This is a genomic window from Aquidulcibacter sp. (assembly GCF_044346625.1).
GTDB lineage: Bacteria > Pseudomonadota > Alphaproteobacteria > Caulobacterales > Aquidulcibacteraceae > Aquidulcibacter.
This window is the reverse complement of sequence record NZ_JBIIYV010000007.1, coordinates 1-57,671: the sequence shown is the minus strand read 5'-3', so window position 1 is coordinate 57,671 and position 57,671 is coordinate 1. Positions and strand designations below refer to the sequence as shown.

Sequence of the window (57,671 nt, the reverse complement as noted above, 5' to 3'; positions counted from 1 at the left end):
GCGCGTGCATAAGTTGGTTAATTGCCCACTGTCAGATCGACAAAGCATAGGTTCTCTCTCAAGCTTCAAGCATAAATTCTGTGCCAATTTGCTCCATTCAGTGGCTCAGTCTTGAATAGCGTCGTTAGTGCCCAAGCAAGCGATGCAATCATAAGTTATTGATTTATAACATTAAATATACTAATCTTGCGCCGCCTATCTCAGGCTGCAGACCAATATTCTGATTGGCACGATCTATGCTTGGGATCACTTACTGCGGTGAGTCCGCCTTAAGCGGTCCTGCCGCGTCATCCTTGCGACGCTCACTTTGTGTGCGCGTCGGTATTAGGGGACAGGGGTATGGGAATTCGCACGCGGATTGCATGTCTTGGGGTTGGGGCCGTGATTGGCCTGTCAGCCGGGACCCAGTTTGTTGCCGCGCATTACGATTATCACCGCGCTCTTGGCTGGGGCCTAGAGATTGGTGGTGGTGTCAAATTGTATCCATTCTGGGACATCTTGCTCTGGTCGAAACAATGGTCCGCCAGCCCAAGCCATGGCCCAGTCATGCGGGCAGGGGCAGCACTCATACTGTTGGGTGTAGCGCTTGGTGCTATGCTGGTACGTTTGTTTGACCAGGGCAACGGTGCGCTCGGGCAAACCAACGATGCCAGCGGCGTGAAGGTCAATTACGGCCATCGCGCACGCGGATGGGGCGATCCAAAAGCGCTAGTCAAGGCAGGGCTAACGGGCTTGGAAGGCGTCGTCCTCGGCCGCATCAATCGACCGGGCCTACGCGATTTCTTTCTTGCCCCCAAACTTCTAACCAGCCCTGATATGCGCCCTGCTTTGGTGACGGGAGGCACACGCTCGGGCAAAGGGCGCGGGATCGTCGTGCCAACACTTTTAACCTGGAATTGGTCGACCATAGTGTTTGACCCCAAGGGGGAGCTTTGGGCAACAACGGCGGGCTTTCGCAGCCGATTGGGACCAGCGCTCTTTTTCAATCCGCTGCATCCGGCCACCGCGAGGTTCAACCCGTTGGCCGAAATTGGTACTGGCGATCGTGCCATTTCAGACGTGCAAAAGCTCGTGGCGATTCTGGCTGAACCTGGTGGTACGTCTGGCCATCAGGATTTCTGGGACAAACAAGGTTCAGAGATGCTGTGCGCCCTGATCCTGCACGCGCTCTATACCGAAGCCCCAGAGAACAAGTCGCTGGTCGGCGTCAAACGCTTGAGCGCGGACCTTGATGCAACCGCCAAAGCTATGGCGACGACGCTGCACCGGTGCGACCAAACAGGCACTGCAATCACGGACCCCTATATTGCCGATGTGGCGAGCGCCTATCTTTCAGCCCATGAGCGTGGCCGCAAAAGCGTCCAAATGACCGTGAGGTCCTATTTGTCGTGGATTGCGGGCACAGAGGTCGAGCGGGCTTTATCAGCCAGCGACTTCCGCCTTAGTGATCTGATGTGTGCGCGGGCCCCCGTGAGCCTTTATGTGCAGATCGCGCCATCGGATTTGAAAGCGCTCCAGCCACTCGTGCGGATGTTCTTCCATCTCGCGTCGAGTGCGTTCACCACGCATCTAGAGACCGACAGCGACGGGCGGCCCAAGGAAAACGCGCTGCTTCTCGCGCTTGATGAATTTCCGCTTCTGGGCAAGGTCAGCTTCTTTGAAGATGTGGTGCGCCTGTCGGCGGGCTATGGCATCAAATGTCTGTTTGTGGCCCAGAGCCTGAATGATATAGCCCGGATATACGGGCAGCTGAACGGCTTTCTCGATAACACCCACATCTATGTGGCCTTTGCTGCACTTGACCCGTTGACGCGCGAGAAAGTCTCCAAGCTGACCGGGCTTGTGACCGACACGCGTGTGAGCGCAAGCTTGCCCCATCACTTCGCCGACAAAGGTGGCAGCCGCACGATTGCTGAAGTCGAGCGTTCCCTGATGGACCCATCGGAAGTGGGCGCACTACCCGACAACGAACAACTGGTCTTCATCGCAGGCCATCGGCCCTACCGCCTGAACAAGCTTCAATATGACAAGGTCGAGTGGATGGCAGAGCGTGCGGCCATTAAACCGCACAATCAGGCCCAACAGCTTCAAACCCCCGAACGGCCAGTTCATCCTTGGATGGACATAAAGCCTGCTGGCTTTGGCGATCCGCAAGTGGCGATGACTTTTGAAGAGCGCGCCGAAGCTCGACGTGTTGAAGTTCAGGGCGAGCATGAAGCCGCCATGAAGCGCGCCAAGGCCGAAAAATCCCGGCCACGCCAACCTGAACTCAATCTAGAAGCGAGGTTGGATGAAGGCTCAGTTTCGACACCCCACCGGGAACCGGCACCTACTGTGATCGTCCAATTACCTGTGGCTCAGGCAGAACCAAAGCCCGAGGCTGAAGCCGCCAATGCTGACCCGGTAGTGCCTGAAGAGAGCGCTGCCAACACCAATGCCCGCAACATCTTGAAACTCTTGCACGAGGGGGATTTCTGACATGGGAGCAAAACCAAGACCAATTGCCAAACCTAAGCCCGGCCCGACACGCATCCAAATTTATCTGGCGCGTGAAGAGGTCGGTGCAGCACTCGAACGCGAAGCCAAAGCGCGAAACATGAGCTTGAGCCAGGCGGCGTCAGCCATCCTTGAACGGGGACTTCGGGGCAAGGTTGAGGCCGATGCCGACAACCGCTTGCTGGCATTGGAGCGGCGGGTGGCAGAGCAGGGGCGCACAACTGGGCGCGACTTGATCATCATTGAAGAAATGCTGTTCATCGCACTGCGTACCTTGTTCTCTCGAATCCCTGAAAGCCCTGAAGAGCGTGATCCAGCCTATCGGGGATCAGTTGATGTATTGATGAGCCACGCCATCAATGAAGTTGCCGAACGCTTGCGCCTGACGCGGCTGGGTAGGGAAATCACCAATACCGGCGAACCTGCCAGTATCAGGGCAGCGGCAGACGCCAAGGAATTGGAAAGCGCCAAAGCTCAACCTGCCAATGATCTGACAGGCGAGCTTGTCGTCCCAAACTCCGATAGTGAAGGGGTCTAAATCATGGCTAAGCTCGGTGATCATCCTATCATCGCCGAGCGTCGCCTTGAAGCTCTGCGCCATGCACTGGGTCACACCGCTTTGGCGGCCTTGGTCGATCCTGATGTGGTGGAAATCCTCGCCAATCCTGATGGGCAATTGATCCTCGATACAATTGGCGGTGGACGCCAGCTAACCGGTGAGACCCTGAGCCCCGAAGCCCGCGACCGCGTCATTCGCTTGATCGCCGATTATGTCGGTGAGCCGGTGCTACCCGAAGACCCAAGGCTCTCTGGTGTTTTGCCGCAAACCGGCGAGCGTTTCCAAGGTGTGCTGCCGCCTGTCAGTCGTGCCCCAGCGTTCTCAATACGCAAGCGCCCCGCTCGCATCTTCACCTTGGACGATTATCAAGCCCAAGGCATTCTTAGCCAAGAGCAGAAGCAACTGATCGAAACTGCTGCAACAGAGCGCAAGAACATCCTGATTTCGGGTGGTACTTCGTCTGGCAAAACGACATTAGCCAATGCTATTCTAGCGTTGTCTGCGTTTACCGATACCCGCACGATCTTGATCGAAGATACGCCCGAGCTGCAATGCTCGGCCTGGGATCAAGTCGCACTTTTGACCCGCCGTACGCCCAAACTGATCGGCGTGGTCGATCTGGTGCGCGACTCTTTGCGCCTCCGCCCGGACCGGATCGTTGTCGGTGAAATGCGCGATGGGGCCGCAGCACTTGAAACACTCAAGGCCTGGAACACCGGCCATCCAGGTGGCCTTTCCACCATCCATGCCAATAGCGCACATGATGCGCTATTGCGCCTTGAAGACCTGACCTCTGAGGTTGCGACCACTATTCCTCGGCGCGCCATTGGTCAGGCGATTGATCTTGTCATCCACATTGCCCGGACCCGTGATGGTCGGCGTGTGGAGGACCTCATGCATGTTACGGGAGATAAGGATGGTGGCTATCTGACACGCGCTTATGGGTAAATCCGCCCATATCATGCGCACTTGAAACCGCACTGGCGCCATAACGCGCCCGCCCAACCGGACCCTGATTTCAGAGGCCCGGCGAGGCCATGTGGGCCAAACCAATTAACCATCTAAGTCACTAATATAATATATTTTTCTTCCTTAAGTTGGCACACCATCTGCATACTTATCCACAGGGGCACTTAGAGTCCCAGAATGGAGCAAACCAATGCAGAAAGGCACTTTTTCCCGTCAGACTATCCTGACCTCACTCGCAACTGGCGCTGCTTTAGCGCTGGCATCTACCCCGGCCTTTGCTGGCGGGTCTGGCATGCCGTGGGAGGGACCACTCCAACAAATCGTCGACAGTTTCACTGGCCCTGTGGCCCAAGCAGGCGGGGTGATCGCGGTAACCATCTTTGGTCTGGGCGTCGCTTTCTCTGAAAGTGGTTCTGGCTTGCGACGCGGCGTCTCGATCCTGTTCGGGGTGGCGATCGCCTTTGCAGCCGCGAGCTTCTTCATGGGCTTCTTTGGTTTTGGCGGTGGTGCAATCATCGGCTGAGATCATGATTTGAGACAAAAGGGGGCAGCACCATGAGTGCTTTTCATCCTGATCGGCCCGAAGGCTTTGAACTGCCCTTGGCCGGATCACTCACCCAACCCATCCTTATGGCAGGCTTACCGCGTGAATATGCGATCCTGATGGGCACACTCGCTCTGGTCCTGGGTCTCGCACTCAAGCTCTGGTGGCTCGGCCTCATCTGGTGGGGTGTGGCGCACGCGCTTGGTCTTTGGTTTGCCAAAGCCGACGCCCGGTTTTTGGATGTCCTCAGGCGTCATCTGAGCTTGCCCGGACATCTTGGGGCCTGAGCCCTCATCTATCCAACTCATTTGCAAATCCAACAGCCACGGGGGCCGTGCCCCCGAGAGTGAGATCCCATGCGCTTTCTCGATGAATTCCGCACCAAACCCATTACTTTGGCCGATCATCTGCCCTGGGCGGCCCTCGTCGCGCCCGGCGTGATCCTGAACAAAGATGGCAGCTTTAGTGCGTGCGTGAAATTTCGTGGGCCGGATCTGGAAAGCTCGACGCCTGACGAGCTGATGGCTGTGCGCGCTAGACTCAACAATATGTTGAAGCGCTTGGGAACCGGCTGGTGCCTGCATATGGAAGCCCGCCGCAGAATGGCTGATGCCTATCCAGATCAACAGCCTGAGAACGCTGTCGGCTGGCTTGTGGATCAGGAACGCAAGGCGCTGTTCGAACAGGCCGGTGCGGCCTTCGAGACTGATCATGTCGCGACGTTGACCTGGCTGCCACCAGCCGATGATATCCGTAAGGCCGAGACTTTCCTGTTTGAGAACCGCGTCGCCAATAATCGCGACTGGCGCGAGACTTTGGCTTTATTCCAGCGCGAGATCGGCATTTTGGTCGATCTGATGGCGGATGCTTTGCCTGAAGCGCGCTTGATGTCGGATCAAGACACGCTGACCTATCTGCATCAATGCATCAGCACCAAGCATCATCAGGTCGAGGTCCCAGAAACGCCGGTGTTTCTCGATGCTCAATTGGCCGACTGCCCGCTTGAAGGTGGGATCGCACCCAAGCTTGGCGATCAATATCTCCGCGTCGTCGGTATTAGGTCCTTCCCAGCCAAGACCTTGCCGGGGCTTCTCGATGCGCTGGGCCAGTTGCCCTTCACCTATCGCTGGGTTGGTCGCTGGATTGCGCTCGATATGGCGGGCGCTGAGAGCGAGCTCCTGCGCTTGCGCAAGCGCTGGTTTGCCAAGCGCAAAGGCATTGGTACGCTCATGCGCGAAGCTATCACCAAGGAAGATGTGCCGCTCGTTGATACGGATGCAGCCGCCAAGACCGATGAATGCGACGGCGCACTAGAAGCCCTTGGCGCTGAAGTCTGCGCTTTTGGCTGGCTGACGCTCACCGTCACGGTGATGGATGCCGATGAAAGCCGGGCAGTCGAGAAAGCCCGTGCGGTGGAAGCCGCGCTTAATGCGCAAGGGTTCGTCGCGCGCACCGAGGATCTGAATGCCGTCGAAGCCTGGCTCGGATCGATCCCCGGCGAACCCTATGCCGATGTGCGCCGCCCCATGCTCTCAACACTAAACTTGTGCGATCTTCTGCCCATCTCGGCTGTCTGGGCAGGCCCCACGCGCGACACACATCTGGATGGTCCGCCATTGCTGATCGCAGAGACATCCGGTGCGACGCCGTTTCGCTTGAACATACATGTCGGCGCCGTCGGCCACACGATGATTGTAGGGCCAACCGGGGCAGGCAAGTCGGCACTTCTGGCTTTCATGGCGCTGCAATGGCTGCGCTACCCGAATGCCCGGATCATCTTTTTCGACAAGGGCCGCTCTGCGCGTGCCGTGACCCATTGCGCCGGTGGGCGCTGGCATGCGCTCGGACCTGACGGGGCTTTTGCGCTTCAACCGCTGGCCCGGATCGACGAGACTGCCGAACGGGCGTGGGCTGCTGAATGGATCGCTGAAACCGTCGCGGCTGCTGGCGTCCAAATCACACCCAAGCACCGCGAAGAAATCTGGGCAGCCCTTGGCTCACTGGGAGAAGCCCCCAGAAGCCAGCGCACGCTCTCGATCTTCTCAGCCCTCTGCCAAGCCCGCGATATCACAGCTGCGCTTGAGCCCTTCACGCTCAAAGGCCCACACGGCTGCTTGCTCGATGCTGATCAGGCTCCATCGGCCATGAGTTTCTTCGAGACCTTCGAGACAGAAGAGCTGATGGCAACACCCAGTGCCATTGGGCCGGTTCTGACCGCACTTTTCCATGAGATTGAGCGTGGCTTTGATGGATCGCCTACCATGCTGGTGCTGGATGAGGCTTGGCTATTTCTAGGTGAGACCGGTTTTGCAACAAAAATCCGCGAATGGCTCAAGACCCTGCGCAAGAAGAATGTGGCTGTGGTGTTTGCCACGCAAAGCCTGGATGATGTGGTGCGCTCACCCATTGCCGCGACACTGATTGAAAGCTGCCCGACACAGATCTTCCTGCCCAATCCGCGCGCGCTCGAACCAGCTTCGGCTGATCTCTATCGCCTGTTCGGCCTCAACAAGCGCCAGCTCGAACTTCTGGCGTTCGCAGCTCCCAAGAGGTCCTACTATATTCGCCAGCCACGTGGCCGTCGGATGTTCGATCTAAAGCTGGTCGGCGCGGCTTTGGCGGTTTGTGGCGCGTCAAGCCCGGAAGACCAAAAGCGGATCGAACATGTGCTCTCAGGGCTTCCCCCTCATCACGATCCTGACGCGTTCGCCCGTGCATTCCTTGAAGCCAAGGGCCTCGCGGGCGTGGGTGATCTCTTCGATGCGCTGTCTGACGTCGCGCGCGCGGCCAATGACCAGAGCGCTCCCCCGTCCAATGATCTCACTTCACCCTTGCTGGAAGGACGGTTTCATGTCGGCCAATAATCTAAAATCCCGCCTTGTTGGTCCTGCCTCGGCGTTGGTCTTGTTGACGATTGGCACAGCACTTGTAGTGCCAAAAGACGCTACGGCCATCGTGGTCTATGACCCCACCAACCACATTCAAAATGTGCTGACGGCTGCTCGCGCGCTGGAGCAAATCCGCGTCCAGACCGAGCAATTGACCGCACAAATCCGGTCACTCGCGCAAAGCCCCTATGATCATGCCGCTCAGATTGGCGAAGCCATGCGGGCACTCAATGAACTCAATGCCCAAGCGCGCGGGTTAGCATCCACGGTTCGGGGTTTGGACCGCCAGTTTGAGGATTTGTATCCAGGAAATCTGAATGCCCGCACGGCGATGCAACGGCTTGAAGCGGCTTCCCGTCGGATCGAGTTGTCGCGGCAGACAGCGCAGGATTTGGCACGCACGGCGGCTTCGGTTGAATCGGCAAGAAACGGGCGAACCGCTCGGATGGCTGGAGCCATTGCGGCATCGCGTGCCGCTGAAGGCGAGACTGGCGCTATTCAGTCATCGGTACAAGCCTTGGGTGTCTTATCTGAACAGCTCGAAAGTCTTCAGACCCTGATGGCCGCGCAATCCCGATTGGCCGCCCAAGAAGCTGCCCAGCGTGCTCAAGACCGCGAAGAGGCGATCGCCGCGCGTCGCCGAAACTGGGGCCGGGCCGCAGCTCCGCCGCCACCCCCTCGCTTCAACCCCTTACCCAACGCGCGCAATTAGCCGCGCGCTTAAAGGAGCCTTGCCATGGCTGTCTCATCGGAAACTGCCAATGATCTGATGTCGGTGTTTTCCAACACTGTTACGGCAGGCTTTGCGAGCCTAGTCGGTCCCGTCAACGGCATCTTCGGCCTGATGATTGCGCTTGTAGTCGCGCTGACAGGCATTCAATGGGCGGTCTCGTCCAACCGCGATGCACTTGCAGGGGCCTTTTCGAAGATCCTGCTGATTGGGGCTTTTGCCTATATCATCAATGATTGGCAGGGCCTGAGCGAGACGATCTTTGCAGGCTTCATGGCGATAGGCTTGCAAGCCGGTGGTGGGGCTATCGGTGCCGCTGACTTCCTCAATCCCGGTGCGGTGATTGAGACCGGCTGGGGCATTGTCAAAGCCATTGGCGATGCGCCCACCGTCACCGAAAACCCGATGGATGTGATCGGCAATCTAGTCGATGCGATCATCATCGGCATCTCTATGCTCGGCATCATGATCGCGTTTACGATCCTCGCCCTGCAGATCATCGTGACCTTGCTTGAGTTTAAGATCGTCACACTTGGCGGCTTCATCCTTCTGCCATTCGGCATTTTCTCCAAAACCAGCTTCATGGCCGAGCGCCCACTAGGTTATGTGGTCGCGGCAGGCTTGAAGGTTCTGGCCCTCGCAATTGTGGTGTCTGGCGCTCAAACGGTGTTCGCTCAGCTGATCCCAAGCCCAGAGCCTGACATCTATGAAGCGCTGACCATCCTAACCGCTTCGATCATTCTGGCGATGCTGGCGATCTTTGCCCCAAATCTGGCTGCGGCCCTCGTCTCGGGCGGTCCCGCTCTGGGCGCAGGTGCCCTCAGTGTCGGTGGCCTCGCGGTTGGTGCAGCGGGTGGTGCGGCCATTGCTGGCACGATGGCAGCAGGCGGCACCGCCGCTGGTGCCGCCTCAAAGATTGCATCATCCTCCAGAGTGGCTGCGGGCGCAGGTGCTGGGAGGCAGCCAAGCGGGCCTGGACCTTCTGGGTCTGGACCTTCTGGCTCTGCGGCTGCGGCGGGGGGCGGACCGCGCGGTCCTTCGAGTGGTGGCGGTTCGTCCAATCAAAGCTCCTCTTCACAGAACAACGCATCATCAAATTTTGCGGCTCAAACAGCGAATAAAAGCGGGACTAAGGCTTCCAATTCACACTCCGGCTCAACTTCCAGCCAAATGACGACCAATGAAGGATTGGGGTCGCAAAAGTCAGCGGGACAAACTGAACTATCCGGAAACACCGGACAGTTGGGAACAGGCGGGAATTCGTCGCCAAGCCAATCGTCTGCTCAAAGCTCAACAAGCGCTTCCAAAGCCGCCATGCCGAATGAGACTGGCTCTCTAAGTGGCGGAACCTCTGGAGGAAGCGAAGGGGCAGCCCCTGCGGCTGGCGCGTCACAATCAAACGGATCGGGAACCACCACTCCAAGCACCGCCTTGGGCGACGCCCCGCGTTACCACCGTTTCCCAGCCTACAACCCGCAACAAAAGGCAGCCAAAGCCCGCGCCTTCAACGCGTATTTCGCGGCCAATACCGCCCGCCAACTCATGCCGGCCAATGAAAACACCGGCACGCTCAACCCATCCATTCGTGAGGAGGACTGATATTCATGCATCCATTCTTCAAACCTAAGCCTGCTGGCAAACAGGCGCTTTCGGCCACACCGATTGCCACGACTTATCAACGGGCAGGCCAAGTCTGGGATGACCGTATGGGCCTGACCCTGTCTCATGCCCGCAACTGGCGAAACATGGCTTTTGGGACGCTTCTCTTTGCGGGCTTCCTTGGAGCAGGCTGGTGGGCACAAGCCCAGCGCTCGGTGGTCAAGCCCTTCATCGTCGAGGTTTCGACATGGGGTCAGACCCAGAAGATTACAGCACTTGATCAGAGATACCGCCCGAATGAGGCCCAAGTTTCTTTCGCCTTGTCACGTTGGATAGCAGACGTGCGCGGCAAAAGCATTGATCCGGTTCTGATCCGTCAGAATTTCATGCGAGCCTATGACTTTACAACGCCGAAAAGTGCTGCCTACCTCAATAGCTGGGCGCAGGAAAATGATCCCTTCGCTAATGCAGGCCGCGAGGCTGTTGCTGTCTCGGTGCTCAATGTTGTGCCACGCTCGGAGAAGACCTTCGACATCCAGTGGCGCGAAGAGAAATTCACCAATGGCATGAGTTCAGGTGCGCAGCGTTGGCGCGCACTTGTCACTGTCCGGTTTGAGCCACCGCGCTCTGAAGCCGACCTGATGAAAAACCCACTTGGCATCAAAATCGAGGATTTATCATGGACACTCGACGCACAATGATCGCGCCCAAGGCTGCTTGCATGGCAGGCAGTCTGGCGCTTCTCCTAACCACGGCCATTCCAGCTATGGTCTTCCCAAATGCCGCTGACGCACAGGTGCGCCAATCTCAAGCACGCCAGACCCAAGTGTCAACTTCGGCCCGCACATCTTCAGCGCGCCGGACAAATTCGCCAACACGGCGCGCGGCAAGCCAAACTAGACGGGCGGCCACACCGGCTCGCGCGGTCTCACCACCCGCAAATGATGGGGCGACCAGTCCGGCAAGCGGTCCAGCCGCTATTCGTGCGGCTAATGCCGAGGCACTGGCCCCTTCACGGGCGGACGGTTTCGTCAATGCAGCCCAAGTGTTCAGCTTCGAGCAAGGCCGGGTTTATGAAGTTTGGACGGCACCCATGCGGATCACTGCGCTCACCCTTGAACCCGGCGAACGCATTATCAACAAGGCTGCTGGAGATACCGAACGCTGGATGATTGGCGATACGACATCTGGTGAAGGCAATGCCCAACAAAGCCAGATCCTGATTAAGCCATTTCGGGTCGGTATCGCCACCAATATGGTGATTGCGACCAACCGGCGGATGTATCTTTTGTCGCTGCGGGCTGGCGAGAGCACTGACGCGTTCAATGCGGTCGTAACCTGGACCTACGCCAATACATTGCCCAATGGATCAACGCAGGCCGGGACGACTGACGGCAATATAAATCTGCCAGTACTGCCCGCCGCACAAACAGTCGATATCGCCAACCTGAACCAGAATTACCGTATTCGGGCGGGATGGAGCAGGCCTGATTGGACACCGATTTCGGTAAGCGATGATGGTCGCCAGACCTTCATTACCTTCCCCAATAGCCTTACCTCCACCGAAGCCCCGCCCTTGTTTGTAATGGGTGAGAATGGCGAGGCGCAACTCACTAATTGGCGCAAGCAAGGGTCGGTCTATGTCGTTGATCGTCTGTTTGATCGCGCTGAATTGCGCCTAGGTGGCGATAATCCACGCGTCGTCCGCATTGAACGCAAAGGGGATCGCTCATGAAGAAGGCTGATACCCCAGAAGTGAGCCCTGATGCACTGCCGCCGCCGCTCACTGGCGGCCATGCACTCAATGCGCGCACGGCACCCAAGCCTGCCCAGCAGATCAATAAGAAATCGGTCCGCACGGTCTTTATGGTTAGTGCAGGTGTGCTATCGCTGGCCTTTGTTTATGCTTTCGTAGTCTCGCCAGCGGTGCGTGCAGAAGCCCGCGCCAAACAGGCTGAACAGAACCAACGCACACCGCCAGGGTCTGTTCGACCCGCTGATGTGCTTTCCGACGGGCCAGCCAGTTACGCTGATCTTACCAAGGCACCCGAAGAGCTGCCGGAAGAGGCGTTACCTAAAGACACGCCTCCACCAGAACGCATTGCCTCAGGGCCTGCGCATGCACCACGTGTAATGGTGCAAAGCGCGCCGCGCGAACCAATGCGATCGAGTCCACATGCGCCATGGGCGGTTCAAGGGGTTCCAACAAACCCACGCGAACCGCGAGGCCCATCGGAACTGGAAAAAGCACAACGCTCTGGCCTGTTCTTTGATGTTGGCGCATCAACACAAACAGCGGCGCTTGCAACACCATCAGCTGCTTCGACTGGCCCGTCGCGCATTCAACGACGCGAGGATTATGAGGCAGTCTATGCTGATCGCGCCGTCCTAGCCCCGCTGTCGCCCTATGAACTAAAGGCGGGCACAGTCATTCCAGCGGCTTTGCTGACAGCGGTTGATACTGAACGCGAAGGCCGGGTCTTGGCCAGTGTCACCGAGAATGTCTTTGATACGGTCACAGGCCGATATCTCTTGATCCCCCAAGGTGCCCGCTTGATCGGACGTTTTGATGGTGAGCAGACCTATGGCGAAAGGCGCGCTTTCCTGACGTGGGAGCGTCTGCTTTTCCCTGATGGTCGGTCGATCACCTTGAACCGTGAGCCCGGTATCGACAGCCAAGGCGCAGGCGGCGTTCAAGGCCGTGTCGACCGACGTATTCCACAATTGCTGACCGCAACGCTATTTGCCGGGGCCATCACCACTTTGGGCGAAGTTGCCCGCCGTGATGGAGAAGACAGAAACAACAGCATAGTCGGCGATATCGGCGACGCTGCTGCCGCTGAGGCTGCCCGTGTCGGTGGCCGCATGATTGACCGCGAACTCGACGTCAAACCAACCATCCGGGTCCGCCAAGGCACGCGCGTGCAAGTCTTGTTGACCCGTGATCTCGTTTTGGAGCCAGCCCAATGAATACCAGCGCCCTTGTTTCCATCGTGGTCGCCAATGCGCTTTTGGCGTCGGCACCAGCCTTACCAGAATTGGTGGCCAACCCGCCTGCCATCATCAATGAGACGATCTCGATGCAGAAAGGGCTTTATGTCCGTACTGGCGGGGTCGGTGAGCTTAAGCACGGCTACATTATCGCGATGCCGATGAACCAGAATGCGAAAGATTATCTGGTTGGGCGGCTCGGCTATCCAGCAGACACCATGCTCATAAAGCGTGTGGTCGCACTGCCCGGAGAAACCGTCTGCCGCCAAGCAGGCACGGTCACCGTGCGCGGTCGCGCGGTCCATGCCGACCGACGCGACAGCCAGGGCACCTTGCTGCCGTTCTGGGTCGGCTGCCACACCCTTTTGCCCACCGAAGTTTTTCTTCTAGGCGATCACCCATCTAGCTTTGACAGCCGCTATTTCGGCCCTGTGCTGAAACGCGACCTGTCTGGAACCTATCAGGAGGTTATTTCATGGTAAGTCGAAAAGTCCTTCTCGCGATCAGTCTACTCGCCACTCCCGCACTAGCAACGCAAGCTAGCGCCGATCCGCCTGACTGGACCCAAGCAGGTGGGGGTCTGTTTATTGAACCCGGCATGGCTGTTGATCGAGCGCCCATGGTTCAACGGGCCATCCTACCGCCTCAGACTCTCCCGCGCGTATTGCAGCAAGCCGCGCCTGCCAGTCCGCGCCAGAGGCCTAGTCCTGTTTCTGAAACTGAATCTGATCCATTCGTGATTGACCCTGTTCCCGATTATGGCGAAGTCCGTCTCTTGCCTGCCGATCAGCCACTTGACGAGCTGATCACTCAGATCGCCGCTGAAACGGGCCTTGATCCGAAACTTCTCCACGCGTTGGTGATCGTCGAAAGTGCCTATGATCCCGCTGCAGTCAGTCCTGTTGGTGCGCGTGGCCTGACACAATTGATGCCAGGCACAGCCCGTGAACTGGGTGTCACCAATGCCTTCGACATTGAGCAAAACCTGCGAGGGGGTGCGCGTTATCTGGCCATCCAAATCGGTCGGTTCGGCGATCTGCGGCTGGCACTTGCCGCCTACAACAGCGGCCCCGGTCGTGTCGCGCGCCTTGGTCGCGTCCCCGACATTACCGAAACCCAAGGCTATGTTCGCGATGCCGTGGATTGCTATCTCGCGCTTTCTGCGGGTCGAGGCATTCGGCATCGCCGCCAATGCCGCACGTCAGGGGGGAGATAGAGTCATGGCTAAACGCAAACCCGAACCAGCCCACTCCGCCCAATTGGATATGTTTGGCGGATGGGCGCAGCCAGCCAACGAGCAAACTTCCCCGTCGCTGCCAGCGGTTGCTGATCCACTGACAATCGAAGCCGCTAATGATCAAATTGAATCGATCAGCCTCGACGGACCTGTAAGCGAACTTCGCGAACCCGATGTTGCCGAATTCGCGGCTCCAGAGGCAGTAGTTTCACGGCTGCAAGTACCAGTCGCCCCAGTTAAACCGCCCCAAAACTGGGAAAACGACGAATGGTGGACCACCGCTATGGTCTGCGCCTACTTGAAACTCGGACGTAAGGCCATATGGGAGCGAACCCGAAACCCAAAGATTGGCTTCCCAAAGCCAACGCATTTTGGAAGTTGTCGCCATCGCTGGCGGGCAGGGGAGGTGAGGGCTTGGGCTGAGATGCGTTAAGTTGTGAGTTGGGACCTGGCGATAATCGGTTTAAGTGGGTCGTTCTGTCTGCAAGTTCGGCAATCTGATTGATTTGACGTCCGGTAGTGACGTATGGACCGTTTACCATTCCTGTGAATTTGCCCATTGAAAGGGCACCAAAAAGCAATCATTAACCAAAACACATCCAGTGGGTTAGTTAGCTAGCTTGGGATATTGCTTGAGGCATTTGGGATAGAAACGTGTCAGCATCAGAAAGCGCCATAGAAAAAGAGCTCATTTCCACTCTGGAGGGGCTCAAATACGTCTATCGAAAGGATATTTGCGACCGCGCCACGCTTGAGAAAAATTTTCGCGAAAAATTTGAAGCGCTCAACAGCGTTCACCTCACGGATGGTGAGTTTCCCCGACTGATCGAGGAAATCGTTACGCCTGACGTTTTCACCGCTGCACGTGCTTTGCGCGAGCGTAACAGCTTCACTCGCGATGATGGTACGCCGTTAAACTTCACGCTCGTCAACATCAAAGATTGGTGCAAGAACAGCTTTGAGATTATCAATCAGCTACGCATCAACACCGACAATAGTCATCATCGCTATGATGTGATCTTGTTGATCAACGGCGTGCCCTGCGTCCAGATCGAGTTAAAAACACTCGGCATTAGCCCACGACGGGCTATGGAACAGATTGTTGAGTATAAAAACGACCCAGGCAACGGCTACACCAAGACATTGCTATGCTTCCTTCAGCTCTTCATCGTTTCCAACCGTGATCGAACGTTCTATTTCGCCAACAACAATGCGCGGCATTTCGCCTTTAATGCTGAAGAACGTTTCTTGCCTGTCTATGAATTCGCCGACGTCAATAACAGTAAGGTCACGCGTCTTGATAGCTTCGCGCAGACCTTCCTTGTAAAATGTACTCTTGGCCAGACAATTAGCCGCTACATGGTTCTGATTGCCAGCGAGCAAAAGCTGATGGTGATGCGGCCCTATCAAATCTATGCGGTAAAGGCGATCGTCGATTGTATCAGTCAGAATTGCGGCAACGGCTACATCTGGCATACCACGGGCAGTGGCAAGACGTTGACTTCTTTTAAGGCCTCAACCTTGCTCAAGGATAATCCTGATATCGAAAAGTGCCTCTTTGTGGTCGACCGCAAGGACCTCGACCGGCAAACCCGTGAGGAGTTCAATCGGTTTCAAGAAGGCTGCGTAGAAGAGAACACAAACACCAATACCTTGGTGCGCCGACTATTGTCTGACGATTATGCTGACAAAGTTATCGTCACCACCATTCAGAAGCTGGGACTTGCGCTGGATGAAAACAGCAAGCGCAACAAACAGCAAAAGAAGGATGGTCGAAAGACCTACAAGGAGCAGCTTGAGCCGCTGAGCGACAAGCGCGTGGTGTTCATCTTTGATGAGTGTCATCGCTCCCAATTTGGTGAAAACCATAAAGCGATCAAAGAATTTTTTCCTAAAGCTCAACTTTTTGGCTTCACAGGCACCCCGATCTTTGAGGCAAACTCCAGCCGCGTGTTGATTGAGGACGACCAAGCCTCAAACCACACAACTGACGAGTTGTTTCAAAAGCAGCTGCACGCCTACACGATCACGAACGCGATTGAAGATGCTAATGTCCTGCGGTTTCACATCGATTACTATAAGCCGGAAAGCAAAACGGCGCTTAAGCCCGGCGAGCCGCTAGCAAAACGCGCCGTCGTAGAAGCTATCTTGGCAAAGCATGATGCCGCTACAAGTGGGCGGCGTTTCAATGCATTGTTGGCCACCGCGTCTATCAGTGACGCGATAGAATATTATGAGTTGTTTGCAAAAATGCAGGCAGAGAAGCTGTCAGGCGATGCCGAGTTTCAGGCTCTCAACATTGCTTGCGTTTTCTCGCCACCTGCTGAGGGTAATCCAGATGTGAAGCAAATTCAGGCTGATCTTGCTCAAGAATCGTCTGAATACACTATTCAAGCAGGTGAAGACGCCGAAAAGAAAAAGAAAGAAATAGAACGTAAGAAAGAAGCGCTCAAATCCATCCTTGCTGACTACAATGCCCGCTATGGCTCCAACCATCGGATTGGGGAGTTCGACCTTTACTATCAAGATGTGCAAAAGCGCATCAAAGACCAGCAGTGGCCCAATTCAGACTTCCCACATGCTCAGAAGATCGACATTACAATCGTGGTCGACATGCTGTTGACCGGTTTTGATTCCAAATATCTGAATACGCTCTATGTCGACAAAAACCTGAAATATCATGGCCTGATCCAAGCTTTCTCTCGAACCAATCGCGTTCTGAATGCCACAAAGCCGTATGGAAACATTTTGGATTTCCGCCAGCAGCAAGACGCGGTGGATAAAGCCATCACCATGTTTTCAGGCCAAAGTGCAGGCGAGAAGGCCCGCGAAATCTGGCTGGTTGATAAGGCCCCGGTGGTCATCGAAAAACTGGAAGCTGCCGTCAAAAAGTTGGACGACTTCATGAAGTCACAAGGCTTGGAGACCTCCCCAGCTGAGATTGCCAACCTGAAGGGCGATGTGGCGCGCGCTGCCTTTGTTGAGCGCTTCAAGGAAGTGCAGCGCCTCAAAACTCAGCTCGATCAATATACTGATCTGACAGAGGATAACGCCGCCGCTATCGAGCAAATTCTTCCAAAGGAAGAGCTTTTGGGCTTCCGTGGCGCATATCTGGAAACGGCCCAGCGCCTGAAGGCGCAGCAAGCCAAAGGGGGAGAAGCCGCACCCGACGTCGTGAACCAGCTGGACTTTGAGTTTGTGCTATTTGCCTCTGCCGTGATTGACTATGACTATATCATGGGTTTGATCGCGCGCTTTTCAGAAGCCGCACCAGGCAAGGCAACCATGAGCCGTGAAGAGCTTGTTGGGCTTATTCAGTCCGACGCTAAATTCATGGATGAACGTGAGGATATCGGGGCCTATATCGCGACCCTAAAGGCAGGTGAGGGCCTCAGTGAAAAGGTCATCCGTGATGGCTACACCCGCTTTAAGGCTGAAAATGAAGCCAAGGAGTTGGCCGACATTGCGGGCAAACATTCGCTTGCCACGCCTGCCTTGAAGGCTTTTGTCGATATGATCTTGCAGCGGATGATTTTTGATAGTGAAAAGCTGACGGACTTGATGGAGCCGCTTGGTCTAGGCTGGAAAGCGCGCACATTGGCCGAATTGGCTTTGATGGACGAACTTGTACCATTGCTGACCAAGCGCGCACGTGGGCGGGATATTTCAGGGTTGAGTGCGTATGAGCAGCGGAGTGCTTATGAGCAATAGCCTTGTTCAATCCCAAGATTTTCAGAACGTGCTGGCGCAAATCCAGCAAACGCGCACCCGCGTTTTTGCCCAGGCCAATACCTCACTTATCGACCTTTACTGGCACATCGGCCAAACTATCAGCCAGCGAGTGCAAAACGCTGGATGGGGCAAAGGCGTGGTGACGGAGCTAGCCAGATTCATCGCGCAGAACGACCCCAGCATCAAAGGCTTCAGCGATAAAAACCTGTGGCGCATGAAGCAGTTTTACGAGACTTATCAAGGTGATGAAAAACTCTCACCACTGGTGAGAGAATTGCCTTGGACACATAACACAATCATCTTCTCGCGTTGCAAAACGGCTGATGAGCGTGAGTATTACTTGCGGCTATGTCAGACTGAACAATTCACGAAACGAGACCTAGACCGCCAGATTGATGCCACGTCTTTCGAGCGCGCCGCTCTTGGCGGTTTAAAACTCTCACCAGCAGTGAGAGAATTGTATCCAGATATCGCTCAAGCCTTCAAAGATAGCTATGTGCTTGAATTTCTGGGGTTGCCAGACGACCATAGTGAGCGCGATTTGCAAACCGCACTTGTGCGCCAAATGCGGCAGTGCGTGCTTGAACTGGGTAAGGACTTCATTTTTGTCGATGAGAACTATCGCCTGCAAGTAGGCAATCAGGACTTTTTCGTTGATCTGCTATTCTTCCACCGTGGCCTATCGGCTCTGGTGGCTTTTGAGCTGAAAATCGGTGCCTTTAAGCCTGAGCATTTGGGGCAGCTAAGCTTCTATCTGGAAGCCTTGGACCGGGATGTGAAGAAAACGCACGAGAACCCCAGCATAGGCGTATTGCTGTGCCGCGATAAAGATGACGAAGTGGTCGAATATGCGCTGTCGCGCAACCTGTCCCCCGCTCTAATCGCCGAATATCACTTGCAATTGCCTGATAGGAAGCTTTTGCAGGCCAGACTGCACGAAATTTCTGCGCGTATGGAGGCGGGCGATGAGCAGTAAGGCAGCACTGATAAGTGGCGGCGAGACCGCGATGGTGCCGAAGCTTCGCTTTCCGGAATTTCGGGCGGCGGGGGTATGGAAACCAATTAGCCTGAAAAACGCTTCAACGCCTGTAATTGAGCAAGTCGGGCAAAGGATGCTTACGCCTGTCAGTATCTCTGCAGGAATTGGATTTGTGCGCCAATCCGAGAAGTTTGGGCGAGATATCTCTGGCAACCAGTATCAGCTATACACTTTGGTGCGGGATGGTGACTTTGTATTCAATAAAGGAAATTCGCTGAAATTCCCTCAAGGATGCATTTACCTTTTGGATGGTTGGGGCGAAGTCGCAGCACCAAATGTCTTTATTTGCTTCCGGCTGAAAGATGGTTACTCGAATGCTTTTTTTCAGAATTGTTTCGAGCAAAACCAGCATGGAAGGCAACTGCAAAAAGACATTACGAGCGGTGCAAGAAGCAATGGCTTGTTGAACATCAGCAAAGAAACTTTTTTTGGCGTCGAAATTTTAACGCCTAGTCTTTCTGAGCAACAAAAGATCGCTGATTGCCTCACGTCAGCGGATGAGTTGATTGCTACGCAAGCCGAGAAAGTTGAGGCGCTGAAGGCCCATAAGAAGGGCATGATGCAGCAGCTTTTCCCTCGCCCAGAACGCACCGAAAACGGCCAAAAAATCCCCCCCGAAACAAAACCCCGCCTGCGGATTCCAGAGTTTGAGGGGGCAGGGGATTGGGAAACTGCGCCGCTGAGCCAGCTTGCAAGCTATGAAAACGGCAAAGCCTACGAGCAAGACATTGTCGATGCAGGGAAGTACGTCGTGGTGAACTCTCGTTTCATTTCGACTGATGGAATGGTTCAAAAGTTCTCAAATGCGAACTATCTGACAGCGCAGGCTAATGACGTGTTAATGGTGCTAAGTGATCTGCCAAAAGGAAGAGCGCTAGCGAAATGCTATTTTGTTGAAGCCGACGAAAAATATGGGGTTAATCAACGAGTATGCAGGCTCAAAACCAAGGGAATGAATCCACGATTCTTGTATCTCATTCTGAATCGAAACCCATATCTTTTGTCTTTCGATGATGGTCAAAATCAGACACACCTCAGCAAGGGCAATGTCTTGGATTGCCCTCTCTGGTTTCCCAAAGAGCTAAAAGAGCAACAACGCATAGCCGACAGCCTAACCAGCCTCGACGATCTCATCGCTGCCGAATCCATAAAGCTCGACACCCTCAAGACCCACAAAAAAGCCCTGATGCAGCAGCTTTTTCCGTCGCCTAAGGGTGCCGAAACATGAGGCGCGTCACCCCTTTCAAGAAGCTAGATGGATTGGCAGCTAGACTGCGCGATGATTTGGCAACAACGCAAATTGTGCTTTTGTTTGCTTACAATCGCACAGGAAAAACAAGGCTGTCGATGGAATTCAAGAACATCGGCAAACGGAAGTCCAAAAAAAATCCTGCCCCTGTTCCAGATACCCTTTATTTCAACGCCTTCACTGAAGACCTGTTCGTTTGGGATAATGATCTTGACGGCGATAGTGTGCGCCATCTGGACCTGAATAGCGACTCCAACTTCTTCAAGGCTCTTAAAGAGCTGGCGCTTGATGAAACAATTGACGGCTATCTCAAGCGCTACGCCGATTTTGACTTCGATATCGACTACACCGCTTGGAAAGTGTCTTTTCGCAAGGGCGATCAAGACAACATCAAGATTTCGCGTGGCGAACAGAACATCTTTATCTGGTGCCTGTTTATGGCCGTTTGCGAGCGGATGCTCGACGGCCACGTTTCCTACCAAGCCCACAAATATATTTACATCGACGATCCAATCTCATCGCTCGATGATAACAATGCGATCTCGGTGGCTTGCGACTTGGCCAAGCTATTGCGAAAGGCCGTCAATCGGAAAGATGGGACCGGTGTAGCCGCGCCAATCAAAGTGATTTTCTCTTCTCACCATGCGCTATTCTTCAACGTCATGTGTAACGAAATCGGTCGTGCAGTCGAAGACGAACCGAGGGTTGCGCACAAGCGTTATTTCTTGCATCGCCCCGCAAACGACGGCGTTTACACCCTGCAGTCGACTGAAGACACGCCCTTCTTCCACCATGTCGCGACTTTGGCAGAGTTGCAGCGGGCAGCAGACCCAGTCACTGGGATGCTTTATACGTTCCACTTCAATGCCCTGCGCAGCATCATGGAAAAGACGGCTTCTTTCTTTGGGCATTCGTCTATGGCTTTTTGTTTGAAGGCCCTAAACAATGACGAGGATCGCGCGCTGTTTAACCGCGCTCTGAACCTGCTTAGTCATGGCGCCTATGCCATTCACGAACCAACGGAAATGGGCGAAGATAACAAGGCTTTGTTTCGACGGATATTGAGTGATTTCATTGCCAGGTTTGAGTTTGATGTACCGTCCTTGCCTGCACCCCGCGCCCCTCGACCAGTCCGCGCCGCCTCCCCAGCCCCAGTCCCCGTAGAAGCCCCCGCACCATGAATGACCAAACTCAAAAAGAACTCGGCGCGACACTGTGGAAAATTGCCGACCAGTTACGCGGTGCCATGAATGCGGACGACTTCCGCGACTATATGCTGTCGTTCTTGTTCCTGCGGTATCTATCCGACAATTACGAGCTGGCAGCGAAAAAGGAACTGGGGGCTGATTATCCCATGCCTGCGCCGGATAGCCGTGCAGTGCCGCTTGCCCTCTGGTACTCGGCAAACCCAGGCGATATTGCCGATTTTGAAAAGCAAATGCGCCGCAAGGTGCACTATGTGATCAAGCCAGAGCATTTGTGGAACAGCATCGCTAATATGGCACGGACCCAAGATGGCGAATTGCTCAACACCCTGCAAACCGGCTTCAAATATATTGAGGAGGAATCCTTCGAAAGTACGTTTAGCGGCCTGTTTTCTGAAATCAATTTGGGTTCGGAAAAGCTGGGTCGTAACTATGCTGATCGCAACGCCGTGCTGTGCGCTATCATCGCCAAGATTGCAGAGGGCTTGGCGGGCTTTTCGCAGGATATAGACGCCCTTGGTGACGCCTATGAGTATCTGATTGGCCAATTTGCCGCTGGATCTGGCAAAAAGGCCGGCGAGTTCTACACGCCGCAACAAATCTCAGACATCCTCTCAGCCATTGTGACGCTTGACAGCCAAGAGCCAAAGACCGGCCAAAAGGGTCACCTCGCCAGTGTGATGGACTTGGCTTGTGGCTCGGGCTCGCTGTTGCTGAACGTGCGCAAACGCATGGGACCAAACGGTATCGGGAAAATTTATGGGCAGGAAAAGAATATCACGACTTACAATCTTGCCCGCATGAATATGCTGTTGCACGGGGTTAAGGATACCGAGTTTGAGATCTATCACGGCGACACGCTGGCCAATGACTGGGACATTTTGCGCGAGCTGAACCCAGCCAAAAAACCTCAGTTTGACGCTATCGTTGCCAATCCGCCCTTCAGCTATCGCTGGGACCCGACCGACGCGATGGGCGATGACGTGCGGTTCAAAAACTATGGCCTCGCCCCCAAGTCTGCCGCCGATTTCGCCTTTTTGCTGCACGGTTTTCACTTCCTGAAGGAAGAAGGCGTGATGGCCATCATCCTGCCGCACGGCGTGCTATTCCGCGGCGGTGCCGAAGAACGTATCCGCACCAAATTGCTGAAAGATGGCCACATAGACACTGTGATCGGTTTGCCCGCAAACCTGTTTTATTCAACGGGTATCCCGGTGTGCATCCTCGTTCTCAAAAAATGCAAGAAGCCTGACGACGTGTTGTTTATCAATGCTGCTGGTCCTGAGCATTTCGATAAGGGCAAGCGTCAGAACCAACTGTCTGTCAAGCACATCAAAAAGATTGTCGATACTTACAAATACCGAACCGAAGAAGATCGCTACTCCAAGCGGATCGACATGGAACGCATCGCCAAAGAGGGATATAATCTCAACATCTCCCGCTATATTAGCACCGCAACCGCTGATGAGGAGATTGACCTAGACGAGGTCAATGAAAAGCTAGTTGGCTTAGAAGCAAAGATTGCCGAAGCGACGAAGAAGCACAATTCCTTCTTGGCAGAATTGCGATTGCCACTTTTGCCCATTGGCGAACCTGAAGCTGCTTCTGAATGAGGCACACGGCGGTTATGTCAACAACTGGCAAATATTTGAAATAAGGTGCCGCCTTAAGTCAGAAACGAGGCCAAATTAACTCCCGAATACCCCCCAAGCCTCCATCAATGCCCGCCGCTTCTCAAACAGATCGCCCCGCCGGTAAGCTGCCTCGGCTTGGTTCGAGATCACATGCGCCAGCGCGGCCTCTGCCACCTCATTCTGGAAGTCAGTACGCTCGGCGGCCCAATCGCGAAATGTGGACCTGAAACCGTGGGCGGTCAGGTCATCGCGCTTCATGCGGCGCAGAGTCATCAAGAACGCCATGTTGGAGATTGGCTTGCCCCCTTTCAGGCCCGGGAACACATAGACAGGATCGAGGCCGCGCATTTCTTTCAGGACGGCCATGGTGGCGGTTGATAATGGCACGCGGTGGACGCGGCCTGCTTTCATCCGGTCGGCTGGAACTGTCCAGGACTTGTCGTTCAAGTCGATTTCATCCCAGCGTGCGGCAATGGCCTCACTGGTGCGAGCGGCTGTCAGAATAGCAAATTGAAAGGCGAGGGGACCTACACCGGTTTGCTCCCGCAGCTTAGACATGAAGGCCGGATACTCGTCGATAGGCAATGCGGCGTGATGTTTGACCGTCTTGGCTTTGTTTCGGGCAGGGAGCGCCTTCTCCAAATGCCCGCGCCATCGGGCCGGATTTTCGCCGGTGCGATATTCCCGCACCCTTGCCCAATCCAGGATGTTCTCAAGTCGTCCGCGAAGGCGGCTGGCGGTTTCGGTCTTGGTTTGCCAAATCGGGTCAAGAACCTTCATGATCATGCCAATGTTAATGTCCTGCACGGCGACTTTGCCCAGAACTGGATAAGCATACATTTTAATCGTGTTCGTCCATTGCGTCTTGTGTTTTTCGTTTTTCCAGCCGCTTTCGTGGGCCTTGATATAGGCTTCGGCGCATTGAGCGAAAGTCATGATAGCCGCTCGTTGCCGCACGGCTTCTTGGCGAACCTCGACTTTAGCGACGACCACATCAGTACCGGACTTGGCATTCTTTCGGATTTCCAATGTCTTCTCGCGCGCTTGCGCAAGCGTAACCAGATCAACGCCGCCAACTCCGGCTTCGCGCACCTTGCCATTCAAGGGTGTAAATCGAACCAGCCAAGATTTGCGGAGTTCGCCAGTTTTGGGATTGGCAGTGACTTGAAGGAATAGGCCATTACCATCGGCGTGCTTGCCGACGGTGTTGATCGACTTCACGGCCAAAGCTGTGAGTTTGTTGCGCGCATGTGGCATGGCTATTTATCCAACTTATGAGGTTTCACCCAAGAAATACCCACGACTTCGTACCCACGAAATACCCACGAAATGGAGGCCCTAGAACGAAACAATTCGAAACGATTCGAAACATGGTATATCCAATAAATTGAATTATATCATAATTTTAGGAACAAATCTACTCTCTTTGAAACGATTGGGCGGACACTTTTGGCCGTCTCCGTCTCCGCCAGTTACCTGTTTCTCTAGGTTTCCCCATGTCTCTTTCCCAATCCAAAGCCCAATAGTAACGGGGATTGCGGGCCCTGAATTTGTCTAGACATGTCCCTGCATCCCGCGCATGGTGTGGGAACAGGTTTGTCAACGACTGTTGAGGCATCCATGGGCAACTTGGCGCAAAAAGAGTTCGGACAACGACTGGGCCGATAAGTTATAGCGACAGTGACGGCCTTTTTTTGATTGTGAAGCCCTCCGGGTCTAAGTCTTGGGTGGTTCTTGTGCAAAAGATGGCAGGCGGCGCGACTTTGGATCGGGCTCTGAGAGCAAAGTTACCCCCTGCAAACAGGAATCGGGAAAAAACGCCTTCATGGCCGCACCAAACGCCTGATCAAAGTCCAAGGAGCTGGGTAGTGCCCGTCCCGCCAAATTGCACTTTAGATTGACGAGTACAGTTCAGACCGTTACTTCAAAGGGGATAACAAGTTGGTTTTTCGCGAGCGTTCCGATGTCTGCATCCCTTCCACTTCGTTTTGCACCCAATGGTACCTTGGTTCCAGCAGTTGAAGCGTTTCTGACGCGGATGGTTGGCGCTTATGCCGCCCAAATTGACCCATGGATCGCGATGCCGGATCCGGGTCTCAGGCCAAATGTTGCGCCAATGACAGGACAGATCATTGTAGGGCCGGGGCCACAAAACATTTTCAACCCGACGGGCGGTCCTTACAATTACACAGTGAGTGCGGACGTGTCGCTCCTAGACCTAGGAACAGGTGCGTTTTACTCAAACGGTGGTCGGTTAGTAACGGGAAGTAGTCTGATCAACCATGGCACAATTTGGTCTGAAGGTGGAGTATCAACTCCAATCGGATCTGGGACCGGTTGGCATAGAATAACAAATACCGGAAACATCGTTTCAATTTCTCAAAACGCCAGTATCGCGGTAGGCGGGGGGACTCTCAACAATAGTGGTGACATCATTGCTATTGCCACCAGCCCAATTGCCTTCGCTTATGCCTATCAAAGCGACAACCCATCCAATCTCGGCCCTTCCACAGGTCCTATTGCGGTTGTCAATTCCGGGCGGATATACGCATGGAGTCAAGAGGGTAGTGCGAGAGGCATGAGCTTCCTAAACGACATGGTCGTCGAAAACTCGGGTGAAATTCATGCGAGAGGATTTGGCACCGTCGATGGCATTCGCTTCCTCGATGCGGGTACTTTGAACAACTCCGGTGTCATTACTTCTATTTCAGGCGGCGATATCCAAATTGGCCCAGTAACGCTTCCTCAAGAAGCGTTCGGCGTAATCGCCCTGTCTAATCTAAACATAACAAATGCACAGTCCGGGATCATTGTGAGCGACTATGCGGTCGTAACATTTGGTTACCTTAACCTTGTGAATAATGGCACCATTTACGGGGCCATTGTAGCGGGCTTGGAAACAGGGTCCCCTGGACCATTCTTGAGCGAAATCACCAATTCAGGCTCTATTTTTGGCGATATATTCTTTGGCGATACTGCCGACAAATACACTATTTCCGGTCAGGGACGGACAAGTGGTACAGTCTACCTAGGAGGCGGGGCGGACGTCGCAACCGGGGGAACTTTTGCCGATTATTTGGCAGGCGAAGCTGGGGACGATATCCTGATTGGTGGCGATGGTGACGATATCCTGATTGGTGGCGCAGGCCGCGATATCCTCAACGGCGGTGAAGGTTTCGACATTGCTAGCTATGAGCTGGCAACAGTAGGTCAATATCTCGTGTTTGGAGACGGGGGCGGTTGGCGAGGCGAAGCCATTGGTGATCAGTTGACCAGTATTGAAGGCTTAATTGGGTCCAGGTTCAATGATATCTTAGCCATTGATAATGGGAATAATTACTTGTCAGGCTTGGCAGGTGCAGATGAACTATATGGCCTAGCTGGCGATGACGTTTTGGTAGGCGGCGCTGGGGCGGATTATGTTAATGGCGGTGCCGGTTTCGATACCGCTAGTTATGAGAATGCAACGACCGGCGTCTATGTTGTCTTTGGCGACGGGGCTAGCTGGAATGGGGATGCTGCGGGCGATGTTCTGATTTCAATCGAAGATCTAATTGGCTCTCAATTTAATGACGTGTTGGCGGTCGACGATAGCATCAATGTTTTGGATGGCTTTGGCGACGACGATGTATTGCTGGGCTTAGGCGGCGATGACATCCTGCTCGGCGGCGCTGGTAACGATGTCATAGAGGGTGGCAAAGGCGCTGACTATATCGATGGCGAAGACGGCAATGATACAGCCTCTTACGCGCGAGCAACGAGCGGCATTTATCTTGCACTTGGCGATGGCGGCAATTGGACAGGCGAAGCTTCGCAGGACATTCTGGTCAATATCGAAAACGTCATCGGGACACAGTTCAATGACATTTTGTCTATGGATGACAGCAATAATTCTCTGACAGGCGGCAATGGCAATGATCAGTTGTATGGCCAAGGCGGTGATGATCTGCTGAGCGGGGGCATAGGTCGCGATTTCCTAAATGGGGGCACCGGTAATGACACGGCTTCCTATGCAACCAGCGCGGCGGGTGTCTATGTCTTTTTGGGCGACGGTGGCAATTGGACCGAAGACGCTGTCGGGGATGTCCTCGCTAGTATTGAGAACCTCGAAGGGTCATCTTTCAATGACGTCTTAGGCCTTGATGATAGCGACAATCGGTTGAGCGGCGGCGCAGGCAACGATGGGCTTTATGGTCTCGGGGGCAACGACGTCCTAGACGGTGGGGCCGGGTCGGACCTGTTGGTTGGTGGTAACGGCACAGATATCGCAAGCTACAGGTCTGCCGCTAGCGGCATCTATCTGTTCGTTGGCGACCTCGGAAATGCAAGTGGCGATGCACGTGGTGATGTATTCTCTAGTATTGAGAATGTCACCGGGTCGAGCTTTAATGACATCATTGGTTGGGACAATTTGGCAAATACGCTGGATGGTGGCGACGGCAATGATTTGCTCTACGGGCAAGGTGGCGACGATATATTGATAGGCTCTGGCGGCGACGACATTCTCGTTGGTGGTGCGGGACGGGATCAATTGAATGGCGGAGCCGGACGTGACCTTGTGAGCTATTCGACGTCAACAACCCCAATTTACCTTTATTCAGGCGATTTTGGCAACACGAATGGCGATGCAATCGGCGACAGCTATACTTCAATCGAAGGGGTCATTGGCAGCAATTTCGACGACATCATTGGTTGGTCGGTGGGTGCCGATTGGATCGATGGTGGGGCAGGCAATGACAGGCTCTTCGGTTTGGCAGGTGGAGATATCCTCATTGGTGGGGCTGGGAATGATATCATGACCGGCGGCAGCGGCGTCGATGTCTTTCGATATCTTGGGCGCGGCTTTGGCGCAGATGTCATCACAGACTTCACGCCAGGCCAAGACATTATCGATTTCCGCGGTAGCGGCATTACTGGTAACGAAGGCATCTATCTGGACCCCGATGGTTTACGTCTTGCATACTCGATTGATGGCGTGACGGACTCTATAAAGTTTCTTGGTCTCACGTTTGGTGTTGGTGGCTCCCTGTTTAACAGCATACTTTACTGAGACGCGCATTAATCTACTGGGTCAAAACGCGTGCTAACCGCTACTGGCTTAACAGGCACTATGCGTGGCAGTTTACACGCAAGTTGTGCGGACTCTGTCACCGCGCGCTTGTTGTTGTGGTTTAGTATTTATGAGCCATTATCTCCAATGGCGATTCCTGACCCTGCGACCTTTTGATGGTGGTGGGAGATCCAGGTCCAGCGCTTCGGTGCGTTGCTTGATCTCGAAACCAAGCCTGTCGGAGACTGTTTCCTGTTCCGTTGTGGAGAGTGCTGCGAACTTCCGGCAAAGATCCTGCCAACAGGCTGCGCGATAGGTTGAGGTGGGAATTTCAAAGTGGCCGCCAAAACTTTCGAACCGAACGCGGGGTTTGTGGTTCGCGACGGCCTCCAGATTGGCTTCAAGATAGGGCAAATAATCCGCCCCGATGCAGCGGAGGAGCGGGTCGAGGTCGCTGGGTGGGTCAGCGACCCTGTCGTAATTAGCAAGACTGTCTGGTGTCGCGGCCCATAAGCGCGCGATCCATACCATAACATTGGGTGCCCGTTCGCGCAGGATGGCTGCCGGGGTCGGGTCAGAGGAAAAGTGCCGAAACATCGAGCCGAACAGGCCGAAATCAGCTTCGCACGGGCGATCCCCAAACAAATAGGGCCGTGCGGCGAAGATCGGTTCCAGCATGTCGAGCACGGCCAGATAATGGCGCTCTAGCGCGGGCCCATTTTCGTGGGTCACGCCGTCAGCTTTCAAGTACTCCCGCTTTTGGCGTTGCGTGATCCAAAAGCTTCGCAACCACAAGGGTGCTGGCAGGTCACGTAGCAGGGTGCGCGCGATCTGATGGCCCATCAGCCGCGAATCCTCGTCAAACGCCCAGCGATAATAGAGTGCCGGGCGCCAGAGCCATTCATCAAAGGCATCTTCAAACAATAGACTCAAGAAGGTGCCGGTGGCAGTGGTCGGGGTCAACTTTGGCTCAGCCCCTTGACCCTCGAAATGGGCGATGATTGCTGTGGTATCGGTGAGCCAAGCCCCTTGCGGGGACACGAGTTGCGGCATTTGCGCCACCCCGGTCTCCCTCGCGCATCTCTGGAAGTCGGCGATGTTCATCTCGACGAACTGGAACGCAATCCCCTTGGCACGCAAATAGGCTTCGAGTTGCCGGTGAAGTAAGAAAGCTTTAGCCCGTATAAGGTGTAAGGCTCTGCCGTCATGCCCGCCGGTTCCGTCTATTTGAGTGAATGGAGCTGGCCATTTGGTTGATTGGTAACAAACCGGTGGTCCATGATTTCGCCCTGACGTTTGACCGCAGCATCAAAATTCCCCAGCCAAAGAAGCGACTTCGGCCAATTTTGTGGCATGAATAATGTCATTAGGTCAATGCTGGCCTGAGCCAGGACGTTAAGGGGCTGTCCCTATACTGTCGCCATTAGGTTCAAGGCTTGCGTCCACACTGAGCCGCGGTGCAGTCAGCACTAACTGCACCCTAAAAAGCTAACCTAACACCCCCCGGAACCCCCACTGGCCTCGCGCGTTTGACTGGTTCTCCCACATTGAATTGGAACCCGTCATGCAAGAAGAGAACATCAATAAAATCGTCGAACAAACCGATGCAATCCTGATCTCCAGTTCTAAGGTTGAAGGGGTCGGAGTCTACAGGCCTTCTGGCGACCGGATTGGCACGATTAAGCACATCATGATCAACAAGCGCACCGGTCAAGTGGCGTATGCGGTCATGAATTTCGGTGGCTTTATGGGGCTGGGCGAGGAGGGTTATCCAATTGCTTGGGGCCTCTTGACCTTCCGAGAATTGCCAGATGGCTATGTCGTCAATTTAACCGACGAAGAACTGGCCAATGGGCCGGATCGCTCTTTCGATTTGACCGGCATGGCAGACCAAAAATGGACCGATGGCGCGGTCAGCATTTAGGAGACGACCATGATTGAAGACCCTCCCATCGTGAAAACTGGCGACGAAGCGCGCCAAGGCGTTCGCGTCAAAGGCACGACCACGGTTTTGGCCGTGTCCTTAGCTGCAGCTATCGTGCTGATCTCCATTATCGCTATGACTTCGGCGAGCAGATAGCGCCTGATCGCCACCTAGTTTTTCCTCCCAAACCTCCTGCCACCTCCCGCGTGGCAGGAGGTTGCGCTTGTTAAAGCCAGCTCTTGCTGATAACCTCTTAGTTAGATGGTGCTTCAGGAAACTGGGGTGAAAAGGGAATGCTGTGCGAGGGTTAGCCCTCAAATCAGCAGCCGTGCCTGCGACCGTAAGCGGATAGCCGCGTTTCTCTTGGCCGATGCCAAGATGTGCCACTGGGCCCCAAATGGGTTCGGGAAGGCCGAAACAAAGCCGTGACCCGTAAGTCGGGAGACCTGCCATCGCCGTCGTTCGTCCGTCCTGCCAGGGTCAGCGGGGAGGCCGGAGTTTACCTCCGATGCAACGACTGCAGGACGTGGGGCGCGTGGTGCGTACCCGCCACTCTTGCATGCAAGGAGGATTGGCCGTGCATCAGCGGCCAACTGAAATCTATGACACGCAGACTTTGCCGATTGGCAAAAACCCTAATTGTGCCCGCAAGCGTGGCACTCTTCCCCTTCGTTTTCGTGGCGTCAGCTGCTGCCCAAAGCCCGACTTCGGGCTCCAAGGCGACGACAGCTGAAACCATCATTGTCACAGCAACGCGAACGCCAACGCGCGCCTCGCGGGTTGGTTCCTCGGTCACCGTGATTGATGCACCAGCGATAACCCGTGCCCAATCCATTCCCGTGATTGACCTGTTGCGCGATGTTCCTGGCGTTGCTTTCAGCCGTACGGGCGGGGTGGGCAGCTTGACCACAGTTCGTATCCGCGGCGCAGAAAGCGATCAGACTGTGCTGCTGATCGACGGCGTTAAGCTCAATGATCCGTCCGGCCCCGGCGGTGGCTTTAACTTCGCCAATTTGTTGGTTGGCAATCTCGAACGGATCGAAGTCCTGCGCGGGCCGCAATCTACCCTTTATGGCAGCCAAGCGATGGGCGGGGTGGTGCAAATCATTACCCGGTCAGGTGATGTCCCCTTCGGGGCCTCTGTCACCCTAGAAGCTGGGGACTTGAATACCAAGCGGGCGCAGGGTTCCGTGCGTGGGCAAGTGGGCGACCTTTCGTATGTCCTTGCCGCAGGTCAGTTTGAAACCGACGGCGTAAGTTCGGCAGCTTCGGGCAAAGAGCGCGACGGCTTTAAAAACACGCTTGCGCAAAGCCGGGTCGACTATGCTTTGAATGATCAATTGAGCCTTGAAGCGCGTGTCTTTTGGTCGAAAAGCGATGTTGGCATTGATGGTTTTCCTGCACCGACCTTTGCCTTGGCCGATACGCCAGAGCGCTCAAAGACAGACGAGCTGATCGTTTATGCGGGCGCTAACCTGACTTTGTTGGATGGCCGGTCGCGCACACGCTTTGGTTTCAATGAAACCCAGACGGACCGGATCAATCTCAATCCCACCCTTGCCGTCCAAAACACCTTCATCGGCAATGGCACCAATCGGCGGGCGGAGTTTCAGACAAACTTGGACGTGACCCCAATGTTCCAACTCGTCGGCGGGGGGGAGTTTGAGGAATCAAAGCTGCGCACAGCAAGCCCGTCGGTCTCCAATCCCAATCCAGCCCCCTTGCGAGCAACGAGCGAGTCAAGTGCGCTTTATCTGCAGGGCCAAGCTTCGCCTGCCTCTTGGCTGACGGCGACTTTAGGCGTTCGCTGGACCGATCATGATAGCTTTGGCGAAGCCTTGAACACGCGGGCAAATGTGGCGGCCTCTCTCAATGGCGGCAACACGATCCTTCGCGCAGCCCTGGCCGATGGCTTTAAATCCCCGACGCCGTTCCAGCTTTTCTCCAGCTTCGGGAACGCAAAACTGCAACCTGAAGAAGCAAGCTCTGCTGAAATCGGGGTGGAGCAGGCTTGGTTTTCGCGCCGCTTAATTGGGTCGTTTACCTATTTCCAGCGCGACACCATCAATCAAATCGATTTCGTCTCCTGCTTTGGCAATTCGGCGGCCATTTGCGTCGGTCGTCCGAGTGGGACTTATGACAATATTGCCCGCACCAAGGCCGATGGCACTGAATTCACGCTGGAGGCAAAGCCGACGCGCCAGCTAAGCCTGTCAGCTGGTTTTGCTACCTTAGACGCGCGCAACAAAGTGCGCAGCTCTGCCAATTTCAACCGCCTTTTGCCGCGCCGGGCCAAGGAGACGGGCTCAGCTACCATCGGCTATCTGTTTGACTTTGGGCTTGATGTCTCTGCCACCTACTCCCGTGTTGGCGACAGCTTTAACAACGCTGCCAATACGGTTGTGATCAAGGGCTATGATCTGGTGACCTTACGTGCAAGCCAGACGATCAATCCGCATTGGACGGTCTTTGCTCGTGTCGAAAATGCTGGCGATGAAGTTTATGAGACGATCACCGGCTATGGCTCGCCCCGGCGTCAGACATTGGTAGGTCTCCGTGCGAGCTTCTAAGCTTGTCCTTTGTGTGTGCTTAATGGCGGTGGCGGGGTGTTCCTCGCCGCCGCCTCAAGGACCTGTGGGCGCAAACGAACAGGGCAGAGCCCCATTGCGCGTTGTCTCTCTTGATTTTTGTGCGGACCAGTTTGTGATCAAGCTGGCGGACAGGGGGCATATCGTTGCGGTTTCGCCCGATGCCACGCGCGACTTTTCTTTCATGCGCGCAGAGGCGAAGGGCTTGAACCAAGTTCGGCCCGACGCGGAAACGATTCTGGCACTAAAGCCCGACGTTGTTGTTCGTTCCTATGGTGGGGGGCCGCAAATGGTTCCGTTTCTGGAGCGGGCGGGTATCAAGGTCCACCAAATTGGCTGGGGTGAGGATTTCGCCGCTGTACGCACGAATGTGCGCGCCGCTGCAGAAGCTTTAGGTCAGCCAGCGCGCGGCGAAGCTGTAGTCGCCGATTTTGATCGTAGGCTTGCGAACCTAAAGCCGGCACAGCAGGTCTATGCGCTTTATGTGACACCCGGCGGAGTGACGACAGGGCCGGGCTCGCTGGTTGATCGCATGATGAGCCAAGCGGGGCTCGTCAATTTCCAGACGCAAAAGGGCTGGAACCCGCTGCCCCTAGAACGCTTAGCGACCGAGCGTCCGGCCATGGTGGTGACGGCCTTCTTTACGGCGCAGAGCCCGCACCAAGATTATTGGAGCCAAGCGCGCCATCCCATGGTGCGACAAATGCTGACCGACCTGCCAGTTGCGCGCCTTGATGGTGGTGCTACGGCCTGTAGCGGCTGGTTTATGGTCGATGCGATGGAGGCGATGGCCGCCACAGGTCACAGCATTTCTGCCGAGACCGGTCCTTTGCCTCAGGAATTGCGGCCATGAAGGTTCAAAATCATACCCCAACTTTAGTCCTAACGCTGCTCGCTCTCAGCGCGCTGGCAATCGCGGCTTCCTGTTTGATCGGTGTCACGCCTTTGCCAATGGGGAGGCTTGTGGCAGCTTTGGTTGGGCTGGGTGACCCGCAAGCAGAATTGATCGTTTGGGACATTCGGTTACCGCGGGCCTTGGCGGCCTTTGTCGTCGGTATGGCGCTGGCGGGCTGTGGCGCAGCACTTCAAGGCCTGTTGCGCAATCCCTTGGCAGAGCCGGGGGTCCTTGGTGTCTCGGCCATGGCGAGCCTTTTTGCCACGATCACGATTTATTGGGGCTTTGTGCAGCTTTCGCCTTGGATGTTGCCCTTGGCGTCCATCGCGGGGGCTTTGCTTGCGACTGGTCTGCTCGCTCTCATCGCACCGCGGGTGCAGTCGGTTGTGACCTTGGTGCTGGTTGGGGTGGGTATTTCAAGCCTCGCAGGGGCCTTTATGTCGCTTCTGCTCAATCTAGCTCCAAACCCCTTCACCTTGTCAGATATGATGAATTGGATGATGGGCTCGGTGGCCAATCGTTCGCTGGAAGACCTTTTGCTTGCTTCCCCTTTCTTCGTTGCAGGGGCGATAGCGATTGGTCTGGCAGCGCCGGGCCTGCGGGCTTTGACACTCGGCGAAGAGGCCGCCAGCGCTGTGGGTCTTGATGTGGGTCGTTCGCGTATCTGGGTCGTGCTTGGCACTGGGCTTTTGACGGGGGCAGCTGTCTCGATCGCGGGTGCGGTTGGCTTTGTTGGCATCATCGCGCCCCACCTCATGCGGCCCTTAGTGGGGCATGACCCCGCGTGCACCCTCGTACCCGCAGCCCTGTTGGGTGGCCTCGTTCTTGTTGTCGCAGATTTGATCGCGAGGCTTGCCCCCACAGGCCAAGAACTAAAGCTTGGCGTTGTCGCCGCTCTGATCGGCGCACCCATCTTCATCTGGATTGCCGTTCGCCGCCGTATGCTGGAAGCAGACCAATGAGCCTTAAGCTTCACGATGCCAGCGTTATTGTGCATGGCGCAAAACTTCTCCATGCCGTGTCTTTTGACGTGACATCTAGAAAGCTTGTGGGCCTATTGGGGCCCAATGGGGCTGGAAAAACCACAGCCGTCCGCGCGCTTTTGGGCCTCCAACCATTGACCAGCGGGCAAGCCTATTTGGATGGCCAACCTGCCCATAGCCTAACACCCAAGCAGCGGGCCTTGCGCGTGTCTTACCTCCCCCAAGCGCGCAAGTTGGCATGGCCAATTGCCGTTCGCGAAGCCGTTAGCTTAGGCCGTTTTGCTTATGGTGGCCCGATGGGGCGACTAGGCCCCGCGGATGCAGCGGCGGTCGAGGATGCTTTGGCGAGATGTTCCCTCATTGGGTTTGAAGACCGTTCTGTCACCAGCCTGTCTGGCGGGGAACTGGCGCGTGTCCATTTGGCCCGTGCGCTCGCCAGCCAAGCGCCGGCACTGATTGCCGACGAACCGACCGCCGCGCTAGACCCCGGTCACAGCTTTGACGTGCTTGCGACGCTAAAATCCCAAGCCCGCGACGGGCAAGCGGTCTTGGTTGTCCTGCATGATTTGGCCCTTGCAGCGCGATTCTGTGACGAGATCATCCTGCTGCACCAGGGCAAACTCGTGATCCAAGCTCCGCCGCGCGAGGCCCTGACTACATCGACTTTGGCCGATGTGTATGGGGTGAAAGCCTCTTGGGACCAAGACCAACTAAGTCTTTCGGGCCGAATTTAGGTCCGGCTTGATAAAAGCCTATCGAAGACGCAGAATCTCTAAGCAAACAGGCTAGGCTGTCTCATAGGCCTTAAGTGTTGCGGCAATGCCGATTGAAAAGGGCGTGGGGTCGTTCCAGAACCGCTTGGCGAATTTGGTTGCATTAACTTGGTATGTGCGATCCCATTGAAAGCGCATCTCGGCCATTTCCGCCATCATGGGATTAAACAGCCCGATGAAGGGCAAAAAGGCCATCGGCAAAGCGGTGAGTTTGAGTGGCTTGCCCGTATATGCGCTAGCCAGTGAAAGGATGTCGCGTGGGGTTTGGATAGGCGCGCAGGGAATGTGCCAAGCTTGGCCGAAATCTTCGTCTGGTGCATTGAGAAGCGAGAGCACGCCACGCGCTATATCCGGCACATAGGCAAAGTCATGCTTCTGATTAGGGTCGACGATCAGCATAGCGGGTTTGCCTTTAGCCAATGCGCCAAATGCCATATCCCCAAGGTGGGACTGTGCGACCCCCGGGCCATAAAAGTCTGGCGCGCGTAGGGCCGCGACCCGCACTTTGCCCTCCCTGTGGGCCGACATCCATTGCCGTGTGATCGCAGCCCGCACGGCTGGCTTGGTCCCAAATGGCGAGAGGGGGAGGGTTTCGACGAGCGGGACCGTCTGGGGGCCATACATGTACAAGTTATCGACAAAGATTAGGCGCGCGCCATTCGCTTCTGCTGCCTGCAGCACATGGGCCATGGCGCGAGGCCATTGGTCAGCCCAGATTGCCCGCTCATAGGCAAAGCCAATTGCTAGGACGATCTGCGCGGCCCCTGCACAGGCCGCCTGCACTGAAGCCAAGATCTGACTATCGCACGGGACGAAGGATACGCCTTCTGGCAAAGTTTCTGGCCGATGGCGCTGGGCCACGCACACATCTCGTTCTTGGCCTGTCGCTAACAATTGCGAGACAACAGCCCGCCCGACCGGCCCATATCCTAGGACCACAATTTTCTCACGCATCTTCATCTCCTACGATTTCGTTGCATGAGGGATAGTGCTGAGGATTGTATACGTAAAATGCATAGTTTATATGTTCGCTATGCGTGAAGTGAATTTAAACGGTCTCGATCTCAATCTTCTTCCGCCGCTCGAGGCTTTGTTAAGGTGCAAAAATGTGACCTTGGCGGCGGCGGACGCAGGCATGAGTCAGCCCGCAATGAGCCGGGCGCTGGGGCGCTTGCGGACGATTTTTGATGATCTGATCTTGGCGCGCGGGGCCAAGGGCTTGGTGCTAACACCTAAGGCTTTGGAGATATCTTTTGCCCTTAGGCCTGCTTTGGAACAGCTGAAACAAGTGTTTCATGCCCCTGACTTCGACCCTAAAACATCACAGCGCACCATCCGCTTTGCCAGTTCGGATGTACATAACACGCTGATTTTTCCCACCTTACTGCGCAACTTATCAGACCGTGCGCCGGGATTAGACATTAGTTGCGAGCCATATGGCCCTGACCTTGTCTCGCGCATGGCGGGCGGCGATATCGACTTCGCTTTTGCGCTGGATACCTCGCCTTTGCCAACTGGGGCCCAAAGCCTGTATCTGGCACAAGACGAATTGGCATTGGTCATGCGGCGTAATCATCCTCTGGCGACCCACGATTGGACACTGTCAGACTATGGCGAAGTGCCCCACATTCTAATCAGACTTTTAAATGATGGGGTGAATGACTTGGATGCGCTCTTAGCGGTCCACGGAATCCAGCGTCGCACGCTCTGGTCTACGCCGCACTTTCTGGCTGCATTAGCCGCTGTCTCCACAACTGATGCGGTGACGACTTTGTCTCGTGCATTCGCCGCCCGATTTGCAGACCATTTTGACTTAATCTTGCACCGGCCCCCGATCGACAATCCATCATTGGGCATTGTTTTGGTTATGGCAAAAGCCCGAGACCATGACCCCTTGATGGCTTGGGTCGCTGACCAAGTTAAACTCGCCGCTATTGAGGTTTACGCGGTTTCAGTCAGGCGTTGAAACTTAGAAAGTGCGCCCAAGCCGGATGCCGACATTGTCGATGCCTTGGTTCTTAGAGCCACCCAGAATGTGGCCGTGGCTTAGGTGTTCATACACCAGATAGCTTGTCCAAGACTCACTGTGGCGATAGCCGACGGCAAAGCCCAAGCGGAATAAATCGCGCGAGCCCAAGGCCAATTCCTCCGCATTGAATTTTGCCCGCCGCGCGCTGTCGGCAGGAGCATAGGGGTTTTCCAGCGGATCGCCATTATGGATCACATAGCCCAAATAAGGGTCGATGGTTATGTTCTTGCTGACGGCGAAGGTCCAATCTAGCCCGACGCCGGCGAAACTGGTCTCGCCTTGGGTGTTAAGCGAAGCAACGACACCGGGGCGGGGTGAAAAAGCAAATTTCAGCCAATCTGGGCTGTTCCACAAGACTTCGACTTACACGTCCGGCCCGTCTTCCTTGCCTGCATTCTTGGAAACGTTTGTCTCGATATTGTGGGCCATGATTGCCCCGCGCACTTCGCTAATTTGGGCTTGGGCAGGCAGTGCGAACAAGCTTGTGATGCCAAAGGCTAAGCCCGTCGCGATGCGACGGTTTGTCGGGTCAAGATACGCCATACTAGATGTCCCTATGTTAGCTAACGATAGAGCGCGAGTCCGCCCTGGAGGTCAATTCGATCTGTTTTGTCTGCCGTCTTCGGCATTTGAAATGATTGCCAGAAACAGCCCTTAGCTTTACGGCTTCCACACTGATTTTGGAGGTTCCCATGGCCGTAGCGAAACTGGAAAAAGACGGGGCAATTGCCACCATCACCATCACCCGTCCCGAAGCAATGAATGCCTTAGGTCAACCCGGCGACGGTGATGTGTTTCAAGCCATTTGCGCTGACATTAATGCCGATCGTTCGATCCGCGCTGCGATTCTGACGGGCGAGGGGCGGGCCTTTTCTGCTGGCGGCGATGTGAAGGCCATGAAAGAACGGACAGGGGCTTTTGGCGGTAGCCCGGCTGAAATTCGCGAGGCTTATCGCGGTAATATCCATAAGATCATCAAAGCCCTCTGGAACTTGGAAGTGCCATTGGTCAGTGCGGTGAATGGTCCCGCTATTGGGCTTGGCTGTGACGTGGCCTGCATGGGTGATATTCGTATCGCCGCCAGCGGAGCCAAGTTCGGCGTGACCTTTTTGAAGCTAGGCCTGATCCCGGGCGATGGCGGCGCTTGGCTGACACCCCGCATCGTGGGGTGGAGTCGCGCGTGCGAGCTTTTGTTTACCGGCGATGTGGTCGACGCGCAGACCGCGCGTGAGTTTGGTTTTGTCTCCCGCGTAGTCGAGGCCGATGCCTTGATGGCGGAGGCCCGTGCGATGGCTGAAAAAATCGCGATGCAGCCACCCCATGCCCTGCGCGTCACCAAGGCATTGATGCGCCAGGGCCAGACGGCAACCTTTGACACCATCATGGAATTGTCGGCGGCTTCCCAAGGGCTGATGCATCATACGGCAGACCATGAGGAAGGCGTGGATGCCATTCTAGAAAAGCGCAGCCCCAGCTTTACTGGCCAATGAAGCGCCTAGCTTTCTGCCTGCTTGTGTGTGCTCTCAGCGCATGCGATCCCGGCGACACGGATCAAAATCCGCGTGATCGCATCGGCTCTGAGGGGCCGCTTTCCTGGCGATTGGTTGAGCAAAAGGCAGGGGCCGCAGCGTTTTTGTCGCGGCCGGGGGCAGCCCCCGACTTGGTTTTGTGGTGCGATGATCAACAGCTTATCACCCTGCGCGCGCATGTCTTTCCAGCACCCGAGGCCCAGCCGACTTTGGTGCTGACGACGAAGGCAGGCCGCATTGCTTTCACGGAAGTCCGTCGCCAAGGCGGCGTGCGGGATGGAGACCGCAAATTGGTGGAGGGCAAGATTGGCTTGGCTGAGATGGGGGTGGCTGAAACAATTCTTGCAGCCAGCGACTTTACCTTGACGTCGGGTGACGTTGACTATCGCGCTCAGCCGGTGGATCGTGATCAGATACTGCCTGCCTTTGTTGCCGCGTGTCGCAAAGAGGGGCCAAAAGCGCCCTAGAGAGCGCACGAAGTAGGGGAGAAGGCGATGTCACAGGCACCAGTGATCCACGGGTTTGTTGCGCAAGGGTTTGAGCCCGTTCGAGACGCTTTTGCGCAGAATTTAGCCAGTGGTGAGGAGCTTGGCGCGACCTTCAGCGTTGTCCAAGACGGCGAAACCATCATCGACCTCTATGGCGGGGTGCGCGACGAAGACCGTAGCGAGCCTTTAGGGCCAGACGATCTCTTTAATGTGTGGTCGACCACCAAAGGCATGGCTGCCATCAGTATCGGGATTGCTGTGGAGCGCGGTCTTTTAGACTATCAGGCACCAGTTGCGACTTATTGGCCAGAATATGCCGTCAACGGCAAAGAGGCCATCACGGTGGAAACCCTGCTCAGCCATGCCAGCGGCATTCAAGGCGCAGACACCCAAGCCACGACGGAAGAGCTGTTGGATATTCCAGCCTTTGCGGCTCGTTTAGCGAGCCAAGCCCCTTTGTTCCCGCCAGGCTCCGCCAACGCTTATAATGCTGGCGTTTTCGGCCATTGGGTGGACGCTTTGTTGCGCCGGACTGATGGTCGTTCTTTGAAGGATTTCTTCGCCGATGAAGTGGCGACACCGCTCAATGCCGATGTGTGGATTGGGTTGCCTGAGGATCAACACCACCGCCGCGCGCCGATTGTGGCACCGTGGGCAGCGATGTTAGCGACGGCACCGCCACAAACAGACCCAATCATCAAGTCGGCTATGGGCAGCCCACGGATGAGCCCACTTCAAGCCAATCGGCCCGATTGGATCGCCGCAGGCAATGGCGCGGCAGGCGGCAGTGCGAATGCCCGTGGCATTGCCCGCGTTTATGGCGCTTTAGCGCGCGGTGGTGAGCTCGACGGCGTTCGCATCCTGTCACCGGAAGGCGTGGCGCTCGCAAGTGCGCAACGTCGTGAAGGCAAGGATAAAGTTTTGGGCGTGTGGGTGCGCTGGGCGGCGGGCTTTATTCTATCCAGCAAAGGGCTTTATGGCCCCAATGACACCAGCTTTGGTCATTCCGGCTGGGGTGGTAGCTTTGGCTTTGCCGATCCCGTTAATAAGCTGGGCGTGTCTTACGCGATGAATTTGATGGCACCCAATCTTGCGGGTGATCCGAGGGGCGGCCGCTTGGTCACGGAAACCTATCGCTGCCTCGGGCTCGGCTGACGCAGCGGGGAGCACCTTTGCCCTTCCATCATGCCTCAAACGACTTATAACCAGTGCTATAGAACTAAGAAAACCAACCAGACTTAAGGGAGAAAACCAGATGATCGGAATCTGCGCACAATTCACCATCCAAGCCGGCAAGAATGCCGAATTTGAAGCCTTACTGACCGAATTCGTCACCACCGTGAAGGCGAAAGAGCCAGGTGCGACCGTCTACCAATTGTGCAAAAGCGCAAAAGCGGAAAACGACTATTTCATGCTGGAGCTTTATGCCGATCAAGCCGCGCTGGATGCCCATGGCAAGACCGAGCATATGGCTGCACTGGTTGCCAAAATCGGCGGCTTCCTTGCTGCTCCGCCAAAACTGACCCAAGGCCCAGCCGTATTTTAGGATAAGCCGCAATGGATTTAGCATTCACCTCTGAAGATCTTGCGTTTCAAGCCGAAGTCCGCGGCTGGATTGCTGAAAACTACACGCCCGCTTTGCGGGCAAAAATGGCCTTGTCCAAGAATGGCTATCTGGACAAGGAAGGCCAAGTTGAGTGGCAGAAGAAGCTGGCCGCACGTGGCTGGGCCGCCCCGGATTGGCCAGTTGAGCACGGCGGGCCGGGCTGGACTTCCAGTCAGCGCTATATCTTCAATATGGAAGTATCGGCCGCTGGTTGCCCGTCGCCTTCGCCTATGGGCCTAAAAATGGTGGCCCCAGTTATCATGGCCTTTGGCAATGATCAGCAAAAAGCCCAGCACTTGCCCAAGATCCTGACCTCGGACATTTGGTGGTGCCAAGGCTATTCAGAGCCCGGCTCTGGCTCGGACCTCGCCAGCCTTCAGATGAAGGCTGAAAAGACCGTGCGCGATGGGGTTGAGGGCTATGTTCTCAACGGCTCGAAAATCTGGACGACCCAAGCGCAATGGGCAGACTGGATGTTCAATCTCGTACGCACCAGCCAAGAAGCCAAGAACCAGAACGGCATCAGTTTCATTCTGGTCGACATGACCACGCCGGGCATTAGCGTACGCGCTCTGCCGACCTTGGATGGCCCAGTTGAAGGTCAGCAAGAAATCAACCAAGTCTTCTATGAAGACGTGTTTGTGCCAGCAGAAAACCTGATCGGCGAAGAAGGCAAAGGCTGGACCTATGCCAAGTATCTGTTGGAGTTTGAGCGTGGCAATGCCTATGCGCCGGGCTTGAAAAACGCCCTCAAAAAGGTCAAGCGCATCGCCGCAGTCGAACAGTCTGGCGATCGCGTCTTGCTGGAAGACCCAGATTTCGGTCGCAAGATTGCCGAACTGGAAATCCAGATCAACGCTCTTGATGCCACTGAGATGAAAATCTTCTCGGGCCTCTCTTCGGGTAAGTCAGTTGGTGCCGCATCCTCCATGCTGAAATGTAAAGGTAGCGAGATGCAGCAGGCCATCTCTGAGCTTGCTCTCGAGGCCGTTGGTGTATCGGGTATTCCGTTTGTCGCCGACAGCTGGGGCATCTTGGATGGGCGCTCGAACGACCCATTCCCCGTACCAGACTATGCGGTGGCAGTGGCCCCGTCTTACTTCAATTATCGCAAGACCTCGATCTATGCCGGGTCTAACGAAATCCAGCGCAATATCATGGCGAAAATGGTGTTAGGCCTCTAAAGGCAAGCTAGACCCTCAGAGCGTCGGTGTTGTTTCAGTGCCGAGCTCTGAGGAGTATCTATACAGCACAACCCAAAGTAATTTATGCTTGCTTTATGAACACGCAAGCGAACTGCCCTGAACCCCCCATTACACTCGGCCCCGACGAGGCCAGAAACTTGCCGACCTGGCGCGCCGCTTTTTCTGAGCGCACAGCCGAACTCATGGCGAAACTAGCGCTTTTGTCCTATGAACCTGATCCAAAAAAGTTGTCCCAATTATTGAACGCGGGACAGTTTACGCTCCTAGCCACCTATGACCAAGACGGCAGCCAAGCTTTCCTTGCGCGCGCTGACGACTTTGCTGTGATCGCCTTTCGAGGCACCGATTCCTATCGCGATTGGAAGACCAATTTGATGAGCGAAGCCGTGCTGGTCGACACACGCTTGGGCAGTGTCGAGATCCATAAGGGCTTTATGAAAGCCTATGATCGGATCGGCGCTCAACTGTTGGAAGATGTGAACCGCCTCGTGCCAGATACAAAGGGGCTGTATCTGACGGGGCATAGCCTGGGCGGTGCGATGGCGCAGATTGCCTCGACACAATTGGAGCGCGACAATCTGGCCGCCTGTTACACGTTTGGTGCACCAAGGGTGGGCGACCTTTCCTTTGACCGCTTGGTTGTCTGCCCGCACTATCGGCTGGTCAATGGTTGGGACTTAATTACCACCATGCCGCCACCGATCTTCACGCCCTATCGCCATACAGGCGACCCGCGTCTTTTAACGAGTACTGGCAAACCAATCATGCGGCGGGACCGCAGTCCATTTGTCAAAATCTTCCATACGATTATTGGGCTTATCTCGTTCGTCTTTGGCAATCCGCGCCTGCTGGATGACCACCGAATGGAAGCCTATATCGACAAAATAAAAGCCGCCCGCGCCTTGAGAGGGGAGGCGCGGGTCGGCGGGATGTTTGATTAAATTTTGAGTTTGCTTGTCAGCTAGGATCAGCCGCCCGAAAGCTTGCGCATGAACTTGCCGGTTTGACCGCCGCCCTGTTCATAGGCTTCATGACCGGCTGGGTCACAAATCTTGTCCCAATTGTCGCGAACTTCTTCGGCGGTGATGCCGTCATCCTTCAGGCAGATGCCGTCAGTTTCATAGATTTTCGCGACGGCGAACACACCAGCGCCAGCGGACAGAACGGTGCCAGTTGGGGCATCTTCGCTGACCAGGAACATCACGCCGGGGGTGACATATTCTGGCTTCAAAAGGTCCAACATTTGTGGCGGCATCAGGTTTTCCGTCATGCGGGTTGCAGCAACCGGGCTGATCGCATTGACCTTGATGTTATTCTTCGCGCCTTCGATTTTCAGCGTATTCATGAAGCCATAAAGCGCCAGCTTGGCTGCGCCATAATTGGTCTGGCCAAAATTGCCATACATGCCGCTCGACGAGGTGGTGACAACAATGCGGCCATAATTTTGCGCCTTCATGATTTCCCACATCGCCTTGACTGGCTTGACCGTCCCCATCAGGTGGACATTCATGACAACGTCAAAATCGGCGATTTCCATTTTCGAGAAACTCTTGTCGCGCAGGATACCCGCGTTTGCGATCAAGATGTCGATCCGGCCCCATTTTTCCATGACTTGGGCAACCATATTGGCCACGCCCGCATCGTCGGTGACAGAGGCACCATTGGCGATGGCTTCGCCGCCAAAGGCTTGAATTTCTGCGACAACGGCTTCGGCTGCAGCGGAGTTGCCGCCAGTTCCGTCCATCGCGCCGCCCAAATCATTGACAACAACCTTGGCACCACGCCGGGCCAATTCGAGGGCGTGTTGCTTACCCAACCCACCACCGGCACCTGTTACGATGGCGACTTGGCCGTCAAAGCGAATATCTGACATGTGAACGTCTCCTGAGCATGTTGGCTTATAAGGATTTGCGCATTGCCATGCCCACCACTTCCGCTCGCGTCAAGGGAAACTGACATGGCAGGGGGTGTAATTTTCTGCCTCTAGAGCCCTGCCTCGGCTTTTGTGATTGGATCGAACGCGTTAACACGTATCTAGGGTCGACGTATGGTACGTCGCACCCAGCAAGGACATGATCTCGATGCAATCGAAATTCTTGATGGCTGTTAGCGTTGCGACGCTAGCCTTTTCCAGCCCCGCCTTCGCCGATGAAGGCATGTGGACATTTGATGCGTTTCCAGCCGCCAAAATGAAAGCGGCCCATGGTTTTGCCCCCGATCAGGCGTGGCTGAGCAAGGTTCAACAGTCCGCTGTGCGCTTGTCGTCTGGCTGTTCGGCCAGTTTTGTTTCCGATAGTGGTTTGATCCTGACCAATTGGCATTGCGTGTCCAGCTGTGTGGCTGACTTGTCGAGCGCCGATAAGGATTACGGCCTGAACGGCTTCTTGGCCGCTGCTTTGACCGACGAGAAGACTTGCCCCGGCGTGGAAGCAGAAGTGCTGGTTAGCATCATCGACAATACGGCCAAGGTGAAAGCCGCGACCGCCGGTGTTGAGGCCAGCAAAGTAGCCCAAGCGCGCGGCGTTGCAATTGCCAAGTTGGAAGAAGAAGCCTGCAAGAATGACGACAAGGAATTGTTCCGTTGTGACATGATTTCCTTGTTCCGTGGAGGTCAGTACAAGATCTACAAATACCGCACCTACAAAGACGTGCGCTTGGTCTTTTCGCCTGAAAATGCCATGGGCTTCTTTGGCGGTGACCCGGACAATTTCAATTTCCCACGCTACAATTTGGATGGTGCTTTCCTGCGTGCCTATGAAAATGGGGCGCCGGTCAAAACCCCAACCCACCTCGCTTGGACCACTGAAACCCCTAAAGATGGCGAGATCGTCTTTGTTGCGGGCAATCCGGGCTCAACCGAGCGTTTGCGCACCACCACCCAATTGAAGTTTGAGCGCGACATGCGCTTGCATACCCGCCAATTGGTGCGGGCCGAGCTTCGCGGCCGCCTCGTCGAATATCGCACCAAAAGCGACGAGGCCAAGCGCTCGGCTGAAGACATGCTGTTTGGGATCGAGAATAGCTATAAGGCTCAATATGGCCAGCAACGCTCGCTGATGGACCCACAGTTTTTCGCGATCAAAGAGCGCGAAGAAGCGGAACTGAAAGCCAAAGTACGCGCCAATCCAGAGCTCCTGGCCGAAATTGGCGACCCGTGGGCACAGATTGATGCAGCCGTTTTAAAGCAACAAGATATGTTCTGGGAGCATGAGTTCTTGGAAGCTCGAGCTGGCTCGATCTCGAGCCTGTATGGTACCGCTCGCGCGCTGGTCCGAATGTCTAACGAGCGCGCCAAGCCTTTGGCAGAGCGTTTACCCGGCTATTCGGATGCGGCGATCGCACAAATGGAAAAGCAAATTCTGACGGAAGCGCCAATCTACAAAGATATGGAAGTTATCGGTCTAGAATTGTGGCTCTCGAAAGCGCGTGAATATCTGACGGCTGACAATCCATCTATCAAGCGCTTGCTGGGTGCCGAAAGCCCTGAGGGCATTGCAGCACGCGGCATTGCGGGCACAAAACTCGATGACAAAGCGGTTCGTGAAGCCCTAATCAAGGGTGGCAAGGCCGCTGTTGATGCTTCAAATGACCCTCTTATCGTATTGGCGCGCAGGGCCGAAACCGATGCGCGGGCGCTGTCGGTCCGGATGAACCAAGAGGTCAATGGCCCCTTGTCGCAAGCAGCTGAGAAGATCGCGAAGGCACGCTTCGCGGTTTATGGGGCTGATGTCTATCCAGACGCCACTTTCACCCTTCGTCTGTCTTTTGGCGTCGTGAAAGGCTGGACCTATGCAGGGGTCAACGTGCCATCGACCACGACAATTGCTGGCTATTTTGAGCGCGCGTCAGGCGAATTCCCGTTCGTCGCAGCTCCCTCGTGGCTTGCCGCCAAGCCAAACTTGAACTTGGCCACGCCGTTCAACATCTCGACCACCAATGACATCATCGGCGGCAACTCAGGTTCGCCTCTGATCGACCGCCAAGGTCGTGTGGTAGGTGCGGCGTTTGACGGCAATATCCACTCGCTCGGTGGCAATTATGCCTATGACGGTCGATTGAATCGCACGGTATCCGTCACGACTGCGGCCATCACCGAAGCCTTGACGAAGGTTTACAAGGCAGACCGTTTGGTCACAGAGTTGAAGGCTAAATAGGCTGCGCGATGACCATAATGTGACTGGGGGAGGCTAAGTGTAGGCCTAGGCTCCCCCGTCGCGTCAAGCTATGGGACGGGCTGAAGTGACGACCGAAGGATGGCTCTCATGATGGTTCGTAAGGCTCGCTTGGCTCTTGCAGGTTTCGCGCTTTTAGCGGCCAATGTCGCGGTCCCAGCTTTGGCGCAAACGACAATCAGTGCGCAAACGACGATTGTACCAGGCCCCACGCCGGTGACCCGAGCGCTTGCCCTTCCGGCTGCAGTCAGTGTCACCCCCCAAACCATGGTGGCGGACCTAGAAGCACCCTGGGGCTTGGCCTTTCTGCCCAATGGCGACCTCTTGGTGACCGAGCTTCTGGGAAAGCTACGCTATGTCAAAGCCGATACAAGCTGGAGCTTGGAGGCTGAAGAAATCAAAGGTGTGCCAGCGGTCACTGTCGGCGGTCAAGGCGGCCTCATGGATGTGACCCTGCACCCCAATTTCTCCCGCAATAAACTGATCTACTTAAGCTTTTCAGTCGGCGATGAAGCAGCGAACCGTACCCGAATTGTACGCGCCAAGCTCGAAGGCCGAGCTTTAACTGATGTCCAGACCATTTTTGAAGTCACACCAGCCAAGCCACGCTTTCAGCACTATGGCTCGCGCTTTGCTTGGTTGCCAGATCAGACTTTGTTGATCAGCATTGGCGACGGGGGCAATCCGCCTAATTCGTTGGACGGCAGCTTTATCCGCAATCAGGCGCAGAACCTAGGCAGTCATTTGGGTAAAATCATTCGGATCAAGGATGATGGCTCCATTCCAAAGGACAATCCATTTCTAAACACGCCGGGCGCGCGGCCTGAGATTTATTCTTATGGTCACCGCAATTCCCAAGGTCTGGTGCGCGATCCTGTTTCGGGTCGCATTTATGCAACCGAGCATGGCAGCCAAGGTGGGGATGAGTTGAACCTTATCCAGTCTGGTCAGAATTATGGCTGGCCAAAGGTCACCTATGCCGTCGAATACGGAGCAGCCCGCACCCCGATCACCCCCAATCAAAGCGGCTCGGGTCTGGTTGATCCTCTTGCGGTTTGGTCGCCAGCCATTGCGCCTTCTGGCCTAACAGTTGTGCGCAGTTCGAAGTATCGCGGCTGGGATGGGGATGTGCTGGCTGGTGGACTTAGGCTGGACCAAGGGCGTGGCGCTTTGATCCGGGTGGACCTAGACAAGGCCGGCAAAGTTTTGGGCCAAGAGCGGATCGATTTAGGCGATGTGCGGGTGCGCGATGTGCGGCAGGGGCCAGATGGCTATATCTATGTGTTGACCACCGCCATGCGCAATTTCCGCGACAAAGGTCAGCGCAATGGCGAATTGGTGCGCCTCGTTCCTGCAACTGAGGCTCCAACACGGTGAAAAAGGGGCCGAGTGGGGCTTGCGGCCAAGTCGCGTAGCACTCTAAGCCCTTCTTATGCCATCCATTGCACGCATGACCTTGTTTATGATGTTGGCCCATGTCGCATTGGGGGCCATCATGCCCTATTTGCCTGTTTGGTTGGCGACTACGAAAGGTCTAACTGGCGCGCAAATCGGGGTTATTCTTGCTTCGTCCAGCTTTGGTCGCATTCTCGTTGGCCCCTTGGTTGCCGCTTGGGCAGAAGGCCGCGGAGACCGACGGATTCCCCTGATTGTGTTCTCGTCGGCGCTGGCACTTGGATATCTTAGCTTTCCATTCCTAGGTGCGTTCTGGCCAATTGCTTTGGCCTGCTTTGCTACCGGTGTCATGTTTCAATGCTTGATGCCATTTGCCGAAGCCGGCGTCATGCGCGTCACATCGAATTCGCGCCGCTGGCCTTATGGTCGGGCGAGAGCGGCGGCATCGGCGGCGTTCGTTCTGGCCAATCTGGGGGCAGGGGCGACCATCCAAGCCTTTAGCGTTGAAGCCGTCTATGCGTGGTTCATCATCGCCAGCTTAGCGACCATGGCGTGTGGCTTTTGGTTGCACCCGGAGCCTATCGCCCAGCCCGCGGCCACGCCGCTTGGCACCCGGTTACTAGATAGCTTTACCTTGTTCAAAAGCAGAACATTCCTTTTGGCTGTCGTTGCGGCCAGTTTCATTCAAGCAGCGCATGCCTTTTACTATGGCTTCTCCAGCAAGCTGTGGCTCGAGCAGGGTTTTTCAGGCTCGCAAGTGGGTATGTTGTGGGCGTTTGGTGTCATTGTTGAAATTGGATTTTTTGCACTTTTGGCCAGTCGCTTGAACCATTTCCGGCCAGAGACTTTGATCCTTTGGGGGGCCATTGCCAGCATCATTCGCTGGGCTGCTTTCGCCCAGACACCGGATTTAGGCGTGACCTTCCTAGTGCAAGCCCTCCATGCTCTGACATTTGCGGCGACCCATATGGGGTTCATGCGCTTGATTGAGGCAGAAATCCCCTTGGCCCAGCGTGCAACGGGTCAACAATTGGGCTCGGCCCTCATCATGTCGCCCATCATGGGCCTAGCCAGTATTGCGGCTGGCACCCTCTATGACCAGTTCAGCTCTGGTGGCTATTGGAGTGGCGTGATTTTGGCCACGATTGGCCTTATTCTGATTTCGCTACTCTTATCGCCGCGTCAGCCAACTCTCAGGTTGCCGCCGGAAGATCAGATCAAGTAAGCGGCCGCCCGACCAATTACATCCAAGCTACGCGTCCAAACCATGTTTTTCCACTCATCGGTCTCAGGATAAAAGGCCGCGCGGCTATCGGCTTGGATTTGACAAGCTTCAGGGCCTGATGGATCGCCATAGCAGTGCAGCCAGCAGGCAGCTTGGGTCGCCATAAACACACTCATTGTGTCAACGGTACCAAACTCAATGGCGATACAGGCGCTCCACGAGGGGTCTAAAACGCGAACCAAGGCGGCATCCATCGTCCCAGACAAGTCGGCCGAGACGGAGCTGCCATCCTTGGTCGAACGGATTTCATCGCCCCAAATGGCCGCTTGACGCTGGTAATGGTCGCTAGATGGGGCGGCTTCGGTGATGATCTCGCCGACGCCAAAGGGGCCAAGCCCGGTATGCATGTCGATTGTCACGACTTGTTCAAGGCCAACACAATGCGCCTTTAAGATCTTATGGATGGTCTGGTTCGACCAAGACGGCGCGATACCACCATAATAGACGCCTTTGGGGTGGTTATACTGCCCTCCCGTCAGGGCTGCCTGTAGGGCTGGGAACCCATGCTCACCTGCAAAGGCGAGCAATTTGCCTTGTGCTTCTTGCAAGCTCGCGTCATCGCGGGCCGCTGGTGCTGCCCAAGGCGCCAAAAGGTCATAGTCGGGGTTGGCAGGCAAAGGCGGGTCAAAGCTTTTGAGGTAGTTGCGATTGAGGTCGATATTGTCCTCATTGAAGCGGCTATCCCACGAAAAGCCATACGGATTATGGGCATGGATCAAAACAACCCGAAACTTTTGCGCCCAATCTTGTGCCAAACCAGTTGCCAATAGCCCTACTTGCACGCCAGAGCCGCAATAGCCTTCTGGTCCATGCGTGCCAGAGATCACCACAAGGGCTGCATTTGCATCTTCGGGGCCAAGGACGGCGCAGTCCATCGCAATTTCGCGCCCGCCTGGTCCTTTGGCATGGGACATAACATGGGTTTCGACGTGCGCCCCGACGGCTGCGGCAGCGCTTAGAAACTTGTCGCGCGCTTCAAAATAGGTATGGGCAAAGAACGTTTCTGGAGCGAGTGACATCGAACTTCTTCCTATATTAAGGCGGCAAATAAACGGTCTAGCCCCATAGATCTCGGCTGGGTGGATGTAGGATAGAGCCGTCATAAACGAGACCGGGGTCACGATCTTGATCGAGCAAGAGCGGTCCGTCCAGATCAACCCAATCGGCTAATTGCGCAAGCAAGACCGCCGGGGCGGTCACCAGACTGGTACCAACCATACAGCCCATCATGACCTTCAGGCCTGCTGCCCGCGCCTCTCGAATAGATTTTAGGGCCTCGGTGAAGCCACCGGTCTTGTCGAGTTTGACGTTTACGGCATCATAATTTTGGACCAGAAGTTCGATGTCGGCGCTGGTGTGAAAGCTTTCGTCGGCGCAAATGGCTATGGGTGCCGCGACTTGGCCTAATCGGGAATCCTTGCTGGCGGCAAAGGGCTGTTCGACCACATCAATGTTCAGGCTGCGAGCCTCTTCTAAAAGGCCAGGCAAAGTATCAGGTTGCATGCCTTCATTAGCATCGACGATTAAGCGCGCATCTGGCCGGGCCTTTGCCACAGCGCGCACACAATTCAAGTCTTGCTCCCCACCAATCTTGACCTTCAAAATCGGTCGGCCTTTAGCTGCCAGCGCTGCTTGTGTCATCGCCTCTGGTGTATCGAGCGAGATGGTGAAAGCGGTCACCAAGGGTTTGGGTTCAGGCAAACCTGCTATCTTCCAAACCGGTTGGTTGAGAGTCTTGGCCTTTAAGTCCCATAGCGCGCAATCCAAGGCGTTTCGCGCAGCCCCAGCGGGCAAAAGGCTTTGGCAGCCTTCAATATCAATGCCCGCTTCGACGTGAACCCGGACGGCTTCCAATTGCACCATCACGCTGTCGCAGTCTTCCTCATAACGGGCATAGGGCACGCATTCACCTTGCCCGACGAAGCCGTTATGCTCTAGCCGAATGGAGACAATTTTCGCCTGTGTGCGCGCACCCCGGGCGATCCTGAAAATGCCTTTGAGGGGCCACACTTCTTGCTGGATATGAAACTTCATGCCACTTCTTAAACGCTTTTATTGGCTTTGCGAAGCGCATACACATGAGACATTCCAGTCACAGCATGTCATTTGTAAATGCGGGTAAGGCCCTTTTCCAACAACGGTCTAGGCACTAAGCTAGACTTTGCTGTGCCCCATGTGCACAACGATTCGTAACAGACCGCGCTACCGCCTATTCAGGTGGTCAAACAGGATTTTAGCCAGGAAGGCCATTTCTTGCCCGAACAGGAGGCCCAGTTTGCGATTGATCGTAGCGGACCTGCGCCAATACTTCGGGTGACGGGGGATTGGACAATCCATACGATCGGGCTGATCGATGCAGAATTGCGTCCAGTCCGTGATCTTGTTGAAGATCGCCCGGCTATTGTCGACGTCAGCGGCTTGATGGACCTTGATACCGCCGGTGCTTATGTTATCGAAAAGGCGCTACAATCATCCGTTGATGAACCGGCACAAATGATCGGCAAACATCCCGTAGCCGGCCGCATGTTGGCAGAAGTCCGGAAGTTCGCTTCTGGGTGCGACGCCCAGCCAGAGCCCGTGGCCTTGTGGCGACAATTGCTCGAACGCGTTGGCCGCGGCATGATCCAAGTTTATGAAGAGTCAATTGATACGATTGGATTTTTTGGGGAGACTGTTGTCGCCTGCGGCAAGGCAATTGCCCAGCCAAGCCGCGTGCGCTGGTTGCCCACGTTTGCAGTTGCTGAAAGCGCCGGCCTGAATGCTGTGCCGATTGTGATGACGCTGTCGTTTTTCATCGGTGCGGTTATCGCCTTTTTGGGCAAGACCATCTTGCAAGATTTTGGCGCCTCGGTGTTCACCATTGAGCTGGTAGGGTTTGCCATCCTGCGTGAATTTGGCGTGCTGATTACAGCGATTATTTTAGCCGGGCGATCAGACTCTTCGTTTACGGCTCAAATCGGCTCTATGAAAATGACCCAAGAGATTGATGCCATGCGTATTTTGGGCATGAGCCCGATGGAAATGCTGGTGGTGCCGCGTGTCATCGCGCTCTTGGTAATGTTCCCGATCTTGACCTTTTTGGCCATGATTGCCGGTATCGCCGGTGGGGCGATTGTGACCATGGTCACGTTGGATATAAGCCCAACCCTGTTTTTCAATCGATTGAACGACAATGTGGGCGTGGATCAGTTTTGGGCCGGTATGGGCAAGGCACCCGTCTTTGCCTTTATCATTGCAATTATTGGCTGTCGGCAGGGCCTGAATGTGGAAAGCGACGTGATTTCGCTGGGCCAAAGGACAACCGCATCTGTGGTGCAGGCTTTGTTTATGGTGATTGTGGTCGAAGCCATCTTTGCCCTGATCTATATGGAGCTTGGTATATGAACCCCGCCGATGCTCTCACCCCCATTTTGGACATACCCGATGAGGAAGTGGCGATCCGGTTGCGCGGGATTGGCAATCGCTTTGGACCGGTTGTAATTCATGAGCATCTTGATCTCGATGTCCTGCGAGGCGAAACCATTGGCATCGTTGGTGGTTCGGGAACGGGCAAGTCGGTCTTGATGCGGGCCATCATTGGCTTGCGGCCACCATCGGAAGGCAAAATCATGGTGCTAGGCCATGATGTGTGGTCCGATGACCCTGCAGAACGCAAAGCGCTCGACGCGCGCTGGGGCGTGATGTTCCAAGATGGTGCTTTGTTCTCAAACCTGACGGTGCGTGAAAATGTAATGGTACCCCTGACGGAACATACCGATCTGCCGCCAAAGCTGCGCCTTGAGATCGCAGACCTGAAGATTTTGATGGCGGGTCTGCCAGCTTCTTCGGCTGACAAATTGCCGTCTGAACTTTCCGGTGGCATGCGCAAGCGGGCCGCCCTCGCGCGTGCGATTGCGCTGGATCCTGATATTCTCTTTTTAGATGAGCCCACAGCTGGCCTCGACCCGATCACCGCAGGCAAGTTTGACGCTTTGGTCAATGAATTGAAGGAGACCCTAGGGCTTACCGTCTTCTTGATCACGCACGATCTAGATACGCTAAGAGACGCTTGTGATCGGGTTGCGGCATTGGCAGAGGGTAAAGTTATCGCTATCGGTCCATTGGACCATTTGCGCGAACATGCGACGGGTTGGTTATCGGAATACTTTGGCGGGCCGCGTGGCCGGGCCGCCTTAGGCTGAATGGCCAAATCAGGAGGAGAAGATGGAAACTAAGGCCAATTACGTCATGATCGGATTGTTCACGATCTTGAGCATCATCGCGGCCATCATCTTTACAGTCTGGATGGGCAATTCCGGCGTCAATCGCCAAGGGTCGCAATACGACGTTGTCTTTGAAGGACCTGTACGCGGGCTCGAAATTGGCGGCGAAGTCCGCTTTAACGGCATTAAGGTCGGTGAAGTCACCGATCTGCGCTTGAGTGAGCAAAACCCGAAAGACGTTGTCGCGCGTATTCGCGTGCAAAGCACAACGCCCGTCAAGACAGATTCCATCGCCCAGCTTGAACCCTCAGGCCTAACCGGCTCGACCTATATTCAAATTCTAGCTGGCTCTGATGGAGCAAAGCGCATGTTCGCCCGTATGGGCCAAAGCCCCCCGATCATCACCAGCCAGCGCGGGCAATTGGACCGCTTGCTTGAGGATGGGGAAGGGGTGATTTCAACCTCGCTTGAAGCAGTAGCGCGCCTCAATAAGTTGCTCGACGCAGAAAACATCGCAAATTTCTCTAAGACATTGCGCGAGGCTAGTTTAGCGGCGGAGACCTTCCGTGAAACCACGGAGGAGGCAACTTTGTTTGCCCAGTCCGCCCGCAGATTTACCGACCAAGCTACCGTTACAGCGGCGACCTATGACGGCTTGGGCAAAAATCTAATGACGCAATCCAATACCTTGAGCCAAGAATCCTTGGCCTTGGTCAGTTCTAGCCGCCTTCTGGTTGATGGCCTAAGTGAGGATGCCAATTCCTTGTCCGGCGGCGCAGAATTGACCTTGGCGAAAACCATGGAAGCCTTGACGGAAGCCCAAACGACCTTGCAGGAGTTCAACCAAACCGCGGTGGCCATGCGGGTTGCTACGAACCAATTTGGGGCCGTCGCAGACAATACCAATCGCGCAGTTGTTTCGATTGATCGCTTCTTTAAAATCGGCGCAGACCAAACCTTGCCTGACATGAGCCGTGCTGCTCAAGAAGTGCGCAATACGTCCATGACATTTGATGCTTTGGGCCAACAAGTCAGCCAGAATCCGCTGGATATCGTTAACCGTCCTGCCAACGCGACAGTAAAGTGGAAAAAATGAAACCGACCAAAAGTCTCGGCCTTCTTATTGCCGTCGCCATGCTGACCACGCCACTGGCAGGCTGTATCACCCTGTTGCCAAAGCCTGGTAAGCCCCCCGCCGTCGTGGCGATGCGGGCGGACCCGACTGTGCCACTACAAGCCCAACAATACCCATTCACCGTCGGGATTGGTGTGCCCACTATGCCAGCGATTTTGTTGGGCAACCAAATTGCTGTCATACGCAAAGACCGCACGTTTGCGTATGTGGACGGTTTGAGATTTTCGGCGTCCGCGCCGCTGTCGATTCAAAACGTGGTACTAGAAACGTTTGACTTGGCGGGCTCTACCCGTGCAGCGGTTCGGGCTGTAACCATTGCTCGACCTGATTATGAGCTCCATTTCGATGTCAGCGACTTCCAAGTCACAGAACCTCAAGGGCGGACCAAGGGTACGGCGCGCATCGAAGCCACCGCGCGCCTGATTGATGTGTATTCCGGTAAGCCCTTGGCTTCAAAGGTCATAGTCGGTGAAGCCATAGCCGCGCGTGGCGACGTGACGCAACCGGCCCGCGCTTTAGAGCAAGCCACCCGAAGCTTTGCGATCAAGGCCATGCAATGGGCCGTGATAGAGGCGAATGCCGACTATGCTTCGAAAGCGGCGTCCGCAACCAAATAAATTCGCGCCTCGTGGCCATTGAGGCGGCCGCGCGCGGCCGCCTCCCGCCTTGCTTCAACAAAGCGCACCACAAGGGCCCGCAGGTCTGCATCCATCGTCAGCTTAAGGCGCATGGCCTTAACCGCATTGGTGACAGCTTCGCGTGTTCCACGACGGGCTTGATCGCGCGAACGGCTGGCCATAGCGCGCAGCCGGTCCAGCAAAGAATCGTCAATCGTGCCCTCTAAATCTAGCTCGCTCAATAGGGCCATAATGCGCTGATTGTCCGGGTTTGGGCCTTTAGAATCGAGGCTGGATAGCACTTGCTTCCAGCTCCAGGCGCCAGCTTGAGCACCAGCAGGCGCACCGGCGCGATCTATCTGCAAGTCTGCAAACGGATCATCCTCAACCGGGATGGGGCTGGAAATGGCTAAGCGGCCCTTAAGTGGCGTGTTGAGAGGTGCTTCAGGTTGCGCAATCTCAGTGTCGGTAAAGGGCGCGAACAAAGCGCTCTCAGGCTCGGCAACCTCCTCCAATACGGTCACAATCGGCGTTGGTTCCGGCACCGGCTCCGGCTCTGGCGGCGGAGGCGGCGGAGGCGGCGGAGGAGGCGGAGGAGGTGCAGGCGGCGGAGGAGGAGGCGGAGGAGGTGGAGGCGGCGGAGGCGGCGGAGGAGGCGGTGGCGGCGGCGGCGGTGGCGCTACGGCAACCGGTTGGGCCAGAATAGGGGCAACTGGGATAGGGGCTAGGACCCCTGACAGGCCACCTAAGCGTTGTACCACTTCGCCCAGCGCTGAATACGAATCACGCAGGCGAACTTGGAAAGCCTCGTCCAATGCGGCGGTTTCTTCTGCGGCGCGGCGTCCGGCGGCATTTAGGCGGCTCAAGGTTTCGTTTAGCGCGTCTTCGATCACACGGGCACGTGTATCGGCTTCTTGAGGCAAGTTCGACAAGCGACGGTCAAGGCCGTCGAGAATGTCTTCCACCGAGCGTGCTTGGTCGCCACAAGCAGCAGCGAGTGCCGAGAAGCGCTCTTGAATGCGGGCCCCGGTTTGATCCAACAATCCGGCCGATTGCTCAATCATGGCTTGTGCATCTTTCAAGCGGCCGGACATGAATTGATCGGCCTCTTTGCTGACTTCAAAGGCAGTCTGCCTGGCCGAATCCAAGCGATGCTGGTTTTCGGTTTCCTGTTCAGAAGCGCGGCGGCGCGCCTCCTCGGCGGCTTGGCGGATGGCCTCGCTGCTGGCGCGCAAAGCCGCCATGGTTTCTTCCCCGGCAAGGCGGGCAGCGGCGGCTTCGGCACGCAAGGACTCCGCCGCCAGACGCGCATTGGCTTCAGCCGCGGCACGCACATCTTCCAAGGTCGCAAGACTCATGTCGCGAGCTTCTTGGGTCTTTCCGGTGATCGTATTGGCAGCGTGCATCGCGGAGTCACTGGCTGTCTGCGCAGCACTGTTCAAGGATTGTACGGCACCATCGACACTGCCGACCGCCTCATCTGCCCGTAACCGCGCCAAAACCATCAAATCATGGGCACGGGCGAGAGCGGATTCGCCCTTAGCAGCGGCTTGATCCAATTCCGTAATCGCCGAAGCTGCGCGCTGGGCCGCCTGATCCAAGCGCTCAGCCGCGCCAATGGCTAGTTCCGACGCTTGCGTAGACTGGGTGGCGAGACCTTGCGCGGCCTCGGTCAAGCGGTTGGCCCGCAGGTCCAGCCCTTCGGTCGCGACTTGGGTTGTAGTGGCGGCATTGGCCGTCATTTCTGCGAGGGCAGCGAGCAAGCTGTCGAGGCGTTCTCGCTCTTGTTCCATGGTTTGGGCGAGGCTATCGGCACTGCCGCGCGCGGCTTGGCCGGCTTCATTGAGGGCCAATGTGCGCCGCTCTACTTGGCCTTCGATTTGGGCCAAGCGCTCTGCCACTTGGCCAAGCGCGCCTTCCAATCGATTTATTTCACCCTCTACCGCTTGAGCGGTCGTGCGGATCGCGCCTTCGGCCAAGTTGCTTGGCAACAGCAGGCGACGGACAGCCGCCATCAATTGCCGCGATTCCCGATTGGACTTCGCAATGCTTTCCCCCATCAGACCGGCGAGCAGCGAAAAGGCCGGGCCAAATAGCAAAACAGCCAGACTGAGCAGAAGGGTGGCGTCACTCGCCCCCAAGGTCGCGATATTCTCGAAAATATAGGCCCCAACGCCTGCCACCCAGATGAGGGCGAGGCCGATTGAACCGTAAAGCAGGGTAGGGGCCTGCTTGCTCTTCGGGCGACGCTTGATCGGGGCAGAGCCATCAGGCTCTTCCGTCGCGGTTTCCCACTTCATCTTAGCGCTTGTATCTACAGGCTCTTTAGGTGCGCTGGGTTCAAGCGCCCCGCCTGCAGCTTCGGCAATTTCGATGGGTGCGAGGCGGCTAACTTCTTCCTCGGTTTCAAGTTGTTTCATGCGTTGGGCGGCTTTGGCGATGCGCTTAGCAGACTCACTGATTTGCGCTTCATCGCGCACCCGAGCCCAGATATCTTCATCTTTTTCATCGGCCATATTAGTTTGCCCAACCCAATCCTAAAACACGAACGCACATGGTGCCAATTCTTGGCGGCCCAACTATTTGACCAATATGCAACAGCATTCTTATCTAGGCAAAGCCATTTGCGCTATGGGGCCTTGCAGCCTGAAGAATTGAGTGTGTCCGTGCGCTTTTTTGAGGCTGGAGCCGCCGTTTTTTCAGAGGTTTAGGTCGCGTGGCCGCTTAATTGGTGCTTACTCAATTGAAGAACGTCTACAGAGCGAATTTGAGCGGCTTGGTTGGCCGGTGTGGTTACCGATAGACTAGGGGGTGCCTTTCTTTTTGATCACGTCCCATTTGGTGGTGTAACACGCGGTGACAGCTAATCCCCCTGCGCAGCGCTCGTCACATAGCTGGCGGAGCGGGGGGATTGGCGGTTGGT

At 55.6% G+C, this 57,671-nt stretch carries 49 protein-coding genes and 1 riboswitch; of the genes, 40 read left to right on the top strand and 9 right to left on the bottom strand.

Annotated features, from left to right (window positions below; all coding sequences use genetic code 11):
* Positions 1-339: 339 nt before the first annotated feature.
* The 19 genes from ACIQ20_RS03840 (at position 340) to ACIQ20_RS03750 (ending at position 22,851) form a co-directional block, all read left to right on the top strand.
* On the top strand, positions 340-2,478 hold the full coding sequence (locus ACIQ20_RS03840) for a type IV secretory system conjugative DNA transfer family protein (RefSeq protein WP_395777598.1): 2,139 nt from the start codon (positions 340-342) through the stop codon (positions 2,476-2,478).
* Position 2,479: 1 nt separating this feature from the next.
* A complete protein-coding gene (locus ACIQ20_RS03835; RefSeq protein WP_395777597.1) occupies positions 2,480-3,034 on the top strand; it encodes a hypothetical protein in 555 nt (184 codons plus the stop codon).
* Between the two features lie 3 nt (positions 3,035-3,037).
* Positions 3,038-4,003 carry a P-type conjugative transfer ATPase TrbB gene (trbB, locus tag ACIQ20_RS03830; protein WP_395777596.1) on the top strand — a complete coding sequence of 322 codons (966 nt, stop codon included), beginning with the start codon at positions 3,038-3,040 and terminating at the stop codon, positions 4,001-4,003.
* Between the two features lie 211 nt (positions 4,004-4,214).
* Positions 4,215-4,547: a TrbC/VirB2 family protein gene (locus ACIQ20_RS03825; protein ID WP_395777595.1), complete on the top strand. Its 333-nt coding sequence runs from the start codon at positions 4,215-4,217 to the stop codon at positions 4,545-4,547.
* 32 nt (positions 4,548-4,579) lie between these two features.
* Positions 4,580-4,855, top strand: a complete 276-nt coding sequence (locus ACIQ20_RS03820) for a VirB3 family type IV secretion system protein (RefSeq protein WP_298227115.1) — start codon at positions 4,580-4,582, stop codon at positions 4,853-4,855.
* A gap of 69 nt (positions 4,856-4,924) precedes the next feature.
* Positions 4,925-7,432 carry a conjugal transfer protein TrbE gene (gene trbE / locus ACIQ20_RS03815; RefSeq protein WP_395777594.1) on the top strand — a complete coding sequence of 836 codons (2,508 nt, stop codon included), beginning with the start codon at positions 4,925-4,927 and terminating at the stop codon, positions 7,430-7,432.
* A complete protein-coding gene (locus ACIQ20_RS03810) occupies positions 7,419-8,168 on the top strand; it encodes a conjugal transfer protein TrbJ (protein ID WP_395777593.1) in 750 nt (249 codons plus the stop codon). Before trbE ends, ACIQ20_RS03810 begins: the two co-directional genes overlap by 14 nt.
* A gap of 24 nt (positions 8,169-8,192) precedes the next feature.
* Positions 8,193-9,785 (top strand): P-type conjugative transfer protein TrbL, encoded by a 1,593-nt coding sequence (gene trbL / locus ACIQ20_RS03805; RefSeq protein ID WP_395777592.1) that lies wholly within the window; start codon positions 8,193-8,195, stop codon positions 9,783-9,785.
* A 5-nt stretch (positions 9,786-9,790) separates the two neighbouring features.
* Positions 9,791-10,486 (top strand): conjugal transfer protein TrbF, encoded by a 696-nt coding sequence (gene trbF, locus ACIQ20_RS03800; protein ID WP_395777591.1) that lies wholly within the window; start codon positions 9,791-9,793, stop codon positions 10,484-10,486.
* Positions 10,465-11,520, top strand: coding sequence for a P-type conjugative transfer protein TrbG (gene trbG, locus ACIQ20_RS03795; RefSeq protein ID WP_395777590.1), 1,056 nt, complete (start codon positions 10,465-10,467; stop codon positions 11,518-11,520). Before trbF ends, trbG begins: the two co-directional genes overlap by 22 nt.
* On the top strand, positions 11,517-12,755 hold the full coding sequence (locus ACIQ20_RS03790) for a TrbI/VirB10 family protein (protein ID WP_395777589.1): 1,239 nt from the start codon (positions 11,517-11,519) through the stop codon (positions 12,753-12,755). The genes trbG and ACIQ20_RS03790 overlap by 4 nt, the downstream gene beginning before the upstream one ends.
* A complete protein-coding gene (locus ACIQ20_RS03785) occupies positions 12,752-13,258 on the top strand; it encodes a S26 family signal peptidase (protein WP_395777588.1) in 507 nt (168 codons plus the stop codon). Before ACIQ20_RS03790 ends, ACIQ20_RS03785 begins: the two co-directional genes overlap by 4 nt.
* Entirely contained in the window at positions 13,252-13,992 is a 741-nt protein-coding gene (locus tag ACIQ20_RS03780) for a lytic transglycosylase domain-containing protein (protein ID WP_395777587.1), read from the top strand. Before ACIQ20_RS03785 ends, ACIQ20_RS03780 begins: the two co-directional genes overlap by 7 nt.
* Positions 13,993-13,996: 4 nt before the next feature.
* Entirely contained in the window at positions 13,997-14,446 is a 450-nt protein-coding gene (locus tag ACIQ20_RS03775) for a helix-turn-helix transcriptional regulator (RefSeq protein WP_395777586.1), read from the top strand.
* Positions 14,447-14,667: 221 nt separating this feature from the next.
* Entirely contained in the window at positions 14,668-17,724 is a 3,057-nt protein-coding gene (locus ACIQ20_RS03770) for a type I restriction endonuclease subunit R (protein WP_395777585.1), read from the top strand.
* A complete protein-coding gene (locus ACIQ20_RS03765) occupies positions 17,714-18,721 on the top strand; it encodes a YhcG family protein (RefSeq protein WP_395777584.1) in 1,008 nt (335 codons plus the stop codon). The genes ACIQ20_RS03770 and ACIQ20_RS03765 overlap by 11 nt, the downstream gene beginning before the upstream one ends.
* Positions 18,711-20,012: a restriction endonuclease subunit S gene (locus ACIQ20_RS03760; RefSeq protein WP_395777583.1), complete on the top strand. Its 1,302-nt coding sequence runs from the start codon at positions 18,711-18,713 to the stop codon at positions 20,010-20,012. Before ACIQ20_RS03765 ends, ACIQ20_RS03760 begins: the two co-directional genes overlap by 11 nt.
* Positions 20,009-21,214, top strand: a complete 1,206-nt coding sequence (locus ACIQ20_RS03755) for an AAA family ATPase (protein WP_395777582.1) — start codon at positions 20,009-20,011, stop codon at positions 21,212-21,214. Before ACIQ20_RS03760 ends, ACIQ20_RS03755 begins: the two co-directional genes overlap by 4 nt.
* The gene (locus ACIQ20_RS03750; protein ID WP_395777581.1) at positions 21,211-22,851 is read left to right on the top strand and encodes a type I restriction-modification system subunit M; all 1,641 of its coding nucleotides are present in this window, start codon (positions 21,211-21,213) and stop codon (positions 22,849-22,851) included. Before ACIQ20_RS03755 ends, ACIQ20_RS03750 begins: the two co-directional genes overlap by 4 nt.
* Before the next feature lie 75 nt (positions 22,852-22,926).
* Here ACIQ20_RS03750 and ACIQ20_RS03745 read toward each other — a convergent pair whose 3' ends face one another.
* Positions 22,927-24,129 (bottom strand): tyrosine-type recombinase/integrase, encoded by a 1,203-nt coding sequence (locus ACIQ20_RS03745; protein WP_395777580.1) that lies wholly within the window; start codon positions 24,127-24,129, stop codon positions 22,927-22,929.
* A 706-nt stretch (positions 24,130-24,835) separates the two neighbouring features.
* Between ACIQ20_RS03745 and ACIQ20_RS03740 the strand changes: the two genes are divergently transcribed.
* The gene (locus tag ACIQ20_RS03740; protein ID WP_395777579.1) at positions 24,836-27,922 is read left to right on the top strand and encodes a beta strand repeat-containing protein; all 3,087 of its coding nucleotides are present in this window, start codon (positions 24,836-24,838) and stop codon (positions 27,920-27,922) included.
* 138 nt (positions 27,923-28,060) lie between these two features.
* On the opposite strand, the gene ACIQ20_RS03735 is transcribed toward ACIQ20_RS03740, so the two are convergent.
* Positions 28,061-29,062, bottom strand: coding sequence for a glutathione binding-like protein (locus ACIQ20_RS03735; protein WP_395777578.1), 1,002 nt, complete (start codon positions 29,060-29,062; stop codon positions 28,061-28,063).
* Positions 29,063-29,486: 424 nt separating this feature from the next.
* On the opposite strand from ACIQ20_RS03735, the gene ACIQ20_RS03730 reads away from it, so the two are divergent.
* From ACIQ20_RS03730 to ACIQ20_RS03705, 6 genes are all read left to right on the top strand, one after another.
* A complete protein-coding gene (locus tag ACIQ20_RS03730; protein ID WP_395777577.1) occupies positions 29,487-29,846 on the top strand; it encodes a PRC-barrel domain-containing protein in 360 nt (119 codons plus the stop codon).
* A gap of 9 nt (positions 29,847-29,855) precedes the next feature.
* The gene (locus ACIQ20_RS03725; protein WP_395777576.1) at positions 29,856-30,002 is read left to right on the top strand and encodes a hypothetical protein; all 147 of its coding nucleotides are present in this window, start codon (positions 29,856-29,858) and stop codon (positions 30,000-30,002) included.
* 89 nt (positions 30,003-30,091) lie between these two features.
* Positions 30,092-30,315, top strand: a riboswitch (cobalamin riboswitch).
* A 133-nt stretch (positions 30,316-30,448) separates the two neighbouring features.
* Entirely contained in the window at positions 30,449-32,416 is a 1,968-nt protein-coding gene (locus ACIQ20_RS03720) for a TonB-dependent receptor plug domain-containing protein (protein ID WP_395777575.1), read from the top strand.
* A gap of 94 nt (positions 32,417-32,510) precedes the next feature.
* Entirely contained in the window at positions 32,511-33,287 is a 777-nt protein-coding gene (locus ACIQ20_RS03715) for an ABC transporter substrate-binding protein (RefSeq protein ID WP_395777574.1), read from the top strand.
* A complete protein-coding gene (locus ACIQ20_RS03710; RefSeq protein WP_395777572.1) occupies positions 33,284-34,291 on the top strand; it encodes a FecCD family ABC transporter permease in 1,008 nt (335 codons plus the stop codon). Before ACIQ20_RS03715 ends, ACIQ20_RS03710 begins: the two co-directional genes overlap by 4 nt.
* Positions 34,288-35,046 carry an ABC transporter ATP-binding protein gene (locus ACIQ20_RS03705; RefSeq protein ID WP_395777570.1) on the top strand — a complete coding sequence of 253 codons (759 nt, stop codon included), beginning with the start codon at positions 34,288-34,290 and terminating at the stop codon, positions 35,044-35,046. Before ACIQ20_RS03710 ends, ACIQ20_RS03705 begins: the two co-directional genes overlap by 4 nt.
* A 51-nt stretch (positions 35,047-35,097) precedes the next feature.
* Here ACIQ20_RS03705 and ACIQ20_RS03700 read toward each other — a convergent pair whose 3' ends face one another.
* Complete coding sequence (locus ACIQ20_RS03700; protein WP_395777568.1) at positions 35,098-36,039, bottom strand: NAD-dependent epimerase/dehydratase family protein; 942 nt, start codon at positions 36,037-36,039, stop codon at positions 35,098-35,100.
* A gap of 70 nt (positions 36,040-36,109) precedes the next feature.
* Here ACIQ20_RS03700 and ACIQ20_RS03695 point away from each other — a divergent pair, with 70 nt between their 5' ends.
* Positions 36,110-37,051: a LysR family transcriptional regulator gene (locus ACIQ20_RS03695; RefSeq protein WP_395777566.1), complete on the top strand. Its 942-nt coding sequence runs from the start codon at positions 36,110-36,112 to the stop codon at positions 37,049-37,051.
* A gap of 3 nt (positions 37,052-37,054) precedes the next feature.
* On the opposite strand, the gene ACIQ20_RS03690 is transcribed toward ACIQ20_RS03695, so the two are convergent.
* A complete protein-coding gene (locus ACIQ20_RS03690; protein ID WP_395777564.1) occupies positions 37,055-37,468 on the bottom strand; it encodes an acyloxyacyl hydrolase in 414 nt (137 codons plus the stop codon).
* Positions 37,469-37,477: 9 nt separating this feature from the next.
* The gene (locus tag ACIQ20_RS03685) at positions 37,478-37,657 is read right to left on the bottom strand and encodes a hypothetical protein (protein WP_395777562.1); all 180 of its coding nucleotides are present in this window, start codon (positions 37,655-37,657) and stop codon (positions 37,478-37,480) included.
* 149 nt (positions 37,658-37,806) lie between these two features.
* On the opposite strand from ACIQ20_RS03685, the gene ACIQ20_RS03680 reads away from it, so the two are divergent.
* The 6 genes from ACIQ20_RS03680 to ACIQ20_RS03655 all read left to right on the top strand — a co-directional run bounded on the left by ACIQ20_RS03680 (position 37,807) and on the right by ACIQ20_RS03655 (position 42,883).
* Complete coding sequence (locus tag ACIQ20_RS03680) at positions 37,807-38,604, top strand: crotonase/enoyl-CoA hydratase family protein (protein WP_395777560.1); 798 nt, start codon at positions 37,807-37,809, stop codon at positions 38,602-38,604.
* Positions 38,601-39,110, top strand: coding sequence for a hypothetical protein (locus ACIQ20_RS03675; protein ID WP_395777558.1), 510 nt, complete (start codon positions 38,601-38,603; stop codon positions 39,108-39,110). The genes ACIQ20_RS03680 and ACIQ20_RS03675 overlap by 4 nt, the downstream gene beginning before the upstream one ends.
* A 27-nt stretch (positions 39,111-39,137) precedes the next feature.
* On the top strand, positions 39,138-40,286 hold the full coding sequence (locus ACIQ20_RS03670; RefSeq protein ID WP_395777556.1) for a serine hydrolase domain-containing protein: 1,149 nt from the start codon (positions 39,138-39,140) through the stop codon (positions 40,284-40,286).
* Between the two features lie 100 nt (positions 40,287-40,386).
* On the top strand, positions 40,387-40,677 hold the full coding sequence (locus ACIQ20_RS03665; RefSeq protein WP_290800838.1) for a putative quinol monooxygenase: 291 nt from the start codon (positions 40,387-40,389) through the stop codon (positions 40,675-40,677).
* A gap of 11 nt (positions 40,678-40,688) precedes the next feature.
* Positions 40,689-41,921 carry an acyl-CoA dehydrogenase family protein gene (locus tag ACIQ20_RS03660; RefSeq protein ID WP_346381448.1) on the top strand — a complete coding sequence of 411 codons (1,233 nt, stop codon included), beginning with the start codon at positions 40,689-40,691 and terminating at the stop codon, positions 41,919-41,921.
* A 95-nt stretch (positions 41,922-42,016) separates the two neighbouring features.
* On the top strand, positions 42,017-42,883 hold the full coding sequence (locus ACIQ20_RS03655) for a lipase family protein (RefSeq protein WP_395777553.1): 867 nt from the start codon (positions 42,017-42,019) through the stop codon (positions 42,881-42,883).
* 26 nt (positions 42,884-42,909) lie between these two features.
* Here ACIQ20_RS03655 and ACIQ20_RS03650 read toward each other — a convergent pair whose 3' ends face one another.
* Entirely contained in the window at positions 42,910-43,815 is a 906-nt protein-coding gene (locus tag ACIQ20_RS03650; RefSeq protein ID WP_346381450.1) for an SDR family NAD(P)-dependent oxidoreductase, read from the bottom strand.
* A 208-nt stretch (positions 43,816-44,023) separates the two neighbouring features.
* On the opposite strand from ACIQ20_RS03650, the gene ACIQ20_RS03645 reads away from it, so the two are divergent.
* The 3 genes from ACIQ20_RS03645 to ACIQ20_RS03635 all read left to right on the top strand — a co-directional run bounded on the left by ACIQ20_RS03645 (position 44,024) and on the right by ACIQ20_RS03635 (position 48,734).
* On the top strand, positions 44,024-46,096 hold the full coding sequence (locus tag ACIQ20_RS03645; protein ID WP_395777550.1) for a S46 family peptidase: 2,073 nt from the start codon (positions 44,024-44,026) through the stop codon (positions 46,094-46,096).
* 108 nt (positions 46,097-46,204) lie between these two features.
* On the top strand, positions 46,205-47,491 hold the full coding sequence (locus ACIQ20_RS03640; RefSeq protein WP_395777548.1) for a PQQ-dependent sugar dehydrogenase: 1,287 nt from the start codon (positions 46,205-46,207) through the stop codon (positions 47,489-47,491).
* 55 nt (positions 47,492-47,546) lie between these two features.
* Positions 47,547-48,734 (top strand): MFS transporter, encoded by a 1,188-nt coding sequence (locus ACIQ20_RS03635; protein WP_395777546.1) that lies wholly within the window; start codon positions 47,547-47,549, stop codon positions 48,732-48,734.
* Here ACIQ20_RS03635 and ACIQ20_RS03630 read toward each other — a convergent pair.
* Together ACIQ20_RS03630 and dgcA are read right to left on the bottom strand one after the other, a co-directional pair.
* Positions 48,722-49,813, bottom strand: a complete 1,092-nt coding sequence (locus tag ACIQ20_RS03630; RefSeq protein WP_395777544.1) for a M14 family metallopeptidase — start codon at positions 49,811-49,813, stop codon at positions 48,722-48,724. The two genes, ACIQ20_RS03635 and ACIQ20_RS03630, sit on opposite strands and share 13 nt — an antisense overlap.
* A 37-nt stretch (positions 49,814-49,850) precedes the next feature.
* Positions 49,851-50,828 carry an N-acetyl-D-Glu racemase DgcA gene (gene dgcA / locus ACIQ20_RS03625; RefSeq protein WP_395777542.1) on the bottom strand — a complete coding sequence of 326 codons (978 nt, stop codon included), beginning with the start codon at positions 50,826-50,828 and terminating at the stop codon, positions 49,851-49,853.
* Positions 50,829-51,047: 219 nt separating this feature from the next.
* On the opposite strand from dgcA, the gene ACIQ20_RS03620 reads away from it, so the two are divergent.
* Genes ACIQ20_RS03620 through ACIQ20_RS03605 form a run of 4 tightly spaced genes read left to right on the top strand, consistent with a single transcriptional unit; the run spans position 51,048 to position 54,748 of the window.
* Positions 51,048-52,178 carry an ABC transporter permease gene (locus ACIQ20_RS03620; RefSeq protein WP_395777540.1) on the top strand — a complete coding sequence of 377 codons (1,131 nt, stop codon included), beginning with the start codon at positions 51,048-51,050 and terminating at the stop codon, positions 52,176-52,178.
* Positions 52,175-52,975: an ABC transporter ATP-binding protein gene (locus ACIQ20_RS03615; RefSeq protein WP_395777538.1), complete on the top strand. Its 801-nt coding sequence runs from the start codon at positions 52,175-52,177 to the stop codon at positions 52,973-52,975. Before ACIQ20_RS03620 ends, ACIQ20_RS03615 begins: the two co-directional genes overlap by 4 nt.
* Before the next feature lie 22 nt (positions 52,976-52,997).
* Complete coding sequence (locus ACIQ20_RS03610; RefSeq protein WP_395777536.1) at positions 52,998-54,092, top strand: MlaD family protein; 1,095 nt, start codon at positions 52,998-53,000, stop codon at positions 54,090-54,092.
* Positions 54,089-54,748, top strand: a complete 660-nt coding sequence (locus ACIQ20_RS03605; protein WP_395777534.1) for an ABC-type transport auxiliary lipoprotein family protein — start codon at positions 54,089-54,091, stop codon at positions 54,746-54,748. Before ACIQ20_RS03610 ends, ACIQ20_RS03605 begins: the two co-directional genes overlap by 4 nt.
* On the opposite strand, the gene ACIQ20_RS03600 is transcribed toward ACIQ20_RS03605, so the two are convergent.
* The gene (locus ACIQ20_RS03600; RefSeq protein ID WP_395777532.1) at positions 54,715-57,264 is read right to left on the bottom strand and encodes a hypothetical protein; all 2,550 of its coding nucleotides are present in this window, start codon (positions 57,262-57,264) and stop codon (positions 54,715-54,717) included. The genes ACIQ20_RS03605 and ACIQ20_RS03600 overlap by 34 nt on opposite strands.
* Positions 57,265-57,671 lie beyond the last annotated feature (407 nt).

Excerpts from the sequence above, each read along its gene's own strand:
- ACIQ20_RS03680 (WP_395777560.1), top strand. The coding sequence starts at position 37,807 with ATGGCCGTAGCGAAACTGGAAAAAGACGGGGCAATTGCCACCATCACC.
- dgcA (WP_395777542.1), bottom strand. The coding sequence starts at position 50,828 with ATGAAGTTTCATATCCAGCAAGAAGTGTGGCCCCTCAAAGGCATTTTC.
- trbG (WP_395777590.1), top strand. The coding sequence starts at position 10,465 with ATGGACACTCGACGCACAATGATCGCGCCCAAGGCTGCTTGCATGGCA.
- ACIQ20_RS03675 (WP_395777558.1), top strand. The coding sequence starts at position 38,601 with ATGAAGCGCCTAGCTTTCTGCCTGCTTGTGTGTGCTCTCAGCGCATGC.
- ACIQ20_RS03665 (WP_290800838.1), top strand. The coding sequence starts at position 40,387 with ATGATCGGAATCTGCGCACAATTCACCATCCAAGCCGGCAAGAATGCC.
- ACIQ20_RS03610 (WP_395777536.1), top strand. The coding sequence starts at position 52,998 with ATGGAAACTAAGGCCAATTACGTCATGATCGGATTGTTCACGATCTTG.
- ACIQ20_RS03745 (WP_395777580.1), bottom strand. The coding sequence starts at position 24,129 with ATGCCACATGCGCGCAACAAACTCACAGCTTTGGCCGTGAAGTCGATC.
- ACIQ20_RS03700 (WP_395777568.1), bottom strand. The coding sequence starts at position 36,039 with ATGCGTGAGAAAATTGTGGTCCTAGGATATGGGCCGGTCGGGCGGGCT.
- ACIQ20_RS03640 (WP_395777548.1), top strand. The coding sequence starts at position 46,205 with ATGATGGTTCGTAAGGCTCGCTTGGCTCTTGCAGGTTTCGCGCTTTTA.
- ACIQ20_RS03725 (WP_395777576.1), top strand. The coding sequence starts at position 29,856 with ATGATTGAAGACCCTCCCATCGTGAAAACTGGCGACGAAGCGCGCCAA.
- ACIQ20_RS03705 (WP_395777570.1), top strand. The coding sequence starts at position 34,288 with ATGAGCCTTAAGCTTCACGATGCCAGCGTTATTGTGCATGGCGCAAAA.
- ACIQ20_RS03695 (WP_395777566.1), top strand. The coding sequence starts at position 36,110 with ATGTTCGCTATGCGTGAAGTGAATTTAAACGGTCTCGATCTCAATCTT.
- ACIQ20_RS03655 (WP_395777553.1), top strand. The coding sequence starts at position 42,017 with ATGAACACGCAAGCGAACTGCCCTGAACCCCCCATTACACTCGGCCCC.
- ACIQ20_RS03785 (WP_395777588.1), top strand. The coding sequence starts at position 12,752 with ATGAATACCAGCGCCCTTGTTTCCATCGTGGTCGCCAATGCGCTTTTG.
- ACIQ20_RS03810 (WP_395777593.1), top strand. The coding sequence starts at position 7,419 with ATGTCGGCCAATAATCTAAAATCCCGCCTTGTTGGTCCTGCCTCGGCG.
- ACIQ20_RS03605 (WP_395777534.1), top strand. The coding sequence starts at position 54,089 with ATGAAACCGACCAAAAGTCTCGGCCTTCTTATTGCCGTCGCCATGCTG.
- ACIQ20_RS03760 (WP_395777583.1), top strand. The coding sequence starts at position 18,711 with ATGAGCAGTAAGGCAGCACTGATAAGTGGCGGCGAGACCGCGATGGTG.
- ACIQ20_RS03790 (WP_395777589.1), top strand. The coding sequence starts at position 11,517 with ATGAAGAAGGCTGATACCCCAGAAGTGAGCCCTGATGCACTGCCGCCG.
- ACIQ20_RS03825 (WP_395777595.1), top strand. The coding sequence starts at position 4,215 with ATGCAGAAAGGCACTTTTTCCCGTCAGACTATCCTGACCTCACTCGCA.
- ACIQ20_RS03765 (WP_395777584.1), top strand. The coding sequence starts at position 17,714 with ATGAGCAATAGCCTTGTTCAATCCCAAGATTTTCAGAACGTGCTGGCG.
- trbF (WP_395777591.1), top strand. The coding sequence starts at position 9,791 with ATGCATCCATTCTTCAAACCTAAGCCTGCTGGCAAACAGGCGCTTTCG.
- ACIQ20_RS03660 (WP_346381448.1), top strand. The coding sequence starts at position 40,689 with ATGGATTTAGCATTCACCTCTGAAGATCTTGCGTTTCAAGCCGAAGTC.
- trbL (WP_395777592.1), top strand. The coding sequence starts at position 8,193 with ATGGCTGTCTCATCGGAAACTGCCAATGATCTGATGTCGGTGTTTTCC.
- trbB (WP_395777596.1), top strand. The coding sequence starts at position 3,038 with ATGGCTAAGCTCGGTGATCATCCTATCATCGCCGAGCGTCGCCTTGAA.
- ACIQ20_RS03685 (WP_395777562.1), bottom strand. The coding sequence starts at position 37,657 with ATGGCGTATCTTGACCCGACAAACCGTCGCATCGCGACGGGCTTAGCC.
- ACIQ20_RS03730 (WP_395777577.1), top strand. The coding sequence starts at position 29,487 with ATGCAAGAAGAGAACATCAATAAAATCGTCGAACAAACCGATGCAATC.
- ACIQ20_RS03820 (WP_298227115.1), top strand. The coding sequence starts at position 4,580 with ATGAGTGCTTTTCATCCTGATCGGCCCGAAGGCTTTGAACTGCCCTTG.
- ACIQ20_RS03750 (WP_395777581.1), top strand. The coding sequence starts at position 21,211 with ATGAATGACCAAACTCAAAAAGAACTCGGCGCGACACTGTGGAAAATT.
- trbE (WP_395777594.1), top strand. The coding sequence starts at position 4,925 with ATGCGCTTTCTCGATGAATTCCGCACCAAACCCATTACTTTGGCCGAT.
- ACIQ20_RS03835 (WP_395777597.1), top strand. The coding sequence starts at position 2,480 with ATGGGAGCAAAACCAAGACCAATTGCCAAACCTAAGCCCGGCCCGACA.
- ACIQ20_RS03780 (WP_395777587.1), top strand. The coding sequence starts at position 13,252 with ATGGTAAGTCGAAAAGTCCTTCTCGCGATCAGTCTACTCGCCACTCCC.
- ACIQ20_RS03650 (WP_346381450.1), bottom strand. The coding sequence starts at position 43,815 with ATGTCAGATATTCGCTTTGACGGCCAAGTCGCCATCGTAACAGGTGCC.
- ACIQ20_RS03600 (WP_395777532.1), bottom strand. The coding sequence starts at position 57,264 with ATGGCCGATGAAAAAGATGAAGATATCTGGGCTCGGGTGCGCGATGAA.
- ACIQ20_RS03755 (WP_395777582.1), top strand. The coding sequence starts at position 20,009 with ATGAGGCGCGTCACCCCTTTCAAGAAGCTAGATGGATTGGCAGCTAGA.
- ACIQ20_RS03840 (WP_395777598.1), top strand. The coding sequence starts at position 340 with ATGGGAATTCGCACGCGGATTGCATGTCTTGGGGTTGGGGCCGTGATT.
- ACIQ20_RS03775 (WP_395777586.1), top strand. The coding sequence starts at position 13,997 with ATGGCTAAACGCAAACCCGAACCAGCCCACTCCGCCCAATTGGATATG.
- ACIQ20_RS03710 (WP_395777572.1), top strand. The coding sequence starts at position 33,284 with ATGAAGGTTCAAAATCATACCCCAACTTTAGTCCTAACGCTGCTCGCT.
- ACIQ20_RS03670 (WP_395777556.1), top strand. The coding sequence starts at position 39,138 with ATGTCACAGGCACCAGTGATCCACGGGTTTGTTGCGCAAGGGTTTGAG.
- ACIQ20_RS03635 (WP_395777546.1), top strand. The coding sequence starts at position 47,547 with ATGCCATCCATTGCACGCATGACCTTGTTTATGATGTTGGCCCATGTC.
- ACIQ20_RS03615 (WP_395777538.1), top strand. The coding sequence starts at position 52,175 with ATGAACCCCGCCGATGCTCTCACCCCCATTTTGGACATACCCGATGAG.
- ACIQ20_RS03740 (WP_395777579.1), top strand. The coding sequence starts at position 24,836 with ATGTCTGCATCCCTTCCACTTCGTTTTGCACCCAATGGTACCTTGGTT.
- ACIQ20_RS03720 (WP_395777575.1), top strand. The coding sequence starts at position 30,449 with ATGACACGCAGACTTTGCCGATTGGCAAAAACCCTAATTGTGCCCGCA.
- ACIQ20_RS03630 (WP_395777544.1), bottom strand. The coding sequence starts at position 49,813 with ATGTCACTCGCTCCAGAAACGTTCTTTGCCCATACCTATTTTGAAGCG.
- ACIQ20_RS03645 (WP_395777550.1), top strand. The coding sequence starts at position 44,024 with ATGCAATCGAAATTCTTGATGGCTGTTAGCGTTGCGACGCTAGCCTTT.